Genomic DNA, 56,189 nt, shown 5'->3' with positions numbered 1-56,189 from the left:
CGACGTGCTTACCTTGGAAACGCGCAATATCCAATTCATTCTGTGATGGTTGCCGACTTCCATCGGCTGCTGCCAGGGTTGTGGCTCCGTAGGGTGTACCGCCGGTGATCTCGCCCATATTGCTCAATCCCGGACAGGTGTAAGGTACCCCCACGATCACCATGCCCTGGTGCAGTAGCGTGGTATGGAACGAGGTAATGGTCGTTTCCTGGCCGCCGTGCTGGGTGCCGGTCGACGCGAAAACGCTGCCGATCTTCCCAACGAGAGCGCCTTTCATCCACAGGCCACCGGTCTGGTCGAGGAACGTGCGCATCTGTCCGGCCATATTGCCAAAGCGCGTCGGTGTGCCGAAGATGATGGCGTCGTAGTTGCCCAGCTCGTCAGGCGTCGCCACCGGCGCCTTCTGGTCGAGCTTTGCACCGTAAGCGGCAGCCTGCTCGGCGGGGATCGTTTCAGCGACCCGCTTGATCGTCACGTCAGTGCCAGGCACTGATCGTGCGCCATCGGCGACTGCCTCAGCCATCGTTTCGATGTGACCGTACATTGAGTAATAGAGAACCAGTACCTTAGCCATGATGCCTCCTGGGTTGGGAGTCACTCGGTGTGATTTGAGGAGTCTTGAATCGAACCGCATGCACGAAAATTAACACTAGCACCCGTTATCAGGGCCTGTAGGAAAACTCGCCGAGCGGCGATCATGATCAATGAATCTACCCCCTAACAGTTGAAGTTCTGAAAATGCCAAAGACAAAACCGGCGGGTACCGCGACAGCAACGGCTGCAGATATCGAAAAATCAATCCAGGCCCTGAACAAAATGGCTGAACGCCTTTGGGGGGATGGCAGGGAGAACGAGGCAAAAGCACTCCTCGATGCCCTGGACGCGTTAAACCGGGCGCTGGACAGGATCCGGATCGGCGAGAGTCGCAGGGTTGTGACGCTCCATTAAGAAGCCAGAGACCAGATCGGCCCTTTACTTGCACACCGACAACAGGACTCAGCGCCCTCCCCCGGCCCGACCAGCGCGATAGACCGAGAGGCCGTAGAACGCCAGCGCCAGGCCCGCCAACACGCCCCCCACCACACCGACATAGGCAAACCCGAGTTGCCGCCCCACCCAACTGCCCACCAGCGCCCCACCACCGATACCGATGTTGTAGATCCCCGAGAACAGCGCCATCGCCACATCGGTTGCGTCCGGCGCCAGCACCAGCACCTTCGACTGCAGCGACAGCCCGAAGCACATGATCGCCATGCCCCAGAACACGCTGAGCGCCCCCAGCGTCGACACCTCGCTGCTCAAAGGCAACAGCAACGCCAGGCACACCACCAGCAACAAGGTGGCCACCAGCAGAAAGCGCTGCGGGTATTGCCGATTGAATCGACTGAACAGCAGCGACCCGAAAATCCCAGCACCGCCGAACAGCAGCAGGATAAAGGTCACCACCTCGCCGCTCATGCCGGCCACGGTTTTGATGAACGGCTCGAGATAGCTATAGGCCGTGAACTGCGCCGTGATCACCGCAGCCGTCAGGCCGTAGACCGCCACCAGTGCGGGGCGCTTGAACAGCACGGGCAGGCTTTTCAGGGAGCCCGAATTCTGGCTCGGCAGCAGCGGCAGGCTTCTGCCCAGCCAGAGCACCAGGGCGCCCGCCATCAACGCGATCACGAGAAAGGTGATGCGCCAACCCATGGCTTCGCCAAGCATTCGGCCCAGCGGAATCCCCAGCACCAACGCCATGGACGTCCCCGTCGCCAGCAGGCCCAACGCCTGCACCTGCTTGCCCGCAGGCGCCACCCGCACCGCAAGGGACGCGGTGATGGACCAGAACAGCGCATGGGACAAGGCGACCCCCACCCGGCTCACCAGCAGGACACCAAAGCTCGCGGCCAGACTGGACAGCGCATGGCTGACAATGAACAGGCCGAACAGCACCATCAACAGCTTGCGCCGCTCGACGTTCCGGGTGAGCAGCATCACCGGCAGCGATGTCAGGGACACCACCCAGGCATAGATCGTCAGCATCAGCCCGACCTGTGCGCTCGACAGGTCGAAGCTGTCGCCGATGGCACTCAACAGGCCGACTGGCACGAATTCGGTGGTGTTGAAGACAAAGGCCGCCAACGCCAGTGCAATGACCGGTTGCCAGTTGTCGGTGTTTTCAGTCGCGGGGGTACTCATTTAAAAATCCGTCATACGCTATCGAAGATCAACCGGCCGGTGGTGCATGGGCCGGGCAGTCAAAAGAAAAGCCAGCCGAGGTGAAAGAGATGGCTGACAGGATGCAAGTATCGCTCCTTGGAGGGGCTTCATCGCTGAAAGTTGCCAGATGAGCTGTGCCTTGCACGAAGGGGACGTATTTATTTGCTCTGAAATAAATGCGTCCCCTTTTCGGTAAGCGTCGACATTCGATAGACAGCTTTCGATCACCGCCCGAGTTCAGTCGTTCGGTGATTGTGCACACTCGTTATTCCTACACCCAATTTTCTACTCGCAGACCCGGCACTCGATCAAACTCACGCAGGTTGTTTGTGACCAAAATCAAACCTTGTGAACGGGCGTGTCCGGCAATAATCTGATCGTAGGGGCCAATGGGAGTACCCGCTTTGGCCAGCTCCGCGCGGAGCTGGCCCGTATGTGCTGCGGCGTCCTGGTCGTATTTCAAAACATCGAGGCGTGCCGCAAAGCCCTCTACGTCCGCCAGATTGCGCCCTGGATTCGCCGATTTTTCCGCCCCGTAAATCAGCTCCATCAAAGTAATCGTACTGATGCACAACTGACCATGGTGCGCTTTGAATACTTCGCGCACATGCTGGGGTTTGTTCTTGATGGTGAAAATACAGATGTTGGTATCGAGCATGAACTTGAGCATCAAAACGACTCCCGCTCCTGCTCAGTTGGTTGCTCACGATCCACCATGAAATCAGCCGTTACCCCGTCACCGTCAAACCAGCTATCCCAGGACTCACCAGCGGGTGTGATAATCCGGGTTCTGCCAATGGCAACAATGTCAACGCGCTTAACGTCATCAGGTAGTGCAACAGCCTTTGGCAAGCGCACGGCCTGACTACGATTACTCTGAAATACGGAGCCTTGTTCCATGCTGCACCTCGACGGGATATATCTAACGTATATCCCATTGTAGAATCATGATGGGATATGTCAACGGTATATCCAGGCGTGCGTGCGAAAACTGGCGTCTGACGGGAGTGGGTCAGATCCTTTGAAAACCGCCGAGCACCTGTGGCATCACTCTTGCTTCCTAACACATCACATCAGCAGGATTAGCTCCTGCAAGGCAAAGGCGCCTGAATCCGCTGCAGATATTTTGCAGAGGCTTCAGGCTTTTTTTTTGGCTACCGCATTGGAAATTCAGACACATGAAGTGGCTCACCTACCCTGCATTCTTGCTGCTGCGCGAATTGGGCATCGTCGGCATGATCCGCACACTGTTGGCGATCAGCCTGGCGGGCGGTGCCACTACCCTGACCGCCGCGACACTGCCAACAGGGCCGCTGTGGGCGATACTGGCCTACCTGGCCATTGCCAGCCTGTGGCTGTTGTTGCAGGAGATCGCGCAGTTGCAACGCGACTGTGAAGACTCCGCACAGCCTGGCGCCCAGGAGCCAGCCAGCACTGCCGAGTGGCTGCTGCAGCCGATCAGACGAAGCTTTCAGCAGCGGCTGAGCCGCGAACACCGCCAACAACAACTGTTACAGCAGCGTCTGGATGAAATATCCCACTCCTCATACGAACTCGAACAAAGCGCAGCGCAGGTGACCCGCAATGCCGAAGGGCAAAGCGAATCGGCCACTGTCGCCGCAGCGGCGGTAGAACAACTGAATGTGAGCATTTTGCAGGTGGCGGCGCTGGCCGATGAGTCGCGTCAGACCAGCGTCGTGGCCAGCGAACAGTTGGCCGACGGGATCAGCCAGCTCACCAACTTGGTGCGGCAGGTCTCCGAGATGGCGCAGCAAGCCATCACCACCAACGAACTGATCCTCCAGCTGAACACCAACTCGCGCACCATCAATGAAATGTCCGGCACCATCCGCGAGATTGCTTCGCAAACCAACCTGCTCGCCCTGAATGCCGCCATCGAAGCGGCCCGCGCAGGTGAGAGCGGTCGTGGCTTCGCCGTGGTGGCCGATGAAGTTCGCCGTTTGGCCCTCCACAGCCAGGAGTCGGCGGCAGAAATCAGTCGCAACATCGAATCGGTGCAACAGCACATCAAGGAAGCCACGGTGCAGGTGTCCGACTTGACCCATCTGGCGCATCGCAGCGCCGCCAGTTCCGAAGCGGTGTGCGCGCTGATCAATCAGGTGCAACAGCACACCCTGCAATTGACCGGGCAGGTCGACCAGGTGGCGGTCAGTACCGAACAACAGGGTAAAGCCGTTGCGGAAATCGCCGAACTGGCCGACCGCGTCCGCCAAGGCAATGCCGACAACCTCCAGGCCGCCGATCAGGCACGAACCATCGCCCACCATCTGGCTCATCTGACGGGGTAATCAACATGAATGGATTGCACGGACTACTGCTCTTGCTCGTCACAGCCCTGGTCACCCTGATCCTGCTGTTCTATGGCTTGCACCGGCGCCGGCAGCGGCAAAAGCGCCAACATATCCAGTTGAACATTCGCCAGTTGGCCTTGTTACGTGCACTGATTTCCGGGTTTCAGCGCCATCGCGGCCTGAGCAATGGCGTGCTCTGTGGCGATGCCAGCCTGAGTCAGGATCTTGCCACCGCACGCCAGGGGCTGGACCAGCATATCCATGCGGCCCAGGCGTTCGACAGCACGCACCGGGCCGCCTGGAACAGCTTGATCGATCATTGGTCGCGCCTGCGCGAAGGGCGCAGTAGCGACCGGGCGAACAATCTGCTGCAGCATCACCTGATCATTCGCAACAGCATTTTCCTGATGGAGGATGTGGCGAGCGAAATCGATCTGACCGAGGGCCGTGCCGAGCTGGGCTATCTGCCCTGCATCTGGCGCGAGGTCGTCCAGGCGGCCGAATGGGCCGGCCAGGCGCGCGCCTTGGGCACCGGCATCGCGGCGGCCGGTCAGAGCAGCGCCGAGCAGCGCGTGAGGATGCGTTTTCTCTACCAGAAGATCGAGCTGCTGGCCGACACCGCGTTCGCCACGCTGCAACACCACGCCACCGACCACCCGCAGACTGACGCGTTCCGCCTGCAGCATCGCAAACAGAGGGTGGAGGATTTTCTACGCTGCACAAAAGAGCAGCTGCTCGACCAGGAACAACCCGTGATTGCCGCCAAGGCCTACTTCCAACGCGCCACCCAAGCCATTGATGAACTGCTGGCCCTAGTGGATGTGGCGCTGGCTCAGCTGCAGCCCCGCTAAGGAACTGCAGATGCCAAATGCCGTTTCCTCTCTGACGCACGGAGGTTGATCGCGCCCTCGATGCTCAGTGACATCGAAGGTCTCAATTCACAGCGATGGCGCGCAGGGACTTGAGGTAGGTTGGAATGGTTCGTCGAAACACCGTGTCGATGCTCTCCTTACCCTCGAGCACACAGAGCAGCCCGGCGCCTTCTATCAGGGCAAGGCACTGATCCGCGACAACATCGGGCGACAGCGAGAGGCTGAACCGCCCTTGATCCTGATCACGCCGAACCGACGACGCAATGCGCAGACGTGCCGCCGCAATCTGCTGCGCGATAACGGGCTTGATCTTCGGCAGGATAGAAAACAGAAACCGGTAATACGCACTCAGATCAGGCGTTATCGTGGCTATTTCTGCAATCAAGTGCGAGTAACCGGAGTAAAGCTCACCCACGATCTCTTCGAGACCGGGCTCACTCTTCAGCGGTTCAACCTCTTCTGGCTCTGCCGATGTGAAGAAGCGAATGAAGAAATAGTGAATCGTCGCGTCATGCAGGGCTTCCTTGTCCTTGAAGTGATGATAGAACGCGCCTTTTGAAAGCCCGCTGGCCTTGACCAGGTTCGACAGGCTGGTGTTCTCGTACCCATGCTCCAGGAACAGGCGGAACGCACACTCAATGATTGAGGACTTGGTATCTTTCACAGGAACTCCTTGGCCGATCTGAACAGGCAGTGCGCGGTGACGCCGCCGAGGTCGACTGACGCCAGCGTTCTGAATCCCCAGCGCTGATAGAGTGCGACATTGGCCTCATTCTCGGTATCCAGTGCGATACCGGTCGAACGCCCATGGCTTTGGGAGCGATCAAACGCATCCATCATCAAGCGCCGGCCGAATCCTCGCCCCTGCCCGTCAGGGTGCACGCCGATCAACGACAGGTAGCAATGTGGCGATGGAGGCGATGCGGCTCGGGTGCGCTTCATATACTCATTCAAAAAGGCGGTGACACGCAGTGGCATCGCCAGGGTCACGGGTAAAAAGCGCAGGATCGACAGCGTCAGCCGCACGCCCATGACCAGCCGACTGCCAGAGGGGGGCTCCAGCAACGCACAGGCCATCAATTGCTGACCGACGAACAGACCCCGCGGAGTCCCCCCCATCAGCCGATTCATATCAAACAGAAAGGACAAGAATGCCTTGAGTGAGGTTGGCGTTTTCCGGGAATGAGTAAGGCCCCCGAAAGCCAAAACAAAGAGCGGATCCTTTGCAAAAGCGCTGGCCATGACCGTCATGAACGCGGCCTTGTCGTGCCGCCCCAGGTTGCGAAGGGTTGTGGCTTCAATCATGTGAGGCCACCTGCGAGGACCGCATCCTGACGCCGCCGTAGTGATCGACCGCAAAACCGTAAATGACCTTGAGCATGAACAGCGCGCAAACAACCACCATCAACGGAGAAATCTCAGGCCATAACGGCATCCAGCCAAGGCCTGTGACCAGCAGAAAGGCCCCTGCAAAGGGTTGATATGAACTGGGCTTGAGAAGGTTGACGATCGTCGCGCTGGCCAGGGTGTAGGCCCATACCGCCCATGCCACATCCGTCTCGCGCCCGAGCAGGAAAGCGACCGCGACAACGTGGACATGTACCGCAATGAAGCCCCAGCGATTGGCTGGGCGCTGGGCATAAAAATCGTTGGTCGAGCGCGTGAAATTGGCGATGCAACCAGCCGCGATATCCAGGATCAGTACCAAAGCAAGCACGCTCCTCCAGAGCGGCAGCGCTTCAATCAACTGAGTCGAAGAAACGGCAAGCGCAACCGTCAGGCCTGTGCCGAACAGCAAGATGGCCAGTAACTCGAAGACGGTTTGCTCTTGCCCAAAGACATCGTGGAAGTAGTGATGGATGGAGATAGGTTTCATATCAACGCCTCTACATACCGAACGGTCGGTATGCTATCAACGCCATTTTTTGCCGTCAAATCGACGACCATTCAGCTTGTCCCCTCCTTCCCCATTCATGGCTACTCGCTGGCGGCCGACCTGATGTGGGAGCGGCTCAAACCGTGCCTGCGTACGTCGGCATCAGGGCAAGGTAGCCCTGGCGCCGCCAGCCTAGTGCAACATCACCTGATCTGACGCCCGTTATGTCACCTGGCCCAGGGTGTTGATACACACCACTTTGGGCTGAGTCATTTCCTCATAGGCGAAGCGCACCCCTTCCCGCCCCAGGCTGCCGTACTTGAAACCACCAAACGGCATTGCATCGAAGCGATAGTCGGAGGAGTCGTTGATCATCACACCACCGGCCTCGATCCTGCGTGCAGCGCTCATGGCCGTTGCCAGATCATTGGTGAAGATCCCCGCATGCAGGCTGTACTCTGGCTCGTTCGCCAGCGCGATAGCTTCATCGAGAGTCTCGAAAGGCTGTAGCACCACGACCGGGGCAAACACCTCGTCGCGCCAGAGCCGACTGGCGTGATCGACGTTTTCCAACACCGTGGCGGCGTAGCACGAGCCCTGGCGACGATGCCCGCAGAGCAATGCGGCGCCTTGCGCCAATGCTTCGGTCACCACTTGCTCGGCATTCAGCGCCGCTTGCAGGGTAATCATCGGGCCGATATCGGTACTGGCAAGCATCGGGTCGCCGGTCACCAGCACCTGGGCTTGACTGACAAAACGCTCGCGAAATGCCGCATAGATCGACGCCTGGATCAGCAGGCGCTGTGTGCCGATGCAGTTTTGCCCCGCCGCCCAGAACGCGCCAGACAGGCAACTCTCGACGGCAGCCTCGAGATCGCAGTCGTCCATGACGATCACGGGGGCGTTGCCGCCCAGGTCCATGGCCAGTTTCTTCAGGCCTGCCGTGCGAGCAATCCGCTCACCCGTGACGAAACCACCGGTAAAAGAAATCATCCGCACCTCGCGAGCCTCCACCAGGGCCTTGCCCAATTCTGCCCCGCCGGTGGCGACCGTGACCACCGACTCCGGCAGCCCCGCCTCGACCAGATACCTCACCAATCGGAGGGCCGACAACGGCGCCAGCTCGGACGGTTTGAGAATCACCGCGTTGCCCCCGGCGATGGCCGGACCGAGCTTGTGCGCCACCAGATTCAACGGATCGTTGTACGGGGTGATCGCGACGATCAGGCCCAGGGGTTCGCGGGAGAACCAGCCTTGGCGCGACTCGGAGCCCTCATAGGCGTCGAACGGCAACACCTCGCCAGCATTGCGCCTGGCCTCTTGCGCGGACAGCTTGAGGGTGTTGACGCACCGTTTGACTTCTTTTTCCGCCTGCTTGAAGGTCTTGCCGGCCTCTTCGACGATCAGTCGGGCAAACGCCAGGGCATCGCGTTCAACGTTCAAGGCCGCCTGTTCGAGAATACGTGCCCGCCCATGACGCGACAGTCCGGCGCAGGCTCGTGCGCCGTTACGACCCTGCTCCAGCAACCCCGGAACCTGCGACGCACCAATATCCGCGACAGTCCCGACGACGGTGCCGTTAAAGGGGTTCAGGACATCGATTTGATGTTCAACTATGGCCAGGGCCAGATGCGATGGTTTCACAGGCATTCTCCTAGTTGTGCGCCACAGACTGATGCAGGTTGATGATGTCCGATAGCAGGGCGAACGCCGTTTCCGTGCGCCCTGCCCCCGGCCCCGAAACCGTCACCGCGCCGAGCAGACCGGTGGTAAACGAAACGGCATTGGTGGCGCCGGAAATACCGGCCAGCGGATGATCGTTGTTCAACAGTCGCGGCCCGACACTGGCGCTGACCGAACCATCGGCATGGCGCGTTGCGGCGCCGATAAGCTTCCAACGTGCTCCGTCCCTGCGGGCACTTTCGATGTCGTCCAGGCTGAGTGAGGAAATACCGCTGCAACTGACATCGCTGACCGTCAGCTTGGCATCCAGCAGTTCATTGGCCAGAATCACCACCTTGAGGCGCACGTCATGCCCCTCGACATCCGCCGTCGGATCAGCTTCGGCATAGCCCTGCGCCTGAGCCTCGCTCACCGCCTCGGCGAATCCCAGGCCGCCTTCCATGCGGGTGAGAACGAAGTTGGACGTGCCGTTGAGAATCCCCTCGAAACCCACCATCGAGCTGCCCGCCAGCGACTGCTTGGCCAAGCGAATCACCGGCGTGCCACTCATCACCGAACCTTCGTATTCAAAGGCCACGTTATTGCGTCGGGCCAGTTCCTTCAGCTCGGCACCATGGAGGGCAATCGGTCCCTTGTTGGTGGTGACGACATGCTTGCCACCTTCCAGCGCCCAGCGGCAGAACGAAGTGGCCGGCTCGCCGTCGACCGGATTGGTAAACGTCGCCTCGACTACGATGTCAGCACCGCAGTGCTTGATCACGGATTCGTTGAAGGCTTCGCCATCCCCTCCCGGCACCTGCGCCAGGGCCCCCTTGACCGCCGGCAGGCTGGCCAACAGTCCGGCATCCAGCCCTTCGCGGCGGATCACCGAACCGAGGAACAGGTCGGTGACGCCGACGATTTTCAGGGTGAAACCCAGTTCGCTTTTCCAGCTTTCATTACGCTCGGCAATCAGCTGAGCCAATGCTCGGTTGACACCACCGAAGCCGACCAGCGCCAGTTTGTATTCAGTCATTTCTATTGCCCTTGATCCGAGTGAGGGGTTGTTGGGCACCAGATTAGGCGGGCAGCCAAGGCAGTAAAATATGCCAATTTGCTCTATTTCATGGGCGTTTTGACCTGCACGCGGGCAAAGCGTCAGACATAAAAAAAGCCAACAGACGTTGGCTTTTTCAGCAGGGTAACCGGGGCTAGACCACGGATGATAAAACGAATGAGGTCACGGTGTTTTCCACCCCGGCCAGTGCGGAAATTTCATGCCAGACCCTATGCACCCGCTCCGGACTCGCCGCACCGACCCGCAGCATCAGATCGAACTCACCGCTCATGACATCGCACTGGATGACTTCCGGTATTGCCCGCAGGGCCTGCAGCACTTCCGCGCCGCGCATACGGTCGTAGCGGTAGACGAAAATCACCGCATTGATGTTCGAAGAAGCCTGCCGCCCCTCTCCCGTGCGCACCGTATAACCCTGGATCGCACCGTCACGCTCAAGACGCTCGATACGCTGACGCACGGCATTGCGCGACAGATTGACCTTGGCCGCCAGCTCGGCGTGGGCGGCTCGAGCGTTGACCCGCAGCTCAGCGATGATGCGTTCATCGAGAGGGTCCAGAATTCGCTTCACTTGACCTCCTGGTACGGCGTCTTCACAAGGCGCCGAGCAGTTGATGGAGGGTGTCGAGGTCATCGTGCTCAATCCGATGGAGCTGTTCCGGCCCTGGCTCCTCCAGTGGCCGGTGCTGCGTGGGCACGATGATCCCCAGCTCGCCCAGCAGCGCGGTCGACTTGGCGGGCGAGATCTCGCCCAGGGTGACCATCGGCGCCACCAGGCTTCGACGGTACAGCCTGGCCGCAAGGACGCCGGTGGCGGTATGCGGATCAATCACGTAACCGGTGTCACGATACAACGAGGTGATTTCCTCAAGCGTCTGCTCATCGCTGACCGCGTAAGAGTCGATGATCATCCGCGCCTGCAACCAGCACGCGTTGGAGAGGGTCATTTCACCGCTGGATTCAAACGTTCCCATCAGGGCGCTCACCGCCTGATCGTCATGCTCATAAAGCTCCCAGAGAAAACGCTCCAGGTTGGAAAAGATCGACAAGTCCATGGCCGGCGACAGGGTTTTGTTGGCTCGCAACCTGGAGTAGTGGTTCTTTAGAAACAACTGATGCAAGGCGTCGTTCTGATTGGTCGCAACGATCATCTGGGTAATCGGCAGGCCCATCTTCTGCGCGATGTAACCGGCGTAGACCTCGGCAAAACTCGCCGCCGGTACGCTGAATCCGATCGGGCGCTGACCACCACCCAACTGCAGGACAGCGTGGAAATAAAACACCAGTTGCGCCAGTACGCCGACCCAGTTGCTGGAGTTGAAACTGATCACCTCTCGCTGCGCGCACGGCCACTGCCGCAACAGCCGGGAGACGAGAGTCTGGCAATCGTCGAAGCTGCCGTTGACCGCCACTTTATGAACCCTGGGGTGCGCCACCGCTTGCAAATGCTGGAGCTGGTCCCGCGGCACACCCGCCTGCGGATAAAGCACCACCACGACCGTTTCGTCGCAGTGCTTGAACGCCTCGATGGCCGCCAGCCCGGTATCGCCGTTGGTGGCCCCCAGGACGACTCCGCGACGCTGGCGTTTGCGCAGGAAGTACTGCACCAGGCGTGCCTGCAACTGCGCGGCAAAATCCTTCGAAGAGCGGGTCGGCCCATGGAACAATTCCAGCACCCATTCATTGCGGTCGACCTGATGCAAAGGCGCCAGGGAGCGATGGCTGAAGTGGCTGCCCGCCTCCTTGAGCAGGCGCTTGAAATCGGCTTCGGGAATGGCCTCACCGACAAAGGGACTCATGACCCGATAGGCCAGTTCGTCATAGGGCAAGGTCGACCAATTGGCGATCTCCTGCGGTTCGAACAGCGGCAGCTCGAGGGGTACGAACAACCCGCCGTCCTCGGCCGTTCCAGATAACACGACCTGTTCAAAATTGACCTGCACAGTCGAATTTCGTGTACTCACATAGCGCATGATTGGCTCCGACCACTCATTTGAATCGATGTGCCTGCTCGACCAGCCAGGTGGAAAACATGACCGCGTCGGGGTGCTGGTCGGCCTCGGAACCGCGGACCAGGTAAAACGACTCGCTGGCCTCGATACGCTGGGCGAAGGGTTCGACCAGTCGCCCGTCTTCAAGCATCTCGTCAACCATCGAGGACCGGGCCAGGGCAATGCCCTGCCCCAACTCAGCCATACGCAAGGTGGATATGAGCGTGTCGAACTGCAGGCCGGTCGAGGAATCAACCCCGTGCGCGCCCACCCTGTTCAGCCAGTAACCCCAGCCCTCTTCGTAGCCCAGGACGTGCAGCAGCGGGTGGTGAGCCACATCCGCTGGCACCTTCAGGGGTGAACTCGCCATCAGGGCCGGCGAACAGACCGGAAACAAGGTGTCCCAGGTCAGGCGCTGCGACACCAGGCCGGGCCATTGACCATGGCCCCAGCGAATCTCCATGTCGTCCTCGCCATCGAGCTCCTTGACCCAGATATTGCTGATGTAGCGGATATCGACATGCGGCTGGGCCTGGCGAAAGCCCACCAGCTTGGGCGCCAGCCAGTGCACAAAAAACGACAAACTGCCGCGCACCTTGATCGGCCGGCGCTTGTGCTGACCAAAGATCTCGTTAGTGCCCACCGCCAACCGGATGATCGCATCCTGCACCACCGGCAGATAAGCCTGCCCTTCCTCCGTCAGCCCCAACCCTCGGGGCAAGCGTTTGAACAGCGCCACCCCCAGGTGACTTTCCAGTTGGCGGATCTGCTGGCTGACCGCTCCCTGGGTCAAACACAGCTCTTCAGCGGCGTGGGTGAAGTTCAGATTACGGGCGGAGACCTCGAATGCTCGTAGCCAGTTCAACGGAGGTAACGTCTTCTGCTTCATGGCCTGGACCTCATGGATACCCTCCGCACCGAGCACGCTGCCCACCCCATCGACAGTGCCTAGAACGCATCGGAGGGTTGTGCCAAAGGAGCAAGCGACAAGCGGCGCTCGCGGCTTTTGCGGGTAATGTAATACACGAAGTAGCACCAGGCGATGAAGGGCACACCGAAGTACAAGGCCACCCGCTGCTCAGGGTCGAAGGCAATCCCGACACAGGACAGGCTGCAGCAGACCAGCGCTCCCAGCGGTACCCACGGATAGCCCCGCACACGGAACTTGAGATCGCGGACATCGCCGCCGTTGGCCACATAGTGACGGCGGAAGGCGATCTGGCTCGCGGCGATGCTCATCCACACCACCACCACTGCCAACCCGGAAATCGACACCAGCGCCAGGTAGATGGTGTCGGCGGCAAACACGCTGCTGAGCAACGAGGCCGCACCACCGACCATGCTCAACACGATGGCATTCAACGGCGTCCCCATGCGGGTCAGGGCCGAGAACTGCTTGGGCAGGTGACCTTGGTCGCTCAAGGTCCAGAGCATCCGCGAAGCGGCGTACAACCCGGAGTTGGCGGCGGACAACAAGGCGCTGATGATCACGAAGTTCATGATGTCCGCGGAGTACGGAATCCCGATGTAGGTGAACACCGTGACGAACGGGCTCTCCACCAATCCGGCCTGCTCCCGGGGCAGCAAGGTCGCCAGGACGAAGATGGTCCCGACAAAGAAGATCGCCAGGCGCAGCACCGTAGTGCGAATGGCCCGCGGCACGTTGCGTTGCGGGTCCTTGGTCTCACCCGCGGCGATACCGATCAGCTCGGTGCCGGAGAAGGCGAAGGAGACGGCCAGCAAGGTCATCGCAATCGACATGAAACCGGTGGGGAACAAGCCCTCACGGGTAAAGTTGCCCAGGCCGATGCTGTGAGCCTGATCAATGTGCAGCAGACCCAGAATCGCCCCGCCGCCGATCAAAAGGAACATCACCACCGTCACCACCTTGACCAGGGACAACCAGAACTCGGTCTCGGCGAACCAGCGCACCGAAATCACGTTGCTCAGAAACACCACGCCGGCGAACAGCGCACTCCAGATCCACACCGGAGTGTGCGGGAACCATCGCACCATAAGGATACCGGCGGCAGTGAATTCCGAGCCGATGGCCACGGCCCAGGTCAGCCAGTAAAGCCAGGCCACCGTGTAACCGGTCCCCGGGCCGAGAAAACGTGTGGCATAGGTGCTGAACGAGCCGGTTTCCGGCATCTGCACCGCCAGCTCCCCCAGGCACATCATGACCATGTAAACCATGAGTGCGCCGATGATATAGGCAATGACCGCTCCCAAGGGACCGGCCTGGTTGACCGTGTACCCGGACGTGAGAAACAGCCCGGTACCAATAACGCCACCCAATGCCAGCATGACAATATGGCGGGTCTGCATTTCCTGTTTAAAACCGGCACGCGTATCGAGTTGTTGTTCTTTTATGGACATGGTTATTCTCATGAAAGTGGTGAGGGCACGCATTAACGTCTGCGCTAAGTTGCTGGGCAGAGTAAAAACAGCTTGCCGCTACGTTTTATTATTATTGCTCTTCATGAAGTCCTCACAGACTGTCGGGTCGTGAGGTATTAACGTGCAAACTTCAACTTGCGACCTCAGTGCAAGGTTCTTTGATCGAGGGTTGTGTGTGTTTGGGTGTCTGTTCATCCCGTGAACGCCTGACAAAGGCAAAGGCCTGTTTCAGATCATCGAGCAGATCGTCGGTGTCTTCGATGCCCACCGAGACCCGCACCAGCCCTTCGCCAATCCCCAGCGCCAAACGCTCTTCCAGGGTGTTCTCCACATGGCTGGTGGTCCTGGCCGGGCCGTAGAGGGTTTCCACCGCGCCCAGATTCCCCGCGCAGTGGGCAAACCGCAGGCGGGGCAACAAGACCTTGACCGTGTCCATCCCACCGACAAGGACAAAACTGACGATGGCGCCAAAACCGCGCATTTGCGCACACGCCACCGCGTGGTTCGGGTGGCCGGGCAAGCCGGGATAGTTCACCGATTCCACCAGCGGTTCACTGCCCAGGAACTCCGCCAGGGCACGCGCGCTGTGTTGCTGCTGACGCATGCGCAGTACCAGGGTCTTCATGCCGCGGATGATCAAGTAGGCCGAGAAGGGATCGAGCGCCGCACCATTGATTTCCCGGTAATGACGCACCTTGTCCATCAGGAATCCGGCGCCGCACACCAGACCGCCAAGCACATCGCCGTGACCGCTGAGGAACTTGGTCGCACTGTGCACGACCACGTCCACGCCCAATGCCAGGGGGTTCTGATTCAGCGGCGTGGCGAAGGTGTTGTCCGCCACCACCAAAGCGCCGACGCGCTTGGCCGCACTCACCAGACGTTGGATATCGAGTATTTTCAGGGTCGGGTTGGTCGGCGTTTCCAGATAGAGCAACTGGCAGCCCTTGGCAACCTCACGCTCGATCTCCTCGTGATCGAAGGTTTCGCACAACGTCACCTCCACGCCCATGCGCGGCAGAAACTCTTCGAAAATCTTGTTGGTGCCGCCGTAGCTGTCCTTGGTGGACACCACCCGATTGCCATGGGCGAGGAAGGTGTAAAGCACACTGCTGATCGCCGCCATGCCGCTGCTGAAGGCCACGGCGGACGCGGCCTTTTCCAACTCGCAGATCTTGGCTTCGAGGATCTCGACCGTCGGGTTGCTCATACGGCTGTAGATAAAACCCGGTGCCTTGCCCAGTGCAACGTCGTACCAGTTGTCGATGTCGTCGTAACCATAAGCGGCGCTGACCACAATCGGTGTTTGCGTGGCGTTGTAAGGGTGCCTGACTTGCTCCCCGCCCCAGACCGCACGGGTCCCCGTTCCGGCGTTATCAAGCCCTGCGCTATCAGGTTTATTGTTCATTGAGACTTCTCGCACTGAGGGGGTGAATGTTGAGTGATTCACCGGATCTGGCGGCCAATATATTGAAAACCCGTACACCCGAGAAACGATGTTATCGGTGCCAAAGGGCTGCTTTTTTTAATGGTTGATATGCCCCGGGCCGGCCGGGTTCAGGCGGGCAGCGCAGCCACGGCCTCGATTTCAAACAACATGCCCTCCAGGGCCAGGCATGGCACCGGTATCAGGGTACAGGCGGGTGTCGGCGAGGCGCCCCAGAGTTGCTGCAATAGCGCACTAAAAATCCCAAGGCGCGCATGACTGTGATCGACGATCAGCACCGTGAGCTTGGCCACCTGGCCGACCTCGGCACCGACCGAACGCAGGGCCGTCTGCAGATTGGCCAGAGCCTGGCGTACCTGATCGGAAAAATCAGCCGACAGTTGGCCATCGGCGGTCTCCCCGCCTTGGCCGGCGATAAACACCAGCCGGGCACCGGCGGCCACCTGGGCCACATGGGAGTAGCCGTTGGCGCTGGGGTCATACAGCCCCGTCGGGTTGGACAAGGTAAGCGTGTGCGAGGGGGCTGAGTGCATGCCATGACTCCTGTAAGGGGGAGCGGTCATGTTATTGGCTGATCAATCATAGATAATCAGGCGTTTTATTGATTGAGATTCAACCCAGGAGAAACAATATGGATGTATGGGTCGCCATGCGTACCTTTCGCCGCGTGGTTGAACGCGGCAGCTTCAGCCTGGCCGCCGTCGACCTGGGGCAATCCACAGCGGCGGTGAGCAAGCAGGTGCGGCAGTTGGAGGAACGCTTGGGCAGCCTGTTGCTGCTGCGCACCACCCGCCGCATGAGCCTGTCCGAGGCTGGCCAGGCGTACTTCAGCGAATGCTGCCACCTGCTCGATGAACTGGAAGCCCTGGAACGCGCGACCCAGGTCGGCGCCAGTGAACCCAGCGGCCGTTTACGGGTGAACGCACCGCTGTCGTTTGGCCTCAAGGTGCTGTCGCCGATCCTGGTGGCGTTCATGCAGCGCTACCCACAGCTCAAGGTCGAGCTCACCCTCGACGACCGCCTGCTGGACGTAGTCAGCGAGGGCTTTGATGTGTCGCTTCGGATTCGCAGTCACCTGCCGGACTCCTCGCTGATCGCCCGACGCCTGGGCGAAGTTGAACAAGTGATCTGCGCCGCACCGGCTTACCTGCTGGCCAACGGCACGCCGCATAGCGTCGACGACCTGCGCGAGCACAGCTGCCTGGCCTATCGCCTGGCCGAGCATCCCGGCAGTTGGCACCTGCGAGGCTCGCAAGGCGATAGCCGCCTGGAACTGCCCGTGCGCCTTGCGGTGGACAACAGCCTGATGCTTAGCGACATGTTGCTGGCCGGCCTGGGCATCGGCGCCCTGCCCTCGTTCATCGCCAAGCCCTTGCTCGACATCGGCCAGTTGCTGCAACTGCTCCCTGGGCATTCGATGCCTCGGCGCACGATCTATGCGCTGTACGCCAGCCATAGGCATGTGTCGCAGAAAGTTCGGGTGTTTGTCGATTTCCTCGCCAATGCACTGGAAGCGCTACCGTCGGCGAGCACGTCCACGGGCGCAATGACAACGCTGGACTGATCCGGCTTCAGTCCAGGTTAAATCACGTACCACCATTGAGCTGGCGCTGCACCCGTTTTGGCGGAAAAAGGGGCCGAATCAACGGGTGCCCGGAATCAAGTCCAGGATTTCCTCGATCCCCAGGCAACGTTGCTCCACCTCCAGCGTACGCCCATGCACCAGGATCCCGCTGGCCACCTCCTTCATGGCCATGTAGGCACTGCGCAACATGTGGTTGGCATAGATGACGACGTTGAATCCCGCCGCCTGCAACTGATCAAAGCTCAAATGCGCGTAGCTGGTGGGAACGCAGACCAGCGGAACGTCGGGGTAATGCACACGAAACCGTCGGGCAAACTCCAGGACCTCCTCGCCATCCTTCCTGCGGCTATGGATCATGATGCCGTCGGCACCCGCCTCGGCATACGCAAGACAGCGCTCCATCGCCTCGTCCATGCCTCGGTCCAGAATCAGGCTTTCGCAACGAGCAATGATCATCATCCCCTCCGGGGACCTGCTCGCCCGCCCCAGGCGAATCTTCTGGCAAAACGCCTCGATTGACTCCTGAACCTGGCTGACTGCGTTGCCAAACAGCGAGTTTTTCTTCAGCCCGCATTTGTCCTCGATCACCACTGCCCCGACACCTGCGCGTTCCAGCATCTTGACGTGGATGGCGAAGTGCTCGGGCTTGCCGCCGGTATCGGCGTCGTAAATCATGGGCAAGGCACAGACGTCGAAAATTTCGCGGATGCCTTGCAACCGATTGCTCGGCGAAAGAATTTCGATGTCGGGCAGGCCTCGTTGTGTCGAGTCGGTCAGCGAACTGGACCAGATGGCATCATAGCCCACCCATTGGCCAGGGCCTGTTTCCTGGCGCGATTGCTCCGCCAGCAACGCGGATATCGGACTGTGTACTTCCAGCACCCGTAAACAAGGACGGGTGGCCAACAGGCGGCGAAGGCTGTCCGGACGAACGTCTGCTTCCTGCATACGAAACCTCTCATAGTCTGGTGGGTGTGCTCTCGGGTAGCGCCCCGATCACGGATGAGTCATGTCCAGGGGCACCACGAGTCGATCAAACTCATGAGGGGAGACAAATCCCAACTGGTCTGCCACCTCTCGCAAGGTTTTACCTTCATGGTGGGCTGTCTTGGCGATGATCGCGGCCCTGTCATAGCCGATGTGGCGATTCAACGCAGTGACCAGCATGAGGTTTTTCTGCAGGTTGGCTTCGATTCGAGGCAGGTTGGGAGTGATGCCCTCCGCGCAATAATCGTTGAAGGCGCGGCACGACTCTGCCAGCAGGGTGATGCTCTCCAGCACGTTGTGCACCATCACCGGCTTGTAGACGTTCAATTGAAAGTTGCCCTGGCTGCCGGCAAACGCCACCGTCGCGTCGTTGCCGAATACCTGGGTACAGACCATGGTCAGGGCCTCGCATTGGGTCGGATTCACCTTGCCCGGCATGATCGACGAGCCTGGCTCGTTCTCAGGGATATCGATCTCGCCGATGCCACAGCGCGGCCCGCTGGCCAGCCAGCGCACGTCATTGGCAATCTTCAGCAGGGCCATGGCAAGCGTGCGGATAGCCGCCGAAGTGTTCACCAACGCGTCATGGGCGGCCAGGGAAAAGAACTTGTTCGACGACGACCTGAACGGGTAACCGGTCAGGTCAGCGATGTGGCGCGCGCACTCATCGCCAAAGTGTGGGTGGGCATTGAGCCCGGTACCCACGGCCGTGCCACCGATGGCAAGGTCATACAACCCCTGGATATTCTGTTCTATGCCTTGGAGCGTGTAATCGAGCTGCTCGACCCAACCGCCGATCTCCTGGCCCAGGGTGATCGGCGTCGCGTCTTGCAAGTGAGTCCGGCCGACCTTCACCACGTCCACGAACGCCTGGGCCTTGGCGGCCAGCGTATTGCGCAACAGCGTTACGCCCGGAAGCAAGGTTTCGAATACTTCCGCCACCACCACCATGTACATGGCCGTAGGGAAGGTATCGTTCGACGATTGACCACGGTTGACGTGATCGTTGGGATGGATTGGTGTCTTGCTGCCCATCTCCCCGCCCAGCATCTCGATTGCCCGGTTGGCGATGACCTCATTGGCGTTCATGTTCGACTGCGTTCCGGACCCCGTCTGGAACACGACCAGCGGAAAATGCTCGTCCAGCTTCCCGCTGATGACTTCGTCGGCCGCCCTGACAATTGGCAACGCAATCGACTCGGGGAGCTCGCCCAAAGCGAGGTTCGCCAGCGCCGCGGCTTTTTTCAGAATACCCATTGAACGGATCATGGGGGCGCCCCAACGGAAACGCGAACGGCCAATGGGAAAGTGATGGATCGAGCGCTCCGTCTGCGCTCCCCAGTATTTGTCGGCCGCCACCGGCACAGAGCCCATGGAATCGGATTCAAGGCGCATCAGGTTCTCCTGTCATCGTGTTGATGACCGTGATCAATGGATTGTCAGAAAAAGTCACAGCAGCCCCTATGCCGCGAGGACGGACGCCATCTTGCCCAGGTGTTCACAGGCGCGAACCACGTATTCATTGGACAGTGCCGCGATGCGGCGGTAATTGACCGATTGGCCGGTGGCTTGGCAGTACAGCACGAGCGCATCGGTGGCATGACGAAAATGCCGCGCTTCGACACTGCCGCAATGGACGCTGAGAAAGGCAGCGATGCGGTGGGTTTCGCCCGCCGGGTAGCCGCGCGACTCGCGCAGCCAGCGTTTCCACAGCGGCGTCATCACGTTGTATTCGCCCGTGTTGAACAGCTCGGTCAGTGCCATCATTTCCAGGGCTTCGGTCAGGTCCGGCGCAAGCGGGCGCTTTTCACCCACCCAGGCCGAAAACTCCTTGGTGATCGGGTTCAGGTACCGATCCTGCAAACGCCAGTCATCAGAACCGCAGATCACCGAGGCCATGCGCTGATACAGCTTGGAATGGTGGGGATGGCCGTGCATTTCCCCCAAGCCCACGTCCTCGACAATGATTTCACCGCAATGCCTGGCGGCGTCCAGCAACGCCAACTTCGCCGCGGTATCTGGCATCGACTCGGAAAGTTGAAGGAGGCGCACGATAATACTGGAGACGGCATGCGCCGCCCCATCAGGACTTCTCCACCCGCAAAAGAACGTGCACAGCGAGGACGTCGACCATGGCCGGGAAGTCATGTCTTCATAACGTCGCGTGTAATCAACCAGCTCATCGGCATGATTGATAAAGCCGTCCAGCAATGCTTCCACCAGGTTGCGGTCCTCGACCTCTACCAATGCCTGATGCACGTAATCAATGAATGCCCCATTTGAACTATCCATATTCTCTCCTGGCGTTATTGTTATTGAATCAGTGGTTATTCACGCGCTCGACCGACGACAGAAACTGCACGAAACGATATAGGCCCTCCGCCAACTCTTCAGGCTCAAGCGCATAGGAGATCCTGATACTGGAGGGGTCACCACAGCCGGACCCGGGCACCACCGCGATATGCGCCTCGGTCAACAACAGATCGCTCAGGTGGTCCACGTCCCTGACCTGTTCGCCGCGATAAAAACCGCCCAGCCATGGGGTGACGTCGATGTACAGGTAAAAGGCGCCTTCCGGCGGCGCATAGACCAAGCCCGGCACTTGATCCAGGTAGCGGCGCGCCGTGTCCAGTTGCCCTTGCAGGAAGGGCGCAAGCTGGGCGACAAAGGGCTCGGTGCCGGCGCTGATCGTGGCCAGTGCGGCGTACTGCGACAGGCTGCTGGGGTTTGACGTGGTGTGGCCTTGCAGATTGTGCATGGCCGAAATGACCTGGGCCGGCGCGCAGGCATACCCCACCCGCCAACCGGTGACAGCCTGGCTTTTGGAGAATGAATCGATCAACACCGTCTGGGGCTTGAGCGCCGGCAACAACGACAGGATGTTGTGATGTTCAAAGGAATACCGGGTGAGGCTGCGATAACACTCGTCAAACAACACCCACAGCTGATGATCGACCGCCAGTTGGGCGATCTCGAGCAACTGCTGTTTTTGATACACGGTGCCGGTTGGATTGTTGGGTGTGTTGATCACGATCATCCGGGTACGCGGGGTGAGCGCAGCCCTCACCGCCCTGGCGGTCAGGCGGTAGTCATCGTGCCGCGTATCCACGCCCACGGGGGTAGCGCCTGCCAGGCGAATCTGCGTCGGGAACGTCTCCCAGTGAGGCGTCGGCACGATGACTTCGTCGCCCGGGTTGAGCAACACCATGCAGGCGTTGTAGAGCGCCTGTTTGGCCCCGGCCGTCACCGCCACTTCGTTGGCCGCGAACGTGACCCCGGTGCGTTCCGACACCCGCTGCGCCAGTTGCTCGCGCAGGCGAGGCAGGCCAAGGGGTGGGGTATAACGGTTGCGCGCGCCATGGATGGCTTCCAGAGCACCCGCTTTCATTTGCGCACTGGCGTCGAATGACAACTCGCCGGCGGCGAAGTTAATGACACGCACCCCGCTCTCTTTTAACGCGTTGGCTTTGCTGCGCATACTGGAAGTGCCGGGAGGGCTTAATTGGAGCGCGCGGTGTGACAAACAAAACCGAGGAGCTGATAGTTCATTATTATTCATTGTATACCTGCACGTGTGCCCACGACTGTCATCAAGTGCCCCTTACTTCGGTGCACTTGCAGTTTGATGACAACTTGACGTGCAGGCCAATACTCTTTCAGTCGTTATTGATACTTGCCGCTGGATGAATCCAATCCTTTCTGCACACACCATGAAAGCGGCAGGGTCAGTAACAACAGCGCCGCCAGGCTCACCACCGCGACAGGAATGCCGGTCACGTCCCCCAACCCGCCAAACAGCACCGGCGCCAACGCCCCGCCGCCAATGGTGCCGGTGTAGAACAATGCAAAGGCGTGGTCGCGCCTGCCCTCCCCGGCCAGGTCCGGCACCGCGCCATACAGCACCGACGAGGTTCCATTGAGGGCCAACCCCAGCAGCGGCAACACCGCCATCAGCCACAGGTACGGCAAGAACAGGGCAAGGATGATCAGGGTTGCCGTGGTGAACTCCGTCAACCACACGGTTTTCATCATGCCAAAGCGTGCGCCCAGGTAACCGCACAACAACTTCCCGAATGCCCCGCCGACGAACAACATCGTCAGGGCCAGGCCAATACCGGCGGTGCCGGCGCCCTTGGCCTGGAGCAGGAACGGCAGGAACGTCAGAAAGCCCATGCGCACCGCGCTGTCCAGGGTGCCGGTCAGGATCATGGCCCGCAGCCCGCCGGCCGAGCCCTTGCCGCTGACGGGCTTGGCCATCTTGGCTTGCACGCTGCTCGTGGTCGACGGAATCATCCACCACAGCCACCCCGCTACCACTGCGGCCAGCACGCCCACCCACATCACGCTGGCGCGCCAGCTGATCACCGTCAGCAAGAGCCCGACAAGCCCGGGCACGAGGGTTTTGCCGATGTCACCCGCGAAGTTGTACTGTGACAGCGCCTGCTTTACCCCGCCACCGGGCTCATAGGCATCGGTGATCAGCGAGGACGCCAAGGGATGTTGGGTGCTGGCGCCCAAACCGCCCATCACCAGCGCCAACAGCAAAACGCCCAGGCCCCCGGCATACCCCGCTACCAGGTAGGCCAACGCCGCCAGCAGCGTTCCCCCCACCAGCAGACGCTTGCGCCCCCAGCGCCTGGCCGCGCGGCTGGCGAGCAACTGAAACCCGGCCATCATGGCCGCATAGGCACCCCGCAGCAGCCCGATCTGGGCATAGCTCATGGCGAATTGCGCCTGCCACACGGGCAGCAGCACGTAGATCACGTCCGTCAGCCCGTCGTGGATGGCATGGGCGCCGCAACCGGCAAACAGGGCGCGGCGGCGCTTGGCCGCGCCCTCGACGATGACTGCAGGCGCGGGCGACGGGTGGATGAGCTCATTCATGGTGTCGGGCCAGGCACTGGGCACAATCGCGCATCACCGCAGCCTTGCGCTGCAAGTATTCGCCGAAGATTTCCTGCGCGGCAGACTTGACCACCGCCACGTCCATGACCTCGACGAACTCCTCCACGGCCGCTACCGCATGAGCGAAGTGATTGCTCTCGGTGCCACCGGTATGCACGGTCACCCAGGCCACGGTGCTCCTGACCTTTTCGGCAGGCACGCCCATGTCGCGCTCGAACCACTGTTTGAACAACGGGTGAATGAACTCTACTTCGCCATGGGTGTAGACCTCGTGAACCAGGGTCGTCAACAGCCCCTGCAACAGGTCGCGGTCACGCAGGCGTCGCGCATCCGTCCAGTCCTTGAAGGCCTGCGCCGAAGGCAGGCAGTTTCCTTTCAGCAGCCATTGATCGTCACCACAGAGCGGTGTCGCCATGTTGTAGAAGAGGTCGGAATGCAGGATGTTGCCCAGCGCGCCGAGGTCCTCGTCGGTGATCCGTTGCAGGTTGCTGCACACCTGGTACAGCCGCTGCGCCGCCGCACCGTTCTGTTCGGAGCGCGCCAGCAAGGTAATCCGGTTGGCCAGGCCCGAGACGCTGGCAGCGGAGTTGTTGGTCTTTGACCAGCTGGCGAAGAACTTGCGCAACTGCTGGGCGCCGTGGCGGCGTGCCGTGAGTGCGTGGAATGCACCTTCGATGTCCACCAGTGCCGCCTCATGACTGCTAAACGCATCCACCAACGCCTGCTTCAGAACACCGGCGTGCATCAGTTGCAGCACCGGTTCCACCACATTCAACAACTGGCTTTGCTGGGTCAGCGGGTTGCTCACGGTCATCTCACTTTTTCCTTGTTGGATGATGAATCAAGCGTATTCAGGGACGCGATGGCAGCGATGGCCGGCAGAGGGCGCCCCGGCAGCGGGGCAGGCTTCCAGCTGGTCCAGGCGACGAGTAGCGACAACAGCTGGAAGACAACGATCAGCGCGACGCACCCGGGCCACCCCCAGTGGTCCCAAAGGGCGCCGGGCACCCAGGCGCCAAAGCTGCCGCCCAGGTAATAACTGGTCAGGTAAAGCCCCACGGCACTGGCTTTGTTGTGCCGTGCATGGCTGGTGGTGAAGGCATTGGCCGCGGCCTGGGCAAGGAACACCCCGGTGGAGCTGAGCGCAAGACCCAGTACGATCAGCCACAACGCCGGCGACAGGGTCAGGACCGAGCCGGTGACGCCCAGCCAGGCGGCTACCTTCACCAGTTCCCCCGGCGGCCGTGCCTTGCTCAAGCGCCCGGCGATGGGGATCACCACCAGCGCCAGCAGGAACACGGCGTAAATCGCCCCGAGTGCGCCCGAGCCCAGGGAAAACGGCGCCAGGCTCAAGTGCAAGCCGGCATAGGTAAAGGTCGCCACCTGCGCAAACAGCACACAGAAGCCCACCGCGTAGGCGGCCAGCAACGGCCTGCTCCACAACTCGCCCGCCGTGGCCGCACGACCGACCGAGGCCTGCACGGGCGCCCCGGGGTTACGCGGCAACAGCAACATGATCGCCGCCCCCATGACCAGACTCAAACCGGCCAGTAATGTCAGCGCAAGGCGCCAGTCCGCATACTCGGTCACCAGGCCGGTCAAGAAACGGCTACAAAAACCGCCCAGGACCGTGCCGGCGACATACACGCTGGTTGCCTCGGTCACGGCGCCGCCGCTCCAGCGCACGCCGATATAGGCAACGCTGGTGGCAAACACGACGGGAATGAGCATACCCTGCACAGATCGCCAGAGCAGGAATTCGCTGAAACCGCCCGCCCACGCGGCCAGCACAGCGGGCAGCGCCAACAGCATCGCGGCCACGGCGATGACCCGGTGTTGCGCCGCACCTGCGGTCAACCGGCCCACAAAGGGCGCGGTGATAGCCACGGCCAGTGTGGTGACGGTGATGCTCCAGCCGGCTTGCCTGGCAGAGACATCGAAGGCCCCGGCCAACTCGTTGAGCAGCCCCTGGGTGGCATAAAGGTTGAGAAAAGCTGCGCACCCACCCAAAAACAAGGCAACACGAGGGTTCATAAGAATATTCGTAATATTTTCAAACAATTTTATAAGATAGGCCGGCTAAAGGATCCAATACCTATTTCTGACCGATTGATACCCAAGGATGAACATGATCGACCTGCGCCGGCTGCGCTACTTCCTGACTGTCAGCGACGAGTTGCACTTTGGCCGTGCAGCGTCGCGCCTGCACATCGCCCAGCCACCGTTGACACGACAGATCTCGGCATTGGAAGCGGAACTGGGTTTTCGCCTGTTCGACCGCAGCACCCGCAACGTCACACTCACCTCCGAAGGCCGCCACTTTCTGCCCTACGCCCGTGCCGTACTGGAGCAAGTCGATCTGACCGCAGCCATCACCGGCAAGCTGGCGGCAGGGTCCGCGGGCCATCTGGCGGTAGGCTATGCCAGCTCCATTGCCCTCTCGGACATTTTCAGCCAGACCATCCAGGCATTCTGCACCTCGTATCCGGACGTCCAGTTGAGCGTGGAAGAAGGCGCCTCCAGCACCCAATGGGCACACATCATCGAGGGCCGCCTGGACATCGGCATGAGCCGCATGCAGCCACCCGGTGATGACACCGACGTTCAGGCCATCTGTCTGGACAACGAGCCACTGGTGGCGGCCATCGCCAGTGACAGTCCCCTCGCCCGGCAGGAGCAGGTGACGCTGGCCGAGCTCAGCGTCTATCCCTTGATCGCGTTCCCCGCGGACTATGGTTCCGGGCTGAATGAAATCGTGGAGACGCTCTATCGCCGCCATGCGCTGACTCGCCGCCCGGCGCCCACAGGCAAGCAGATCACCTCGATCATCGCCTTGGTCGCTGCGGGCCGTGGCGTCGCCGTCGTGCCCCAGTGCACCCAGACATTGGCCAAGCGGGGCGTGACCTATCGGCCCCTGGCAGAGCCTGAGGCCACTGCGCCCTTGCTGGTGCTGACGCGCAAACGAGAGCGCAGCCCGCTGGTCGGGGCTTTTGTCGACGTGATCAAACAAACGATCGGAATGGAATAATTTCGCACATCTTCATCGGCCAGGGGCTCGGGAGCCGCTTCAGCGGGGAACGCTACCTGGAAGGCACGGGCTGATCTCCAGCGCGACATCGCCACCACCGCCCCCTGCCAGTTGTCCACGAATACAAAAGTATCGATCCTAGATCACTAGAAGTTATCCATCGCGTTACACATCGACAGTTTCCCATCAGGCTTCGGTTCGACAGCCACCCATCGACCACCGTTTGCTGGAAGTTCATCCAACTGGAACGAACAGTCTTCCGATATGGACGCCTGCACCCTGTAGTCCACCCCAGGCCGGGGCACGAAGGTCATGGTCTTGAAACATTGGCGGGCGTATTGCAGTCGCCCCAGGTAATGAAACGCGATCGGCTTGTTCGCCGGTACTAGCAGTTCCGACGATACCGCACCCGCCCACGAATAAATCGGCCCTGGCATGCCCAGGTTTTCGCCATTGTGATCGGGGAAACCGGATTTCGCCGAGGCCATCACACCCGCGCCCGGGGCATTCCAGTCCAGGCAATCGCGCCCGGGCACCGCGCGCACCAGGCCGTCTGTAACCACCCGAACACGGGCGGTCTCGCCTGCCTGCGGGGGGGTGTAGGAAGTGGAGAGAGAACGCACGTTCGCCACTTGGCCACACCCCGTAAGCAGCACCAGTAGCACTGCAGGGATAACACGCAAAACCATCATCAGCAAATCAACTCGCAGGTGAAGTAAGGACCGGTTACGGCTGGCGGCAGTTCTGATTGACCGACAACTGCGGCGCTGGCTCGAAGCTCACTCGCTGCAAGCCATCGGCGCCCTGGAAGATGAAATATTTGGTGCGGCAATCCTTGAACATCGGCGAGTAACCTTCAGCCCGGAACCCTTCGCCCTCGACCTGTTTGGTCACGGTATTGTTGCGGCTCACCACGGCGAGCACCTGGGCATAGGTATCGCCCATCTTCACCCCGGGCTCGCCGGTAATAGTCGCTGACGAGGCGCAACCGCCCAACCCTACGGCTGCCAAAACCAGCGCGCGCCCATACAGTCCATTGCGTGTGTTATTCATTCCCTGTTTCCTTTTCATGATGAGTTATCGGCGGTCTTCACAAATCGGTGATTCGCCAATACGGCCTTGCTTGCACAGGTCCAGGTTATCTTTGCGGGTGAAGCCCGAATCCTTCATGCAGTAGAACCGCTTAAGTGCCTGGTCAATCGGCGTCTTGTCCCCCGTACCCGCCAGGTTGGTATAGCCGCAAGCACGCATGCCACTCTTGACGTCCTCCACCGAGGCGCCATTCTTTTGCCACTTGGTGAACTCCGGAGGCGGTGGTTGAAAGGGGGTAAACGTACAGCCGGTGAGTAACAGAGCGCAGGCACTCAACAGCAGATTACCCTTGAGTATGGCGCTCTTCCTCATGGTTTGACTCTGACAAAGTGTGGCATGCCATCGGGCGAGTCACTCCAAAAAGGCTTGCACGTGTCACCGCCATGGCCGTAGCAATTGTGAACGGTATTCTCGCCACCCAGCACCTTCAGCCACTCCCAAACGCGATTGCTGCCGTCCGGGATCGTGCCACCCGTACCAGGGTTATTCCCCACCGGAAACCGACCCACGGGGTCGAAGGCATGAATCTGGTATTGCAACGCCATCGCTTCGCGCTGTGCCTCGAAGCTGAAACTGCCTCGATCTTGTAATACACCTAGCAGCTTGTCGGCCTTTTCAACCCCATAGGCGGCACCGAAGAAGTTCATGGAGGTGCCACTCAAAATGCCGATGTTAGACGAGTCACGCATGAACGACTCCATGGCATTGCCGCTAGTCATCGTGCCCCGGCTGTGACCATCGATATGCAGCCCGCTCTGGCCGAACTGGGCCATGTAGTCTTTGGTTTGCAGCGTGGCATTGGACAGCCCCCAGAAATCATTTTCGAACGATTTCTGATACGCCGCGATCATCAGTTCGGAGGTGAAGTTGTTGGCTTTCTCGAAGTGGATCAAATACTGCGGCCCGGCATCGGCAGTGCTGTGTTGTTCGGCGTATTTGGCTGCACCATTGGCGTCGTTGAAAATACCGTTGTTGGCAATGTGTACCTTGCCATCTGGCCCAGCCTTGAGGTGTTGTTTTTCTTCGTCACTCAACTCGCGATATTGAACCTTACCGTTGTCATTGATCAACGCCTTGCCATCCGGGTCCTTTTCGATCTCATACACCTTGGCCTTTTCAATAAAAATCTTGCGATAAGCTTCATCGGCCAGCAACGCGATCTGGCGATACAACTCACGCTTGATCTCCTGCTCGGCTTCAACCTTACGCCCCATTTTCGCCACATCCAGGCGCTCCACGGCGACATGGGCGGTCTCGGTATTGCGGTTCAGACGGGCAATGGCCTCGTCGACGGTCATGTCGTTGGCCCGCCGCTGACGTTCGGCATTGGTGATGACCAACGTGCCGGCGCTGACCGCGCTGCGGGTGTCGCTGGATTGGGAGCCGGACTCCGACGCATTGTTGAGGCTGTTGGCGAGCAGCGCCTTGGCGGTGCCCAGTTTGCCGTCGAGCATGTCCGAACTCAGGTCAACCCCCGAGGTCTTGGCGCTGGCTTCGGACACGTTGTGGATATCGGCTACGGTCAGGGTGCCGGTCGTCAGGCTGTTCTTGCCGTCGGCGATGGCCTTGTCGGAACTGGCAATCAGGCCCCCCTTGAGGTCGGTATTGCCCTTGACGGTGATGTCAAAGCCACCATCGCCGGCGCGGACGCCTGACTGCTCGATCACACTGGCGAAATTGGACTTCTGTTGGGTGTTGCTGGAACTGAAACTGGCGCTGGAGGCGCCGGCACATACCGGCGGGATACAAATGCTGATGCCAGCACTCAGGCTTTTCTGCTTGGAAGCAAAGGTACTGGTGTCCTGTAGGCTCTCGATATTCAAGTCACCACCGACGTCAGCCTTGACCTTGTCGCCTGACACCACAGCGCCGCGAAGGGCAGTGTCCTTGCCGGAAATCAGGCTTACCTGGTTGCCGGCAGTGAGATGAGTATTGCTCCAGACTAGGTCGTTACCATCGGCGTTGCCCCGGCTCTGGGAGGCTGCAGCGTTGAAACTCAGGCCGTTTTTCTCACCACCGAAGGAAATCCCGATGCCGATGCTGGCATTGGTGCTTTTGTTGGTGCTGTGCTGCTCCATGGTGTTTTGCGCACCCACCAGCAGGATATTGCCATCGGCTTTCAACAACGCATCGTTACCCGCCGTGATCTGGCTGCCCTGCACAGTCAGGTCGTTGTTACGGGTGCCACCGCTGGACACAATCGAGACATCATGCCCTGCCGCGACCGTCGAACCGGCCGCGGTGCTGCCGGTCTGTTCACTTTTACTCTGACTCTGACTTGCGCCCAGGGAAATGCTCAGGTTGATCCCTCCCATTGCCGCCGGGTCAGCCATCACCTGGGTATAGGCATCGCTGGCGGCGAACGCGGTGCTCAACGCGGCAAGAGCCTTCATGCGTTTGTCGTCGGTACGCGCTGAGGCTTTCTTCATGCGCTGACCGGTCTGTACCGCACTCACCACCGGATTGGTCAGGGTCAGGCTGACGCCCGACTGCTTGAAGCGCTGTTCCTGTAGCTGCGAACTGAGGTTGCGAGCTTCCAGGATATTGACCTCGGACGCTTCGATCGACACATCGCCCTTGGGCGAAGTGACGTTGCTGCCGATCTGACGGTACTCGCCACCCGCACTGACCAGTACATTACCGTCCGTTGCCCCGATATTACTGGCGGCGGCTGTACTTTGGCGGCTGCGGTCGTCATTGGTCTGTTGCTGGGAGCCCACGGTGACTGCAATTGCGCCGCCGCTGAACAGGCCGCTGGTTTTCACATCCTTGGTGTGTTGTTCGCTCAGGTGCTCGGTGGCGGCCTGCACCTTGATGTCATTGCCGGCCACCAGCACCGTGCCCGACGTAGACACCACATTGCTGCCTGTAACTGCGATGTTGTTCCCAGCCTGCATCACCGTTTGCTCGCCACTGAATGTCGAGCCCTGCGCGATGGTCTGGCTGACCGTATCGCGGGTGGTGGTGGTCTTGCTGGATAACAGGCCGTTGCTGCCCTTGACCTTGTGCGCCTCATCGGCGCTGTTGAAGCGCTCGCTGGCTTCTACGTTGATATCTCGCACTGCGCTGGCTGCCACCGCACCAGCCGCACTGCTGACTTCGGCACCACGCGCATGCAGGTCACGACCTGCGCCCAAGCGAATATCCCCGGCCGCCTGCAACGAGCTGCCGACTTCATTGCGCCCGGCTTCCTTGCGCCAATTGTTACCACTCCACTGATTGGCCTGGGTGTAGGACTCGCCGACAGTGCCCAAGGTCATGTCGTTACCCGCCACCAGCGCGGTCTTGCCGCCAACGCCGGTGTTGCTCACTTGAGCGGCTTGCAGGTTGATATCGTGGCCGGCGGTGGCAATCAGGCTGGCCGCCGGTGCCGACACGTACAGCCCCGCTACCCGCGACAAGGCGGTACGGGTGCCTTGATCGCTCTGGCTGTCAGTGGTGATCGAGCGCATATTCAGGTCATTGCCGACACTGAGGGCCAACCGGCTGTTGGCGCTGATGAGGCCGCCGATGTTGTTCAGATCCTGGCTGGCACTGAGCGCCACGTCGTTGCCTTGAATCTGGCCACCGAGGTTGTCGAGGTTCTGCACGCTGATGTTCACGCCATCGTGCCCTGAAAGGCTACCGGTGTTGACCAAATCCCCGCGCACGTCCAGGTTCAACCTGCGCCCGGCCATCAGAGCGCCGGCGCCATCAAGATCACCCTCCCGGACTCGCACGTAGACCTGCGGCACCAGTACCCGGCGTACTTCGCCACTGGCCAGGGTCATGTCCTTGGCGACCAGCCAGACGATGTCACTGGTCAACTGCGCCATTTGCTCGGCGGTCAGCGCCACGCCCGGAATCAGCTTCCACTTATCGGCCAGAGTGACAGCACTGTCGATCATCCCACGATACTGTTCTTCGTCACTGGCGTAGCCGTCGACAAAACGCCGCCCAGTGAGTTGCACCACTTGCTCGCGTATCAGCTTCTGCTCATAGAAACCGTCCCCCACACGCTGCTGGGTGAGCGCCGGGTCCAGGTTCAGGCGCTGCAGCATGTAGTCCGACGACAGCCACTGACGGTAATTGGTAAATCGCGGATCAGTTTCTACCAGATAGCCGACGGTGCTGTTGGCATTGGTGTGGAACAGACTGCTGTTGGGCAGGTCGGGGGTGAAGCCGCCGGTGCGAATCTGCTCCACCACGCCTGCGGTATTCTGTTGGGTCAGCGCTTGCACCTGACTGATCGGGCTGACGACATAGCTTCTTCCGGCACTGGCGAGATCCCCGGTACCTGCGGCTTTATCCGTCACCTTGGCCAACACCAACGCGCCGACCTGCGTACTGCGGCCATTGATGGCCGTATACTCGGTAAACACCGTAGGGGTCAGGGAAATCTGCTGAATCAATGGTGCCGGTGTATAGGCCGTGGTGTTACGGCCTTGGCGGTCACGCCCCTTGCGTTGAATGCGGTAGAAATTGGTCAGGGTGCCATTGTCGGTGGTGACCCGCTCGCCCGTCACCTCGGTGTTGACCACAGTGCCCACACTGGCCGTCAGGGCCTGACCGGCGACAATCCGGCTCTTGTCATTGAGCACGTGATCGGCGGTCAAGTTGATATTGCCGCCAGCAAGCATTTGCCCAGGATCAGAACTGACGATCCGGGTTTCGGTAACCTCGCGCGTGTAGTCATAGCGGTTCCACCGATCCCGGATTCCCTCCGGGGTCACCAGGTGCTCGACTTCATCGTTGTAAGTCGACACTTGCGATGGGGTGTAGCGATTGGTTGACCCTGACAGCTGGAACTCCTGCAATACGTCACGGGAGAGCACTGACCGTTCAGTGGCAAAGTGTTCGTTGGTATTGCGAATGATCTTCGCATTCACGCTCAGGCTGCCCAACGCCTCAACGGTGGCGCTGGTGTTGTTCAGCGCCTGCGCCTGGCCGGTGGCCTGATCGTTAGCCTCAAGCAGCGCGCCGATGGCCATGTCGCCAGCACTGAAGATCAAACCATGCTCGCGGTTGTTGATGGACTGACTGGCGATATCGAGCCGGTTACGCGCCGCGATGGTGGCGGCCGTTGCACCTTCGAGGGTGTTATTGAGAGTGTCGGCAGCGATGGTCAGGTGATCACCGTAGATACGCCCGGCACCCAGATTGTTCAGGGCCGCGGTGCTGAGGCGGGTGGCCGCGCCGTCGATCAGGCCGCGGTTGTCGAACTGCTGGCTGGCCGTCGCTCGCACCTGCTGGCCGATCAGGCTGCCGCCGGCGGTGTTATCAATGTCTGTCGCGTTCACCCGCAGCAGACTGCCAGCCTGCAAGATGCCCTGATTGGTTAGGCGGCCGCTGGTGTCCATCGACAGACCACCGTTGGCCTGGATCAGTCCGGTGTTGATGAAATCCCCCGCCAGCCGGAACGACAGGTCGCCCAGACTGAGCACCTTGCCGTTCCCGCTGTAGTGGGCACTGTCGAGAACCAGCGACTGGCCGGCAATCAGCTTACCCGCGTCGTTGCGTATGGCCTGGGTTTTACGCGACAGATTGCGATCGGCCACCTTCAGCAAGCCACCGGCGGAAACAATCCCCTGTTGGTTGTCGACGGTGCCGCTGCCTTTCAAGCCCAGCGCGTGATCGGCAACGATCAAACCGCCACGATTGTCGATCGAGTCGGCCTCGATATTCACCGAGTTGCCCTTGATGCCTTGGTTGGCACCTTGGGTCGTACGGTTGTCGACGCTGGCCGCGCTCAGCGCCAGTTGGCCATCGGCGCGCAACAGGCCGGCCTGGTTGCTCAACTGTTGTACGTCGACTTGCAAGGTGCCTGCGCTGCCGATAAAGCCCTGGTCGTTAAGCAATCGGCCGGCGCGAACACTGACGTCACGCTGGCCGAGGATGCCAGCGTTGGTGCCTGAATCGCGGTTGCTCAGCCACTGCCCGTGCGTGTCCAGCCGCAGAGTCGACTTGGCCTGCACGATGCCGCCGTCGTTGTTCAGGGCGCCGCTGTCGAGCGTCAGCGTATCGCTGGCGTTGAGTGTGCCGAGGCCGTTATCCAGTTGCTGGCCCAGGGTGTCGATTCGCAGTTGCGCGGCGGTCACCGCGCCCCCCGTATTGTTCAAGCCCCGTGCGTTCAGGGTCAATGCCTTAGCAGCCTCAAGGTGGCCGCCACGGTTGTCGAGTATCTCATCGTCACTGTTGAGGATCAGGTCGCCGGATACCGAACCGAGGGTGCCGCCCTGGTTCAGGAGGCTGGCGGCCTTGACCGTCAGCGTTTGAGTGGCCGCGACGGTGCCCTTGGCGTTGTTCAATTGCCGGGCGTTGACGTCCAGCGCACCGCCTGCGGTGATCTGCCCGCTACGGTTATCGAGGGTGCCGCCGCTGAGGGACAACTGAGCGGCGGTCACCAGCCTGCCGTTCTGATTATCCAGTTGCTGGCGCGCCGTGACATACAGGTCACCGAGACCGCCGGACTGCATCAGGCCACCCTGGTTGCCAAGGGTGTCGGCGCTCACATAGAGGCCGCCACCGCTGGCGAAGATGCCACCGCTATTGTCCAGATTACGGGTGACAGTGACGCGCATGCCAGCGCTGCTGGTCTGCACCCATTTGCCGCCGACGTTGGACAGGTCCAGCGCGGTGCTGGTCATTTGTGCCGCGCCCAACTGCGCGGCATCGCTGAGCAGTGCCTGATTGGCATGCAGGGTCAGGGCCTGGCCTGCGGTGAGGTGGCTGCGGCGCAGGTCCAGTTTCCCGACGGTACTTTTCAACTCGACGGTGTCGGCGGAGGTCTGGCTGTCACTGAGGTCGACTTGCGTGGCGGTGGCGCTCAAGGTTTGCGCCGCAAGGTTCTGTCCCTTGGCCGTCAGGGTGCCGGCCGATGTCAGCGTCAGCGAGCCGGCGCTGCCCAACTTGCCGGTGCTGTCGACGCCGGCGGCCAGTGCAGAACCTGCATGACTGCGAATCGCCGAATTCGCGCCCTTGGCCGTGAGGCGGGTATCGCCTTGGGCGGACACAATGCCTCGGTTGTCGATATCACCGGAGGTGTTCAGCTCCAGCTTGCCTTGGGCGAAAAGCGTGCCGTTGTTGTCGATGCCCTTGTCAGCCTGGACCGTCAGCTGAGTGGCACTGCTGATCTGCCCGTGGTTCTCAATGCGCCCATCGGCACTGATAACCACCTCTCCGACACTGGAACCAATCTGCCCGGCATTGCGGACGCCGATGCCGGCACCGTTGCCCACCAGGGTGATCTTGCCGGCATACATGCCGCCCAACTGCGCCACATCGATGGCCACAACGGGGGCGTCTGTCCGACTCCGATCGGTAGCACCGGCCTTGATGCTCAAGTCTTTCGACCAGATGCCCGCGTTGACTTCGACCGTGCGGGCAATGATCTCGGTGTAGTCGGCCTGGCTCGCGTCCATGCCCGCACCACCGATGCTGACCTTGCCCCCCGAAACCTGATAGCCCGTGATCTGACCATTCTCGAACTGGGCGCGTCCGGTGGTCAGCGTCGCCCGATCAGCGTTGATAAAGCCGCAGCCTTCACAGGCAATGCCGGACGGATTGGCAATCACCACCTGGGCCTTGGAACCCGCCACTTCGACGAACCCGCGCAGCTGGCTGGGGTTGCTTGAATTGACCTCGTTGAGAATCACCCGTGCGCTGCCGTTTGCCAACGCACGGTTGCCTTCGACCCAGCCGCCCAGTTGGGTCTGGCTGTTGGTCACGCCGTTGTTGAGAATAACACCGCGCTTGTCGACATCGAATTGCTGATAGGTATTACGCGACACACCCGCCCCGCTGGGAGTGGTGATGTCCACCACCGGCGCACCGTTGCCGGCGGCGCCGATGGTCGGGCGCTGGCCCGCCGGGGCCGAGCCATCAGCCACCACTTGGGCATGCGCCGGCATGACCAGCGCTACCCAGCCCATGCCGACCATCAATGCAAACCGCAGCGGTGTAAACGTCGCCACGGCAGTGCTGACCAGGGTGAAGGCGCTCGTGGTACCAGGTGCCTTGCAGGCACTCCTCACATTTTCTGCCACCACCATCAGAAGGCCGCGGGCCTTGTTGAAAACAATTCGGTACAGATGCTTATTCATGCAAATCCTTTGCGCGGTGGTCGATCAGAACGCGTGACCGGGTAACGGGTGTGTGGCGAACCAGGCTTGCGCCTCCAGATCCGGGACGGCGATGCCCTGGAAATTCAAGACGCGCATCCCGCGCTCTTCGCCCCGGTGATACAGCGAGCGGCCGATCCGCCTGGCCCACAGGCGACGGCGCAACAAACTGCTGACACACCGGGTGTGGCCAAACGGAGCGACCCAGTCGTTGATCCACAGCCGGTCACCGCTGTCCCAGTCCGCCGGAGGCAAGCACACCGCTGGCTCGCGCAGATAGCGCGCCTCGGCTTCGGCGCTGAGGTTCAGCCACGACAGGAAAAACACGGGGCGGCCTGCTTCGCTGATCAAAATGAACTGGCGCTTCTTGATGGCCGGCAACAATAGGGTCGACAGGCTGTGCAAGGGAGCATCTTGATGATTCGTCGAGTGCATCCATAGCCATACCGCCGAACCCAGCACCTGGGCTTCGTCGATGGGGCTGTCGGCCCATTCAGGGGTGAGCACCTCCAGGGTGTCGTGGTGCACGGTGGCCTCCTTCAAAATGACCAGTTGGCGCTAAAGCCACTGGTCACATCGGCGGTCTGGAAACCTTTGGGTTTTTCCAGGGGTTTGCCGGTGTAGATGTCGTAGGAAAACTGCTTGTAACCGCCGCGCAGGCCAACCACTGCACCTGCCAAGCGCCGGCCCGAAAGGTACTGGGTCGAATGTCCACCGACTTCGCCACAATCCACACCCAGGTACAGTTCCTGGCCGGTGTTGGCCAGGCTCAGGCCCAGGTCATTGCTGAAGGTCCAGCCGCGTTCGGCCGAAAGGATCTGCTCGCCATCGAAGCCACGCACGGTGTAGCGCCCGCCAATCGAAAAGCGATCCTGCGGGATCAGCGCCGTGCGGTTCCATTGCGCACGCCAGCCGGCGATGTAGCGCAGCCGTTGCTCAGCCAGGGTGAACGGCACCTGCAATTGCGCGTTGGCGAAAATGATCTGCGAGCGTGAGGTGCCTTCGCCGTTGTCTTCCTCCGGCGCACGCAGGGCATGCCGGGCGCCGGTACCACGGCGATAATGCAGTCCCAGGTCGAGGGTGCTGGTGCCGATGAATTCACGGTGGTTGATCCCGGCCTGCCAGCCGGCCATGCGCCGACGCTGGAGCTCGATTTCGGTGTCGTCGATAAAGTTGCTGGAGGTGCGGCTCCATCCGCCGAGGGACACGGTGGTCTTGCGCACCGCATCGCGATAGATCACCCGCGACAGTTGGATCTCATTCGTGCGGCTGCTACCTTGATAAGAGTAAGTCTGGTTGGCCCCAGCAACCGTCTGGTGGTAGTCGTACTCACTGGAAGTCAGGCTCAGTTGCCAATAGCCGTAGGGCACCGAATAGTGCACGGTGTGGCCCTTGGAACCACGATCGCCGCTCTCGCCGCCGCCCAGGTCGTGGTTGAAACTGAAATAGAACAGGTCATTGAGGGTGGCCAGGTTGTCCAGCGACAACGCCACGCTGCCTTGGTACTTGCCGGTTTGCTTGCTGCCGGAGTCGTCCACCGATAGGCTTACTCGTACCGGAATCGCTTGCCGCCAGGCGATGATTACATCACTGTCCCCTGGCTGCGCATCCTCGCCTTGGGCAGGCGTGATTTGCACATCCGCTTCTGCGGTAGGCACACGTTTGAAGTTTTCCAGTGCCTGTTCGATATCCCGTAGGTTCAGCACATCGCCGGGAGAGGCCGGCATGGCGTTCCAGGAGTTGGCACGCGAGGATGTGCCTTGGTCAAAACGGATGTGCTTGATACGGCCAGGTACCAGCACCAGCGACAGGGTGCCCTGGTTCAGGTCCTGGGCTTGCGCAAGCACACGGGTGGTTATAAAGCCGCGTGCGATGATCGCATTCTGAATGCGCTTCATAATCAGGTTGATGCCGCCGGCGCCGACGCAGTGCCCTTGCACTGGATCGTCCGCAGAATTGGCTGCCTGCAGGGCCCACTGGAAATTTTCAGCCTGGTCGCCGCTGAGTTCGATGTGGTCGATCTTGAAGCAGGGCGCTTCATTCAGCGGCAATCGCAGGTGGTTGGCGCTGTCTTGCGGGGCCTCTAGGCGAACGTCAGGCGAAGGCTCCAGTTGCTCGCGCTGAACACGCTCACGCTGTTGCTGAAGCAGCAATTGTTGGGCTGGCGCCCGAGGTTCAGCCGCCAGCACAGGAAGGCTGGCAAGAAAACCAACGACAGTACAGTTAACAACGCAAGAGCGCCGCAAACCAGACGGTTTTGTTCTGACTCTGACTAGAGCGTCGAAAGACATTTCGCATCCTTGTGAGTGAAGCTTCCTGCTAGCGCAGGCTTTGTCATCACAAAGACAAAAAAGTGCCATGCAAATGCATTGCATTGAGACGTTATCCGCAAAGTCATCCGCGTCGGAGAGCTTTGGGGTTTGAGCTTGAAAGCTCTAACTCAAGGAAAATAGCGGGTCGTTCACCGAAAAGGCCGTTCAATACCACCGTCATAGGTGACTTGGGCGATTGATCCGCAAGACTGATTGAAGCGCCCTCCTCCGTAGCCTGGCCGTTGGGCGGGCGCCACAAACCCCGCTTACCGCGTGAGTATCGAGGCCGGTGAAATGATCATCTTCTCTATCAGCGAGGCGATGTCCTTCGCACCGAAACACCGAAATTTAACGCTGCCAGCGTCGGTATCCAGACGCACTATCTTCGTCACAAACCCACCTTCAACACTGACCTTTCGAACCATTGCCAATGGCAGTTCAATATCCAGGGTCCCCTCCTGAACGATGCGGTTCATGAGATTGGCGCTCAAGCGAACTGCAGTTTGGCTAAGCACCATCTTCCCGCCAACCCACAACCCTCCGTAAGCTTCCTTGAAGGCCTCCAGCACATCGGCAACCGCGTCCACATCACCACACTCGGCTACGGAGTACAGATCGCTCACGGTGTCGTAATCCACCTGGGCGTCAGCCACCAGAAAATTGACCAGCTTCGACTTCACTATCTTTTCGACCATTTTCGCGTCCATGATTGGGTCTGGAAGCCGCGCAGTCTAACACTGGTGACGAGAGTGCTTTCGGCCAGAAGCGCACCTCCATGCCCTTGAAGCTTCGGATCTGTTCAACATGGGCACCGCTTGGAAAGACTTTTTGACCGATCGAAGCTACGAGGTCATCGAAAAGAAAGCTGACGGCGCGCAAGTGGAACGCAAGCAGGTCGAGCGCGTAGCAACCAACATCCATGACTGGACGCTTACGCAAGACGGCCTGTTGATTACTATTAACCCATACGCCGTGCTCGCCTACGCGTTTGGGACGACCGAGGTCATCATTCCGTGGCGCGACCTGAAGCCCTTTCTTGCGCCAAACGCGCCGATCCCGGCACAGACCTGATTTTCGTAAATGTCATCGGCTCAACTTCGTGCTATCTGCGGCATAGCGTCTGCAACGGAGATGCGGGCCAAGCCCAACCTCAACAGTTCCTTACGCAACAGCGAGCGCTCAAGCACAGCCGTTCCGGCCTGCCATTCGATCGGCAGCAAATGGCTCAACTTTTGTTGGCTGACCAAGGGTTCAGCCAGAAAGTAGCTTTTGCACTCGCGGATGCTGATGACGTTCAACAGCCAGTCTCCACCCTGCGCCGCCAGCCAGTGACTGATCGTTGAGCGATGCGTTCGGATCAGCGCAGCGGCATCCCACACCGTCATCTGCGCGAAAACCTGCGGCAGGTTGCTCTCGGCTTGCAGCCGCTTCATATCAGCCGCCAACGCACCAATCAGGTCCGACTCGATCGAGGCTTGGCACTCGGAGAAATACCGTTCGGGCCAGTCCTCTGCCAGTTTCGCCCGCCGCGCGAGGACGTCATAAGCCCGGATATCCGATTGGGTGGTCAACTGCCCTGTGAAATTCAGGGTATTGTCCAGAATCGCCGTGGCCAGCAACGCAGCACTTTGTTCGCTAATCAGCGGCAACAGATCTGCCGCCTCCCAACGCTGAAAAATCTGAGTCGCCGCTGCGCCGATCGGCAGAATGTCTGCCGCAGATCCGAGTTTCTGCGCCCAATAGCTTTCAAAGCCGGGGTGATGGTCAATGACTTCCACCACCTGATCGAGCACCACCACCGGGTCGAAATGGTGGTAGTCGGAGACATCCACCAACACGAACTCATCACCTGCTCTCGGCCGGTAATCGTCCAGAGATGATTGCCAGCCAAGCACGGTCCTGGAGATGCTGGCATTGAGCGGTGCGCTACTGACGGCCCGAGCCTCGACGCCTTGGTGATTCAACAGCTCGGCGTACGCAATGCAACAGGCGTATGCGTCGATGTCCAGGTACGCCGAGCCGGAGGTCACCACCCTCATGACACGTGGACCACAACGTGAGCTGCCGGAGCATTCAGCGCCTGGGCAATGCCCTCCAGAATCCGCCCATACGCGAATTGACGCTGTTCTTCGTCGATGGAAATACGCACGGTGGCCCCAGTGATCCCGCCCAGCATCGCTTGCAGCATACGTTCAAACGTTTCCCGGTTCCGTATCGACATTGGCTTTCCTTAAAATCCATTTTCCATAATTAAAACAGCGTATCAGCGTGCCAAAAGATGCCATGCTGGTCGAGGCGTATCGCTGCCCTTGTCGGCCTTTTTCAACGGCTGGTCGAACAACTCAGTACCGGACAAAGCTCAGTGATGGCATACTGCCTCTATTGATTCGTTATGAAAATGACCGTCCTGCATGAGCTTTTTCAGATCAGCCAGTAACGGTCTACCCAGGATGCTTCATCCCCCCTGCAAGAAATTCGAAGTCCATCCAAAGCTCTTCCATTTCCCCTGACAACAGACAACAGGACGTCTTATGCACGCTTTGAAAACCCTTCTCGTGACCTCCGCGCTCGTCATTGCGGGTTGCGCCAGCCAGCCTTCGCTGCCTCCGCCGGTATTTCCGGGAATCGAGCAGTCCGACAAAATCACCATTCAGGACTTGCGCCCACGTAGCGAGAGCGAAAAAGAAATCTTCAGCCTTCTGATCACCAGTAGTGCCTACGGCATTTATCGTATGGCGGACGGCTCGACCAAACCAACAGGCATGCGACTGCTGGCCCATCGCGCCTATGAGAAGTTTCCGGAGCTGAGCAGCCAACCGACGATCAAGGTGCTGCACTTTGCGACCTACGCCAACATACAGTCGCAACTGCGCAAGAACGCACTTCTTGCCGGGTTCACCGGCCCGATCGGCGTTGCGCTCATGGCGGATAAGAAGTTTCCTGCCGGAGACGTTCTGACCAGCCGCATCGACAGCACGCTGCTTGAAAAAACCGCAGGCGATGAGGAATACACCCGTGCGTATTTCAGTGAAGAGGAGAATCCGAAAAAGGCGCCGGTGAATCTCATCTATATCGATACGGAAATGCTTGGGCAACGTGTGACCACCCGCTGCCTGGTTCCGCCTGTGGCCTCCAAGCCCCACCTGTTCCTGGTAGAGGCGTTCGATATGTGCATCGCCAATCATCTGTCACTGTATGGCACCAATAGCCCACAGAAGGACACTGCTGCCAAGTGATTGGATGAGCGCTTGGGTCGGTTGCTGACTTTGGCGACGGCCAGTAATCGGCCCAGACTGTGCGAAAACGCCAACCGTCTGCCAGACATTGACACACAGCTCTGCACAGCCCTTACACGAAAAAGAGATCAAGCTGCCAAGTGCTTGATCTCTTTCAGAGCTACGACCTCAATCAATCGGACGGTTTTCCAACCCGGACGATTGGGAACGTAGGTCGGTGCGCCCTGGGCCCAGCACAATCCCTGAAATTAATGGGAGCTGTTTTCAACCAGCGATTCAGGAATGTCCCGCATGCCATGTAAAACGCGCCACACATCAATGTGCTCATCCTCGAGCTGTCCGAACCCTGGCACGTAGGGATTCGAAGTAATCGCCATCCACAGGAGCAGTGGGAGCCGATTCGGCCCCAGCCAGCAGCAGACCACGCAAGTGCTGTCGATCCTGATCCTTGCGAATCAGTTCCCGCACATATTCGCTACTGGTTCTGTAGCCTCGATGGCTCACTTGATCATCGACAAAAGACTTGAGGGCATCCGGCAGGGAGATGTTCATGGTGCTCATGGTTTTGTCCGTCTTTGACAAAATTTGCCAAAGCATACCCCCATCGCCCTGGCCCGCCAGTGCAGAAGGCATATCGAAATGTTCCGGCCTGCCATTGGATCGGCAGCAAATGGCTCAACTTTTGTTGGCTGACCAAGGGTTCAGCCAGAAAGTAGCTTTTGCACATGATTCCGAGGCAAACGCGCTGCACTTCGACAGCCTTCGAGCTGTATCTGTTGACAACGGCCTGCGCAATATCGAGAGTTGGCCGAGAACAGTAGCTCTGCCCCCTCATCGCTACCGTGCCGAAATCACAGATGGACCTCATGCTGTGGCTGCAGGCCATGCCCTTGCGAGAACAGCATGAAGAAAAAAACCGGCCTCTGCACACTAGTCACTGCACTGCTGCTCGCAGGATGCACCCACCAGAGCGTCTATCTATCCCTCAATGACGGCATGGAGTATTCGTACACCGTGGCCTACCCCATCCGAGGGCCCGAATATGTCCTGAGCGACCTTGGCGGCGAGCGGTATCTGCTGGCGCAGCAATCCCTCGACTATCGCGGTCAGGTGTCGAAGAACATTCGCTACTTCGATCGCCGCACGGGCGTGCTCACACCGATGGGACCGTTGTTCCTGAACAGCGGCGACAACATCCCCATCCGCTATTCGAGCGACGATCGCCAGGTGGTCGCATTCCTGCAGTATGGTGTCTCTCGCGACCTTAAAAAGGAATGCCTTCGCGGCTCCACGCTGGAAGAACGCTTGCAGACCCACTGCTACTACATCCGCGTCGAGCTTTCGATGGACGGTGGCAGGTCGTTCGCGCTGAGACATGTGGAGATTCCATCGGTCTTGAACGCTGGCAGCGGTGAGAACAACTTTGCGTTTGCAGCCGTGCGCAATCATGTCCTGTATATCGGTCTCAAGGCCTACAACGACGACAGCCAACAGGCAAAGGTTGCCCTTCGTCGCCTGCTGACGCGCCCCGGTTTCTACGGCGTGATCCTTGCGGCGCCGCTGCCGCCGCAAGGCAGCGGCCCGGCGCAACGCATCAACAATCCGCACCTCGTTGCGGACCGGCTGACCGGCAAGGAACTGGAAGACTTCGTCATCGAGCCCGCCCACAACACCCTGCGCGCCACTCCAAAGTCCCTCGACCTGCAATACGGCATCGCCATCCACGCGAGCGAAAGACGCAAGTACGTGGATGAACTAAGAGCCAGCTATCCAGAATGGGCCAAGCAGCAGCGACTGGACATCCCCGAAGAGGCCCAGGAAGAAAACCGCGACGAACGAGAAAAACGCGCCGCCGCGATACCCGCATGGCGTGACGATCCCATCGAATGGATTCGCTTCGACGAAGGAAGCTGAAATCATGAAAGAGCTCATTTCCATCAAGCGGGATCGCCGGGCGCATGCGATCAAGGTGCTCGAAGGCCCGCTCGACAACTTCCGTGTCGCCATCACCACGTCGATGGATATCGGCCGAGTGCGGTTTGCTCTCGACGGCATCGTGGTCGACGCTCGCCTGCGCGAGCAGAACACCAGCCCCGAGACCCTGCAGGCCCTGACCGACCAGCGTACGCCGGTGGTGGCCGGCGTTTTCGAGATGCACGATGGCACGCACGCACTCGACTGGCTGCTGCCGCAAGGCGCGCAGCAACCCATTGCACCCGAGCCGACGCAGTTGCGCAACGAAAAGACATGGAGCTCGCTGCCCCGCGCGCTGCGGCTGGCTGCAGCTGGCGGCCTGATAGGGGCTGCCACGCTCTTCCTGGCTCTCCAGATCAAGTCTGCCTGGAGTTTCCCGTTCCTGATCGTCGGCGCCCTGGCCATGGCAACCTTGATGTTCTCGTTGTTCCAGATCGCCTTTTCCTTCAGTGCTCTCTGGGAGAATTTCAGTCGCAGGCGGACCTTGCAGTTGATGGCATCGGTGATGATGAAGTACTGCGGGGCGCAAGCACATGGCCGCTGAACTGCCCGACATCCAGCGCGTCGAAGGACGGCTGAAGAAGCTGACGGCCAAGTCACTCTACAAGCGGGGCAACGCCTACAGCTTCGACGTTGATGGCCAATCGATGTGGTTCCTCACCAATGAGCGCTCATGGAACCCGACTTCACCCTTCCTGGCCGAAGGGGACCGCGTCGAGCTGGCGGTGCTGGATACGCCCCTCACACCGACCGGCGAGCGCTGGGTGTACGCCCTGCGCAACCTGGAAGACGATGGTGTCTACATCGCACACTTCGCCTGGCAAGGCACTTCGGAGCCTTACGCCGCGACACGCATCCCGCCCGGAAGCGAACACCGCTACGTCCTGGCACTGACCGCCCTGCTGATGGCCATTCTCGGAATGGGCGCCTGCATGGGCGCGGTGACGGGAACGGCAACGAACAGCGAGTCCTGGCTCTTTCTGGGCGGCCTGTGCGTCGGTGCATGGCTGCTCTTCGCGGTTCCGTTGTACATCACTCGCTGGCGTTGGAAAGCCGGGTTCCCCACACGCAGGCAACGCGTCACGGAGGCCGTCTATCGCTGCCTGGACCTGGGTTCGCCGCTGGCGCCGAACCGGCCCGTTCGGGCCGTGTAGCGCGCCACAGGATCGCCGGCGTCAATCGGGCTTGATGTTGGCCATCTTGATCACGCTGCTGCCGAGACTAGGAACGGGGGCGTTCAAGCTACACCGGATAGTGCAAGATCATGTGGCGATACCTGTACAGACTGGCGTCTTTCGTGAGGGCAGCAGACTATCGCGTCACTACCGAAGCACACCCACTTCATAGATGAAGCAACCACAGCGCCCCGATCAGGGCGGCAGGCATTACCAGCACCCCCAGGCGCAGGAAGTCCAAGGCACCGACGTGTTCGCCTTCACGGCGAATGGCAACCAACCAGAGCAAAGTGGCCAGGGAGCCGGTAATCGACAGGTTCGGCCCGAGGTCGACGCCAATCAGCAGCGCCGCAGTCGTTCGCACTGGCAAATCGACAATATGACCAACGGAGCCGGCGATCAGGCCGGTCGGCAGATTGTTCATCAGGTTACCGGCGATGGCAGAGACCACACCGGCGCTCCAGCTCGCCTGGACCTCGGAGCCACGCGCCAGCGCGGCCAAACCATGGGCCAGGCGGTCAATCACACCCGTCTGTGCCGCCGCTTCCACCAGCACGAACAGGCCCGCGACCAACGGCAACACGCCCCATGCCACGCCTCTTAGCACCGGCATCGGATTGCGCCGTTGACGCAAATGGATCAGCCCGGCCGTGGCGATGCCGGCGCAGAAGGTGGGTAAGCCGAGCTGCCGGTCCAAGGCGGAGGTCGCCAGCAACAGCACGCCTGTCAGCACGATACCCAGCGCGCACAGGCGTGCACCGCTGGACAACGGTTGCACGTCGATGGCCGTCGCCAGGGGCTGGCGGATCTGCTTGCGCTGGGCCAGACGCAGCACCAGGTAGGTCAGGCCGATGGCGGCCAGCGACGGCAAAGTGAATTGCCGCAGCCATTCCAGCAACGGCGGCATCTGGCTGCCGAACACCACCAGGTTGGCCGGGTTGGAGATGGGCAGCACAAAACTGGCGGCATTGGCGATGAAGGCACAGACGAACAGATAAGGCAGCGGCTCGGCCTTGGCCGCCTTGCACGCGGCGTACACCGCCGGGGTCAGCACCACGGCCGTGGCATCGTTGGAGAGGAACACCGTGACCAGTGTCCCCACCAGGAACACCAGGTCGAACAAGCGCTGGCCGGAGCCCCTGGCGTGCTGCACCGCGTACATGGCCAGCCAGTCGAACAGCCCTTCCTGGCGCGCCAGTTCGGCCAGCACCATCATGCCGATCAGAAACAGGTACACATCGCCACCCTTGGCGACGGCGGCGAGTGCCGTGTGCAGCGGCACCAGGCCAAACGCGGTCAGCAATACAGCGGCGCTGACCGCCCAGACATACTCCGGCACGCGCCAGGGGCGCAGGATGACCCCGCCGGTCGCAACGGCGGCCACGGTCCAGATGAGCGAGGATGAATCAAATACAAGCATGCAGTTTACTCAGGTCAATACAAGACTCGGCGCGGCATGATCAGGTGACGGCCGTGGGGATGATGGCGGGCTCCGGGGTGTCAATCTTGTTGCCCGAGCTATCACGGGTTTCCGGCATGGCAGTTAGGTGAAACGCTCTGGTGCAATGACTAGCGCTCAATTCAATAGCGAGCCGGTTCCGTCCAGCCGCCTTAGCGTTATACAGCGCCTGATCTGCTGATTGGAGCTGAGCAACTGCTGCTGGGCGACCCGTAACGCTCCTTCCACTTTGACCCTCGGAGACCGAGAGAAGTTACGTCCCATGTCCTGCTCACGAAACGGAGAGAAGTTGGGACCTACGGCTGAGCTGTCCAAACGGCCAGCTCATAGCCATCTGGATCAATGAAGTGGAACCGGCTTCCGCCAGGGAACGAAAATGTTTCGCGGGAAATAACAGCCCCCAAGGCTTTGAGCCGACGCTGCGCCTCGTCGAGATCATCCGAGTACAAGATGATCAACGGGCCACCGGGCCGAACGAGCTCTCCCGTAGTGAAGCCACCCGTAAGGCGGCCATCACTGAATTCTGTATAGGCAGGGCCGTAATCGACGAATGTCCAGCCGAACGCCTCGCCGTAGAAGGCTTTGCTACGGGCGATGTCGCCGACGTTGAACTCAATGTTGTCGATCTGTCGGTCTTTACCACGAACGCTCATGGGTGCCTCCTTGGCTGATTTCGAAGAGGCGATAATAACGCATCGACCGTTGTGTGGCGTTGGAGCAAATTGTGGTGGGTGTCGGGCTTTTTTATACCCACAGCAAACGCCCATGACGGAGATGGATCGGCATACCGAGTCATTCCAGAAGCGAAACCAAGTGAGGCTCAATTGAGGTCTCAAGCACCTCCAGCAGCGCCAGTGTCACCGGAAGCTTGAAACGCCGTGGGCCCGCGCTGCCAGGGTTGAGATACAAGGTTTCACCGCGCCATTGTATGAGCGGCTTGTGCGAATGGCCGGTGATCACCAGCCTGATGTCCTCATCAAGCACGGCTGGAACATCCGCCATGTCATGCACGAGCAAGGCACGCCATCCGCCCAGGTCAAGCCGTAGAAGGTCCGGCAGATGGTCTGCCCAGGGCGCGTCCTGGTCGTTGTTTCCGCGCACAACGAACAGTGGCGCGATAGCGGCCAGTTGCTCAAGAACCTCAGGCTTGCCGATGTCGCCGGCGTGAATGATCCTTTCGCAGCCCTTCAGGGCAGCCAGCGCCTCAGGACGGAGAAGGCCGTGAGTATCGGAAATCACGCCAACTTTCATGCAGGGCACCGCAACGGGTTAGAACTGGATAGCCAGTGTACCCACAAGTGCATCAGGCGTTTATGGAACCGCACTTCTTGGCACTCATCATTTTTATTCGTCTCGAGATGAAGGGTTCTTTCGCGGCCAGCAAGAGAACTCTCTTTCACTTGAATGAAATTTCCTAGAAAATCCTGACCGCTTGTTTGCGCCTGATCTCAGGGCTAGGCTTCATTTCGTCACTGCAAATTCAGTGATCGGGTTTAGCAGCCCATTGTGATCAGGCGCACGGCGCCACCTTCTACGAGGCGCTTTTTTTCAGCCTCCGTTTTATGGTGGTCGTGCGCAGGGCACTTCGGTGCGCCGGTTTTCCTGATCACCGGTCTGCTAACCTGCGTACGGCTGCCACCCCCTCGTTTAGCAGCGATGTTGGCGGCTCCCTAAACAGATCGGGAGTACCCACTCTATGTTCAAGATCACCCCCAATCCACCTGCAACACCCAACGTTGAAAACATCGATCCACGTATCGCCGACCGGGCTTTGTCTCACTACAACCTCGGTCCGGATGCAGGCTCGAAAGCTGCCCCACACACAGTGCTGCATGGTCATCTACCTGACCCCAGGAATCAGGAAGACGCCCTGGTCAACGTCTACTCGATTCTGCAATCCGCTGCGGCCACGGCCTATGAAAACGCCGATAACCAAACCGGTTCGAACCGCAAGGTGGCGATGGGTGTGGTGCACTTGATTGAGCTGGCGCAGCTGAAAATGGACTCGGTGCTGGATGGACAGGTCGTCAACGCTGGCGCCTGACAAGGCTCAGTAGCTACACGGAACACCGCGATGGTCATTAACCGAATCATCGCCATGCTTCAAAAATGTACTCCATGAGTACAGAATTCATCCGCCAGCATCTCAAACACATCCCCCCTCTTCAGGAGCCATCAGTGAACGCTGTTGACGCAAACCGCCTGAAGATCTGGCAAGCGCTTTCATCACTGTTTCTGGATACCGAAATCGACGGTTCAACCTTTGACTACGTTGCCCATGTCGTTCTCGAGAGCGGGTATTCTCCCAAAGAGGTTCACAACATTCTGTGGGGTGAAGTCTTCCCAGTTCTTGAAGGAAACCTCAAGAGTGTCGCAGGGGAATGGGTTGGCTGGCCAGATGACTGGCTACTGGAGCACCTCACGGTCATCAACGAACCTGAGGCCACCAACGGCGACAGTTGCCTTGTCAAAGAAATCGCCAGATGCTGGGAGCGTGTGGCAGCCCGGCTCCCATCAGCGTATGCCTGAAAATCCACTCACAATTCAATGCAGGACAAAGGAGGGTTCAAAGTGGGTCTTGATCTGTCTCTCGAAGCTGATGATGCACTGACAATTCCGACACTGGGTCGGGCCTTGGAAAAAGCTGGCGCCAGTGAAGTCATCATCGCTGACGGTGCTCTAGAGGCTTTTTTTATTTCCGGGCTAGCGGTGTGGACCCCTAGCGCGATCACCGACTCTGCGATTCATGCAGAGGATACGAAGGGTATGGATTTGCGCGTCGCTCTACGCTGTAACATCAGAATAAAGGGGCCCGCACCGGAGGGGCATTCTCCTTTGGACGATCTGGACAAAATAGCCCAGTCCATTGCCCAGATGTGCTCAGCCCACTTCCTCATCAGCTTCCAGTACGAACAAACCTTGTACTGGCGCAACGCTACGGGGCTTCATCGCCGATAAAGCGAGTGGACAAGGACCCGCATTGACAGCGGCATTCACTACACAAGGACGCGTACCGATGTTATCCGCACAACAGGCCAGCGCCATCGTGCTCGCCCTATACGACGGCATCCGCCTCCAGAGTTCACTGGTATGCACATTAGGAATCGTGTTCGCAGGTCAAATAGCTGCTTTGGGTTGTGGATTCAACCGGTCGATGCAACACTCCTTCTGCTTCCACAGAATTTAGTTGTGTTGCATCGACCGGTTGAATCCACACCCCTTAGCTGCCGATCGCGATGGTTCTGAATCAGGTTCGCAAGTCACCCGCTCTGATGAATTCGATGAGTGCTTTCAAGGCCGGTGACACATGGCGCCGCCGACACCATGCTGAACTCTTACGGAGTCCCGTTTCTTCCATGCAGGAGGTAGCCAGGTCGACGACTCAACCGTTCGTAATAGGCACTTACAGCAGGAAAGTCTGGATGATCGAGCGGTGTTTCAAACCACCGGTTAACCGACAGGCCTATCGGTATGTCTGCGAGAGAAAACCCGTCTTCACTGACGTAGGCTCCTGTTGATTCGAGTTGTCGATTCAGGATCTCCATGTGCTTTGACCACAGGCTGCAAGCGGCTGCCAAGGCTCTGCTGTCCTGATGTTCAGGCGAATGCCTGACCAACGACATGAAGGCATACGTCCACGATTTGTTGAGGTCCGACGCTTGCCAGTCTATCCATTGGTCCACCCGTGCTCTTGCTCTCGGTTGGACCGGATAAAAATGACTTCCGTTATAGCGAGACGCCAAGTACCGAATGATCGAGTTTGACTCCCAGAGCACGAAGTCGTCATCCAGGATCACCGGCACCATTGCGTTGGGGTTCAGCGAAATGAATTTGGGCGAGCGCGTTGACTTGAAGCCAGAACCCCAGTCCTCCCGCTCAAAGGGGATTTCGATCTCGGCGCATGCCCAGAGTACCTTTCGTACATTGATCGACGATGCCTTACCCAATATGCGCAACATTTCATGTCCTTATCGTTCAGGGTATTTGGTCAGGGGCTTTCGATAACCCGCTCGGATTTTTTTCTAGTGCGCCTGGTGCGATGCACAGGGGCCACTCTCACATCTGGGCGACGCAGGTTTACTGCGCCGCGCCAACCGCAAGCAGCCCGGTTCAGCGCCGCCCTTCGACGGCCATGCGCACGGCCAGCCCGTGAGGGCCGTCCCCATCAGCCAGCGTTGCACGATCTGCCACACGAGCCTGCTGGCAAGAAATGTTGCGATTGAGCCAGCCATGACGGCAATCAGCGCGTTAACGCTTACGCTAATGACGATCTGCGTAAAGCCAGGCACGATGGATTGCGTGAGCATGCTGCAGTGGTCGGCGTGTTGGGCTTGACTGCTTGCCAGGCAAGGTAGAGCAGATAGCGCGCGCCGCCGAGTCGCAGCGCGTCATACGCATAGGGAGCCGCCAAGACCAAGACTGTGATAGTAGAGCGGTCAAAGGGGGAACGTTAGATACAGATTGACTGACAAAGCGTCATACAGCGGTCGCAGCACTGGATATCCGCTCCCTGGGAATACGTTTGACTTCAACGTGAGCAATGGCTTGCACCAATAGCGCATCCAAACACTCTGGGCCGTAAGCGCCCACCTGTAGCGTTCACCAACCAGACATGCACCCTACAATCCTGCTATGACGGGCCATGGGTCACGAGCCTGGTAAAGCAGGGCTCGCTTTTCCTCTCCGCCGCCGGTGCGCCCTATGACTAATGAAGTCGGCTACTCCGACCCCAGTCACTTCACCCATGCATTTCGCAAGCACACCGGTCTTTCCCCAAGCGATTACCGGCGCCAGCGTTAGGGCTCTGCTGGCCGCAGATAGGGCTCGATAAAGCCGCAGCCAAGGATCTCGCTCAGGCGTTGCGCATCGTTCATTCGGCGAAACAGTCCAATAGTCTTCCACGGCGCGTGACCATCGACATTGGGCGCTCCCAATCCGGCCAACAGGTCGGCGATCAATATTGATCGGGTCTCGAAAGAGATACGTGTCAGCCCGGTGCTATTGCCGACGCCGGCATGGGCATGAGCCCCGGAAAAGGCGATCAGGCTCCCCGGAGCGATATCGACGGCAATCCCCTCCTGCGGGTCGATCGCTTCCAGCAGATGCGGAATAGCTTCGTCGGCATCCACGGCATTGCGGCCGTCTCGATGGGATCGCTGCAAAATGGCGCGCATATCGAAATCTGCGCTCGAATTACCCAGCGGTCGCTGCCAAAGGCCTGGATACAAGGCGACGGTACGCCCTGCCGCAACGGGATAGATGGGCGCCCACCAGTTGGTTTGTGCATAGATATTCGACCCCCAGGTATCGCGGTGAAACGCGATGGTGGCCGTCGTGCGGGCACGCGGCGTCGACTGCCCTGGCTCGCAATGCGGCTGAAAACGCAAATGCAGGCGATCGCACGCCAGGGTATCGGGGGCGATGCCAAGGCTTTGCACGACGTCCTGCCAACGCTGCTGGACCTCAGCCGAGCCTGCGAAGTCGTTCTGAATTTTCGCAAAGCGCTCAGTCTGCTCAGGGTGGCTCAAATGGCGATGGATCTGTTGCGGCGACCAGGGATGCAGCGCGTCTTCGAGGAGCGCACGCGTATATTCCACCAGCGCCGTCATGGGCTGCAGGTCAGTGAAGCGAATGATCTCGCCAGCATAGATCCGGTCATGCAATTGGCGAGCGGTGCTCGGTATGGCAAGCGAGCTGTACATAACTGGAAGTCCCCTGAAGGTGCGCCCCTGACTTTAGATCCACGCCGATTGTGGCGAAAGTGGCAGGTGAGGCGCAAAAGTGCGGATCAGGCCCTGGGGACGTGAACAACAGGCGACCTTCAAGCCATGAATGGGGTGCTTATGGCAGTTCTTAGCAGGCAGTTAACGGCCAAAAGCGCTCGGTCACGGCCAAAGAAAACCCAGGCGACGCAGACAGGCCGTCTAGACTCTAGTACTCCAGTGTTGACGGTTCCTGAAACACTAACCCCCAACATCTGTCATTCCAACCGAATTGACCTGAGTACACCCAATCATGTGTAAATCATGTGATTCAACCGCCGCCCCAGACACCAATGATCGTCGTCGTTTTCTTCGTACTGCCGGGCTAGGAGCTGGCGCCTTGCTACTGGCGGGTCTGCTGCCCAACAGGGCGATCCTGGCCGCCGAAAAAACATCGTCCCCCCCTAAACCACACAATGTCATCAGCCCCGATCAAGCGTTGCAAAGACTGATCGACGGAAATGAGCGGTATGTGACTGGGAATTCTAAAACACATGACTTCAAAGCTGAGCGCGAGGCACTGGTTTCCGGCCAGAATCCGTTCGTGGCTGTGCTCAGTTGCTCCGACTCCCGAATAGCACCCGAATATGCTTTTGACACCGCGCGAGGCGACCTTTTCGCTGTCCGCGTCGCTGGCAACTTCGTGACAGAAGAAGGTCTCGCCAGTCTTGAATATGGTGTTGCGGTACTCGGTGCTCCCCTCATTCTCGTATTGGGGCATGAGCGTTGCGGTGCCATCGAAGCCGGCATAAAAGCCGTAAAAGAGCATACGGTATTCCCAGGGCAGATACCGAAACTGGCGGACGCACTCAGGCCATCGGTTGAGAAAGTGCTCGATCAACCTGGGGATTTAGTGGAAAACGCGACGGTGCAAAATGTGAGGGTCTCGGTCGACAGACTTAAAAAAGCGACGCCACTGCTGACGGATGCGCTCGCCAAGGGCACTTTGAAAATCGTGGGCGGCATCTACCGTCTTGCCTCCGGCAAGGTTGAGATGATTGCCTGAATCAAGCGGTGCGATCACTTTACCGATAGGGGTGTCACCTTTTCTCGGGCTCTTTTCGTTCCTGCGCCAGTCCCGATGTCGCTTGCAGGTAAGCAGCAGTCGATTGCGACACGTTTTGACTTTTCGCTACCGGCCGCTTAGTGACTGCCCTACACTCGGATCAGCTGACGGATCAGCACCCTCTGGAAAAAGCCCGGCCCAGTGCCGGGCTTTTTACGTTGTGCCCTCGAGCGGACAAAATGCTCTCCCCTCATGAATGGACTCACTCGCATGCGCCTGCCCCTTTGCCCCTAGCCCTACCCTGCACCGCCTCCTTTACTATCCATGCCAGCACTGCATTCGGGGATGCATAGGGTGTATCACTCAGCATCAATTTCACCTCCAGCCAGCGTCAATCAAGGGTTCTTCGAAATCGCAGCAGCGCCACAGCCCCCACGACAGCGGTAAACAAAAGAAGTGGCCATAGGTCGGGCCAGATCTCGGCAAGACCGTTGGCCTTGAGCAGAATGCCGCGCACGATGCGCAGGAAGTGTGTGGCCGGTAGGAGCGTGCCAATGGCTTGGGCCCAGGTAGGCATCCCCATGAACGGAAACGCAAATCCAGACAGCAGGATGTTGGGCAGCAGAAAGAACATGGTCATCTGCATGGCCTGAAGCTGGTTCTGCGCGACGGTCGAAAATGTGTATCCCACCGCCAGATTGGCAATGATAAAGATCACCACGGCAATCGACAGAAGCCCAAGCGATCCAAGCATCGGTACCTGGAAGATGTAATGAGCCGCCGTCAGGATGACCGTACTCTGGATGGCGCCAATCAACACATTGGGCGTGATCTTTCCGATCATGATTTCCAGCGGTGTCGCCGGCATGGCCAACAGATTTTCGTAGGTGCCACGTTCCCGCTCGCGCGTGAGCGCGAGGCAGGTCAGCAACACCATGGTCATCGTGAGGATGACGCCGAGAAGGCCGGGCACAATGTTGTACTGGGTGATCGACTCGGGGTTATAGAGCAGGTGAGCGACGGTATTGAACGGTGCCGGTCCCTGCGCTCGTGACGCTAGCGGTCCAACCAGGTCATCTCGCAGCGCCGTCGCCGCGAGATTGTTGAATGCGGCCAGTGCATAGGAGCCTGCGGCAGGATCAGTAGCATCAGCCTCGATCAGAAGGTCTGGCGCTTTTCCGCGTACGATGTCACGCGTGAAGTTAACCGGAATCTCTACGACGAAAGTGACGTTACCTTCCTGTAGAAGTCGCCGTGCGCCTTGGGGATCGTTCGTCTGGGCAACAATATCGAAGTAGCTCGAGTTGGCCAGGGCCGCAACAATGGAGTGAGCAAAAGGGCCAGGATCGGCAACAGCTATGGCGGTGGGAAGGTGTTTCGGATTCACGTTGATCGCTGCCCCGAAGATGAGCAACTGCATCAGCGGCACCCCGAGGATCATCCCCAGCGTCAGACGGTCACGACGCAATTGCAGGAACTCCTTGGAAAGGAGTGCCCGGATCCGGCTCAATGAGAAGCTCATTGTGTCCGTTCCTGCAGCTGAATGAAGACATCTTCCAGACTGGGCTCTGCCTCTTCAACGACAAAGGCAGGTTGATCCCGATAAGTGGCCAGCGAACGCTCAAGCGCGTCGCGATCACGCCCACTCACATGGAGGATGGTCCCGAAAAAGGCGACATACTCAACGCCGGGCTGTCCACGTAACGTGTCCGCCAGTCGTCGCACGTCCCTACCCCGAATGAGGAATGTGAAAAGCCCGGACTGCGAGATCACTTCACTCACCGTGCCGCGAGCCACCAACTTCCCATCAAGGATGTAGACGATGCGATCACAGCGCTCTGCTTCGTCCATATAGTGTGTAGACACCAATACGGTCAGGCCGCCTGCGCTCAGACGGTGGATCTCATCCCAGAATTCGCGCCGCGCCTGCGGGTCAACGCCGGCAGTGGGCTCATCCAACAGGAGCAACTTGGGCTCATGCAGCATGCAAGCCGCCAGCGCCAAGCGCTGTTTCCAGCCTCCCGACAGCTCTCCGGCGAGCTGCTTCTGACGCTCGACAAGCCCCAATCTTTTTAGCGTTTCATCGACACGCAGGCCTAGGTCAGACATTCCATACATGCGCGCAGTGAACTCCAGATTCTGCCGGATCGAAAGATCCTCCCAGAAGCTGAACTTCTGCGTCATGTAGCCCACCTGGCGCTTAATGGCTTCTGCCTGCGTCCTGAAATCAAGCCCTAGACAGGTGCCGCTACCCTCGTCAGCACGCAGCAGACCGCACAGCATGCGAATCGTGGTGGTCTTTCCTGAGCCGTTCGGCCCAAGGAATCCCCAGACCTGCCCTTGCGGTACAGCGATGTCGATGTGGTCAACCGCCAGCTTCTTGCCAAACCGCTTGGTGAGACCGGTGATATTGATCGCCATGACGTCCATCAAAGCGGTCTCACTTCGACCGGTTGTCCGGGGTGCAGCGGCAGGCCGCCAGGTGCACGTGCTTCTGCCTTGAACACCAGTTTTTCACGGCTGCCGACGCTGAAAATCACCGGGGGCGTGTATTCTTGTTGGCTGGCAATAAACGTGATTTTCGCTTCCACCGGCTTACAGCCGTCGCAGCTCACTTGGACTTTTTGCCCCAGGTGAACGCTGGCGAACTCCGTCTCAGGCACAAAAAAACGGACATAAATACTCGCGGGCGGTAGCACAGACACAACGTTGGTCGAAGCACCCACGTACTCACCCGGATGAAAGTAGAGGTCCTCCACCGAACCTTCGGTTTGCGCCACGATACGCCGCTGTGACAACGAATAATCGGCGCCACCCAGCGATGCGGCCATTTGACTGATCTGCGCCTGCAACTGCGCAATGTGTTCGCGCGATTGCCTGGCGCTGTTTTCTGCCTGATCTCGCGTAGATGGAATGCCCGCGTTGGCATTCGCAAGGCCGGTCTGTCTGTTCAGCTCAATGGTCAGGAACTTTAGATTCACCTCTTCCTGCGCGAGCGAGGCTTTGGCCTGGTCAAGCGATGCCTGCGCCTGATCGCGACTGGTTTGCTGCTGGGTATCGTCCAAGGTGAACAACAGATCGCCCTTGTGTACTGCTTGCCCACGCTGAACAGCCACTTCCGTTAACCAACCTGCCTGAGGCGCGCCGATGAAGGCGTAATCTCCTTCTCCATAGCCGAGCCATCCAGTGTCAGATTTATCGCTGCAGCCCGCCAAAGGCAGTAGCAGAAATAGAAACCAAGCCCCCATAACGCGCGGTTTTGAGTGGCGAGCAAACAGGATATGGACGATGCTGGTTTTCATCTGTCGCTCTCACTCTTGCTCATGGAGGTCGGCACGACCTCCTGCCAAGATGGCAAGCCGAAGCGGTCAGGTCTCCCCGCAGTGGCAGGATCCACGTCGGCGCGGTTCCACCCTCAACGATAGAAGAACGGGAGCAAGGCTTCCCGTTCATTTGAGTGCCTCTCAGACGATTACCTGACCTCTGCTCGGACCGAGATAAGAAACTTAAGGTGGTGTCCGGCTCAGTTGAACCACAACACGATGACCGTGACGTGATGGATGTAATCGGCAGACGCTTGCGGGCGCAGGCGGCGGAGTCAATGAAAACGGGCGCCTTGAAGGGCGCCCGTTTTGTTTGTCAGGGACTGCGGGCAACGCGTGGATCAGACCTGCTTTACACAGACTGAATACCACGTTTACTGAACGTTTTTCAGCTTGACCACATCAC

The 56,189-nt window shown here is 59.6% G+C and carries 57 protein-coding genes and 1 pseudogene (2 of these 58 running past the window's edge); 16 read left to right on the top strand and 42 right to left on the bottom strand.

Annotated features, from left to right (window positions below; translation table 11 throughout):
- Window positions 1–574: the 5' portion of an NAD(P)H:quinone oxidoreductase gene (gene wrbA, locus UCMB321_RS10810; protein ID WP_040066299.1), read on the bottom strand. Its footprint begins 29 nt before the window's first position; 574 of the gene's 603 nt are visible here — the first part of the coding sequence; the start codon lies at window positions 572–574; the stop codon falls past the left edge of the window.
- 164 nt (window positions 575–738) lie between these two features.
- On the opposite strand from wrbA, the gene UCMB321_RS10805 reads away from it, so the two are divergent.
- A complete protein-coding gene (locus UCMB321_RS10805; RefSeq protein WP_040066298.1) occupies window positions 739–948 on the top strand; it encodes a hypothetical protein in 210 nt (69 codons plus the stop codon).
- A 48-nt stretch (window positions 949–996) separates the two neighbouring features.
- Here UCMB321_RS10805 and UCMB321_RS10800 read toward each other — a convergent pair whose 3' ends face one another.
- The 3 genes from UCMB321_RS10800 to vapB all read right to left on the bottom strand — a co-directional run bounded on the left by UCMB321_RS10800 (window position 997) and on the right by vapB (window position 3,102).
- Window positions 997–2,181 (bottom strand): sugar transporter, encoded by a 1,185-nt coding sequence (locus UCMB321_RS10800; RefSeq protein ID WP_040066297.1) that lies wholly within the window; start codon window positions 2,179–2,181, stop codon window positions 997–999.
- Between the two features lie 292 nt (window positions 2,182–2,473).
- The gene (vapC, locus tag UCMB321_RS10795) at window positions 2,474–2,872 is read right to left on the bottom strand and encodes a type II toxin-antitoxin system tRNA(fMet)-specific endonuclease VapC (RefSeq protein ID WP_040066296.1); all 399 of its coding nucleotides are present in this window, start codon (window positions 2,870–2,872) and stop codon (window positions 2,474–2,476) included.
- A complete protein-coding gene (gene vapB / locus UCMB321_RS10790) occupies window positions 2,872–3,102 on the bottom strand; it encodes a type II toxin-antitoxin system VapB family antitoxin (RefSeq protein WP_040066295.1) in 231 nt (76 codons plus the stop codon). Before vapB ends, vapC begins: the two co-directional genes overlap by 1 nt.
- Before the next feature lie 278 nt (window positions 3,103–3,380).
- On the opposite strand from vapB, the gene UCMB321_RS10785 reads away from it, so the two are divergent.
- Both UCMB321_RS10785 and UCMB321_RS10780 read left to right on the top strand, forming a co-directional pair.
- Complete coding sequence (locus tag UCMB321_RS10785; protein WP_040066294.1) at window positions 3,381–4,511, top strand: methyl-accepting chemotaxis protein; 1,131 nt, start codon at window positions 3,381–3,383, stop codon at window positions 4,509–4,511.
- 32 nt (window positions 4,512–4,543) lie between these two features.
- Window positions 4,544–5,365 (top strand): nitrate- and nitrite sensing domain-containing protein, encoded by an 822-nt coding sequence (locus UCMB321_RS10780; RefSeq protein ID WP_040066293.1) that lies wholly within the window; start codon window positions 4,544–4,546, stop codon window positions 5,363–5,365.
- Between the two features lie 82 nt (window positions 5,366–5,447).
- Here UCMB321_RS10780 and UCMB321_RS29460 read toward each other — a convergent pair whose 3' ends face one another.
- The 11 genes from UCMB321_RS29460 to UCMB321_RS10725 form a co-directional block, all read right to left on the bottom strand.
- Entirely contained in the window at window positions 5,448–6,050 is a 603-nt protein-coding gene (locus UCMB321_RS29460) for a TetR/AcrR family transcriptional regulator (protein ID WP_052451137.1), read from the bottom strand.
- Window positions 6,047–6,691, bottom strand: coding sequence for a GNAT family N-acetyltransferase (locus UCMB321_RS10770; protein WP_052451136.1), 645 nt, complete (start codon window positions 6,689–6,691; stop codon window positions 6,047–6,049). The genes UCMB321_RS29460 and UCMB321_RS10770 overlap by 4 nt, the downstream gene beginning before the upstream one ends.
- Complete coding sequence (locus UCMB321_RS10765) at window positions 6,684–7,262, bottom strand: hypothetical protein (RefSeq protein WP_040066292.1); 579 nt, start codon at window positions 7,260–7,262, stop codon at window positions 6,684–6,686. Before UCMB321_RS10765 ends, UCMB321_RS10770 begins: the two co-directional genes overlap by 8 nt.
- 222 nt (window positions 7,263–7,484) lie before the next feature.
- Entirely contained in the window at window positions 7,485–8,906 is a 1,422-nt protein-coding gene (locus UCMB321_RS10760) for an aldehyde dehydrogenase family protein (protein ID WP_425338554.1), read from the bottom strand.
- A 10-nt stretch (window positions 8,907–8,916) separates the two neighbouring features.
- A complete protein-coding gene (locus UCMB321_RS10755; RefSeq protein ID WP_040066290.1) occupies window positions 8,917–9,960 on the bottom strand; it encodes a homoserine dehydrogenase in 1,044 nt (347 codons plus the stop codon).
- Between the two features lie 175 nt (window positions 9,961–10,135).
- Entirely contained in the window at window positions 10,136–10,573 is a 438-nt protein-coding gene (locus UCMB321_RS10750; protein ID WP_040066289.1) for an Lrp/AsnC family transcriptional regulator, read from the bottom strand.
- 22 nt (window positions 10,574–10,595) lie between these two features.
- A complete protein-coding gene (thrC, locus tag UCMB321_RS10745; protein ID WP_040066288.1) occupies window positions 10,596–11,975 on the bottom strand; it encodes a threonine synthase in 1,380 nt (459 codons plus the stop codon).
- A gap of 16 nt (window positions 11,976–11,991) precedes the next feature.
- A complete protein-coding gene (locus tag UCMB321_RS10740; RefSeq protein ID WP_040066287.1) occupies window positions 11,992–12,882 on the bottom strand; it encodes a LysR substrate-binding domain-containing protein in 891 nt (296 codons plus the stop codon).
- 59 nt (window positions 12,883–12,941) lie between these two features.
- Entirely contained in the window at window positions 12,942–14,372 is a 1,431-nt protein-coding gene (locus UCMB321_RS10735; RefSeq protein ID WP_040066285.1) for an amino acid permease, read from the bottom strand.
- Between the two features lie 151 nt (window positions 14,373–14,523).
- Window positions 14,524–15,801: a cystathionine gamma-synthase family protein gene (locus UCMB321_RS10730; RefSeq protein WP_040066282.1), complete on the bottom strand. Its 1,278-nt coding sequence runs from the start codon at window positions 15,799–15,801 to the stop codon at window positions 14,524–14,526.
- Between the two features lie 149 nt (window positions 15,802–15,950).
- Window positions 15,951–16,373 (bottom strand): RidA family protein, encoded by a 423-nt coding sequence (locus UCMB321_RS10725; RefSeq protein ID WP_040066280.1) that lies wholly within the window; start codon window positions 16,371–16,373, stop codon window positions 15,951–15,953.
- 98 nt (window positions 16,374–16,471) lie between these two features.
- Between UCMB321_RS10725 and UCMB321_RS10720 the strand changes: the two genes are divergently transcribed.
- Entirely contained in the window at window positions 16,472–17,404 is a 933-nt protein-coding gene (locus UCMB321_RS10720; RefSeq protein ID WP_052451135.1) for a LysR family transcriptional regulator, read from the top strand.
- 78 nt (window positions 17,405–17,482) lie between these two features.
- Here UCMB321_RS10720 and aepX read toward each other — a convergent pair whose 3' ends face one another.
- The 7 genes from aepX to UCMB321_RS10685 all read right to left on the bottom strand — a co-directional run bounded on the left by aepX (window position 17,483) and on the right by UCMB321_RS10685 (window position 25,351).
- A complete protein-coding gene (gene aepX / locus UCMB321_RS10715) occupies window positions 17,483–18,373 on the bottom strand; it encodes a phosphoenolpyruvate mutase (RefSeq protein ID WP_040066278.1) in 891 nt (296 codons plus the stop codon).
- A 48-nt stretch (window positions 18,374–18,421) separates the two neighbouring features.
- On the bottom strand, window positions 18,422–19,810 hold the full coding sequence (gene fumC / locus UCMB321_RS10710; protein WP_245220777.1) for a class II fumarate hydratase: 1,389 nt from the start codon (window positions 19,808–19,810) through the stop codon (window positions 18,422–18,424).
- A 63-nt stretch (window positions 19,811–19,873) separates the two neighbouring features.
- A complete protein-coding gene (locus tag UCMB321_RS10705; protein WP_040066274.1) occupies window positions 19,874–20,704 on the bottom strand; it encodes a hypothetical protein in 831 nt (276 codons plus the stop codon).
- 28 nt (window positions 20,705–20,732) lie between these two features.
- The gene (locus tag UCMB321_RS10700; protein ID WP_245220774.1) at window positions 20,733–21,854 is read right to left on the bottom strand and encodes an aminotransferase class I/II-fold pyridoxal phosphate-dependent enzyme; all 1,122 of its coding nucleotides are present in this window, start codon (window positions 21,852–21,854) and stop codon (window positions 20,733–20,735) included.
- A 221-nt stretch (window positions 21,855–22,075) separates the two neighbouring features.
- Entirely contained in the window at window positions 22,076–23,296 is a 1,221-nt protein-coding gene (locus UCMB321_RS10695; protein ID WP_040066268.1) for an MFS transporter, read from the bottom strand.
- Window positions 23,289–24,131: a hypothetical protein gene (locus UCMB321_RS10690; RefSeq protein WP_040066266.1), complete on the bottom strand. Its 843-nt coding sequence runs from the start codon at window positions 24,129–24,131 to the stop codon at window positions 23,289–23,291. The genes UCMB321_RS10695 and UCMB321_RS10690 overlap by 8 nt, the downstream gene beginning before the upstream one ends.
- Window positions 24,128–25,351 carry an MFS transporter gene (locus UCMB321_RS10685; protein ID WP_040066263.1) on the bottom strand — a complete coding sequence of 408 codons (1,224 nt, stop codon included), beginning with the start codon at window positions 25,349–25,351 and terminating at the stop codon, window positions 24,128–24,130. The genes UCMB321_RS10690 and UCMB321_RS10685 overlap by 4 nt, the downstream gene beginning before the upstream one ends.
- Window positions 25,352–25,445: 94 nt before the next feature.
- Between UCMB321_RS10685 and UCMB321_RS10680 the strand changes: the two genes are divergently transcribed.
- Window positions 25,446–26,345 carry a LysR family transcriptional regulator gene (locus UCMB321_RS10680; RefSeq protein ID WP_040066359.1) on the top strand — a complete coding sequence of 300 codons (900 nt, stop codon included), beginning with the start codon at window positions 25,446–25,448 and terminating at the stop codon, window positions 26,343–26,345.
- A 146-nt stretch (window positions 26,346–26,491) separates the two neighbouring features.
- On the opposite strand, the gene UCMB321_RS10675 is transcribed toward UCMB321_RS10680, so the two are convergent.
- From UCMB321_RS10675 to UCMB321_RS10645, 7 genes are all read right to left on the bottom strand, one after another.
- The gene (locus tag UCMB321_RS10675; protein ID WP_084614907.1) at window positions 26,492–27,037 is read right to left on the bottom strand and encodes a hypothetical protein; all 546 of its coding nucleotides are present in this window, start codon (window positions 27,035–27,037) and stop codon (window positions 26,492–26,494) included.
- 34 nt (window positions 27,038–27,071) lie between these two features.
- On the bottom strand, window positions 27,072–27,398 hold the full coding sequence (locus UCMB321_RS10670) for a hypothetical protein (RefSeq protein ID WP_040066261.1): 327 nt from the start codon (window positions 27,396–27,398) through the stop codon (window positions 27,072–27,074).
- 24 nt (window positions 27,399–27,422) lie between these two features.
- Window positions 27,423–27,749 (bottom strand): hypothetical protein, encoded by a 327-nt coding sequence (locus UCMB321_RS10665; RefSeq protein ID WP_040066259.1) that lies wholly within the window; start codon window positions 27,747–27,749, stop codon window positions 27,423–27,425.
- Complete coding sequence (locus UCMB321_RS10660) at window positions 27,746–35,518, bottom strand: hemagglutinin repeat-containing protein (RefSeq protein WP_040066257.1); 7,773 nt, start codon at window positions 35,516–35,518, stop codon at window positions 27,746–27,748. Before UCMB321_RS10660 ends, UCMB321_RS10665 begins: the two co-directional genes overlap by 4 nt.
- A gap of 24 nt (window positions 35,519–35,542) precedes the next feature.
- Window positions 35,543–36,064, bottom strand: coding sequence for a toxin-activating lysine-acyltransferase (locus UCMB321_RS10655; RefSeq protein ID WP_040066254.1), 522 nt, complete (start codon window positions 36,062–36,064; stop codon window positions 35,543–35,545).
- Window positions 36,065–36,075: 11 nt separating this feature from the next.
- Window positions 36,076–37,689: a ShlB/FhaC/HecB family hemolysin secretion/activation protein gene (locus tag UCMB321_RS10650; protein ID WP_245220773.1), complete on the bottom strand. Its 1,614-nt coding sequence runs from the start codon at window positions 37,687–37,689 to the stop codon at window positions 36,076–36,078.
- A gap of 425 nt (window positions 37,690–38,114) precedes the next feature.
- The gene (locus tag UCMB321_RS10645) at window positions 38,115–38,543 is read right to left on the bottom strand and encodes a hypothetical protein (protein WP_040066250.1); all 429 of its coding nucleotides are present in this window, start codon (window positions 38,541–38,543) and stop codon (window positions 38,115–38,117) included.
- A 100-nt stretch (window positions 38,544–38,643) separates the two neighbouring features.
- Here UCMB321_RS10645 and UCMB321_RS10640 point away from each other — a divergent pair, with 100 nt between their 5' ends.
- A complete protein-coding gene (locus UCMB321_RS10640) occupies window positions 38,644–38,919 on the top strand; it encodes an RsiV family protein (RefSeq protein ID WP_280806651.1) in 276 nt (91 codons plus the stop codon).
- A gap of 20 nt (window positions 38,920–38,939) precedes the next feature.
- On the opposite strand, the gene UCMB321_RS10635 is transcribed toward UCMB321_RS10640, so the two are convergent.
- Both UCMB321_RS10635 and UCMB321_RS10630 read right to left on the bottom strand, forming a co-directional pair.
- Window positions 38,940–39,887: a DHH family phosphoesterase gene (locus UCMB321_RS10635; RefSeq protein ID WP_040066246.1), complete on the bottom strand. Its 948-nt coding sequence runs from the start codon at window positions 39,885–39,887 to the stop codon at window positions 38,940–38,942.
- Complete coding sequence (locus tag UCMB321_RS10630; protein WP_040066243.1) at window positions 39,884–40,069, bottom strand: hypothetical protein; 186 nt, start codon at window positions 40,067–40,069, stop codon at window positions 39,884–39,886. Before UCMB321_RS10630 ends, UCMB321_RS10635 begins: the two co-directional genes overlap by 4 nt.
- 310 nt (window positions 40,070–40,379) lie before the next feature.
- Between UCMB321_RS10630 and UCMB321_RS10625 the strand changes: the two genes are divergently transcribed.
- Window positions 40,380–41,084, top strand: coding sequence for a hypothetical protein (locus UCMB321_RS10625; RefSeq protein ID WP_040066240.1), 705 nt, complete (start codon window positions 40,380–40,382; stop codon window positions 41,082–41,084).
- A 324-nt stretch (window positions 41,085–41,408) separates the two neighbouring features.
- On the opposite strand, the gene UCMB321_RS10620 is transcribed toward UCMB321_RS10625, so the two are convergent.
- Window positions 41,409–41,645 carry a type II toxin-antitoxin system ParD family antitoxin gene (locus UCMB321_RS10620; protein ID WP_040066355.1) on the bottom strand — a complete coding sequence of 79 codons (237 nt, stop codon included), beginning with the start codon at window positions 41,643–41,645 and terminating at the stop codon, window positions 41,409–41,411.
- On the opposite strand from UCMB321_RS10620, the gene UCMB321_RS30680 reads away from it, so the two are divergent.
- The 4 genes from UCMB321_RS30680 to UCMB321_RS10605 are packed head-to-tail and all read left to right on the top strand — an operon-like array spanning window position 41,635 to window position 44,212.
- The gene (locus tag UCMB321_RS30680; protein ID WP_157015905.1) at window positions 41,635–41,991 is read left to right on the top strand and encodes a hypothetical protein; all 357 of its coding nucleotides are present in this window, start codon (window positions 41,635–41,637) and stop codon (window positions 41,989–41,991) included. The genes UCMB321_RS10620 and UCMB321_RS30680 overlap by 11 nt on opposite strands.
- Window positions 41,988–42,998 carry a hypothetical protein gene (locus UCMB321_RS10615; RefSeq protein WP_157015903.1) on the top strand — a complete coding sequence of 337 codons (1,011 nt, stop codon included), beginning with the start codon at window positions 41,988–41,990 and terminating at the stop codon, window positions 42,996–42,998. Before UCMB321_RS30680 ends, UCMB321_RS10615 begins: the two co-directional genes overlap by 4 nt.
- A gap of 4 nt (window positions 42,999–43,002) precedes the next feature.
- Window positions 43,003–43,602, top strand: coding sequence for a hypothetical protein (locus tag UCMB321_RS10610; RefSeq protein WP_040066235.1), 600 nt, complete (start codon window positions 43,003–43,005; stop codon window positions 43,600–43,602).
- Window positions 43,592–44,212: a hypothetical protein gene (locus tag UCMB321_RS10605; protein WP_040066233.1), complete on the top strand. Its 621-nt coding sequence runs from the start codon at window positions 43,592–43,594 to the stop codon at window positions 44,210–44,212. The genes UCMB321_RS10610 and UCMB321_RS10605 overlap by 11 nt, the downstream gene beginning before the upstream one ends.
- A gap of 187 nt (window positions 44,213–44,399) precedes the next feature.
- Here the strand turns inward: UCMB321_RS10605 and UCMB321_RS10600 are convergent, their stop codons facing one another.
- From UCMB321_RS10600 to UCMB321_RS10590, 3 genes are all read right to left on the bottom strand, one after another.
- Window positions 44,400–45,653, bottom strand: a complete 1,254-nt coding sequence (locus tag UCMB321_RS10600) for an arsenic transporter (RefSeq protein ID WP_040066230.1) — start codon at window positions 45,651–45,653, stop codon at window positions 44,400–44,402.
- Between the two features lie 335 nt (window positions 45,654–45,988).
- Window positions 45,989–46,345 (bottom strand): VOC family protein, encoded by a 357-nt coding sequence (locus tag UCMB321_RS10595; RefSeq protein WP_040066228.1) that lies wholly within the window; start codon window positions 46,343–46,345, stop codon window positions 45,989–45,991.
- 139 nt (window positions 46,346–46,484) lie between these two features.
- Window positions 46,485–46,943, bottom strand: a complete 459-nt coding sequence (locus tag UCMB321_RS10590; RefSeq protein WP_040066225.1) for a metallophosphoesterase family protein — start codon at window positions 46,941–46,943, stop codon at window positions 46,485–46,487.
- 445 nt (window positions 46,944–47,388) lie between these two features.
- On the opposite strand from UCMB321_RS10590, the gene UCMB321_RS10585 reads away from it, so the two are divergent.
- From UCMB321_RS10585 to UCMB321_RS10575, 3 genes are all read left to right on the top strand, one after another.
- The gene (locus UCMB321_RS10585) at window positions 47,389–47,736 is read left to right on the top strand and encodes a DUF6124 family protein (RefSeq protein ID WP_040066223.1); all 348 of its coding nucleotides are present in this window, start codon (window positions 47,389–47,391) and stop codon (window positions 47,734–47,736) included.
- Window positions 47,737–47,810: 74 nt separating this feature from the next.
- Window positions 47,811–48,221 (top strand): DUF7079 family protein, encoded by a 411-nt coding sequence (locus tag UCMB321_RS10580; RefSeq protein ID WP_245220772.1) that lies wholly within the window; start codon window positions 47,811–47,813, stop codon window positions 48,219–48,221.
- Window positions 48,222–48,263: 42 nt separating this feature from the next.
- Entirely contained in the window at window positions 48,264–48,650 is a 387-nt protein-coding gene (locus UCMB321_RS10575) for a hypothetical protein (RefSeq protein WP_040066221.1), read from the top strand.
- A 377-nt stretch (window positions 48,651–49,027) separates the two neighbouring features.
- On the opposite strand, the gene UCMB321_RS10570 is transcribed toward UCMB321_RS10575, so the two are convergent.
- Together UCMB321_RS10570 and UCMB321_RS30000 are read right to left on the bottom strand one after the other, a co-directional pair.
- Window positions 49,028–49,651, bottom strand: a complete 624-nt coding sequence (locus UCMB321_RS10570; protein ID WP_040066219.1) for a glutathione S-transferase family protein — start codon at window positions 49,649–49,651, stop codon at window positions 49,028–49,030.
- 151 nt (window positions 49,652–49,802) lie between these two features.
- Window positions 49,803–50,118 (bottom strand): annotated as a pseudogene (locus UCMB321_RS30000) (LysE family translocator); the annotation flags it as partial.
- A gap of 275 nt (window positions 50,119–50,393) precedes the next feature.
- On the opposite strand from UCMB321_RS30000, the gene UCMB321_RS29995 reads away from it, so the two are divergent.
- Window positions 50,394–50,492, top strand: coding sequence for a helix-turn-helix domain-containing protein (locus UCMB321_RS29995; RefSeq protein WP_084614903.1), 99 nt, complete (start codon window positions 50,394–50,396; stop codon window positions 50,490–50,492).
- Here UCMB321_RS29995 and UCMB321_RS10565 read toward each other — a convergent pair.
- Window positions 50,489–51,394 (bottom strand): hypothetical protein, encoded by a 906-nt coding sequence (locus tag UCMB321_RS10565; protein ID WP_040066217.1) that lies wholly within the window; start codon window positions 51,392–51,394, stop codon window positions 50,489–50,491. The two genes, UCMB321_RS29995 and UCMB321_RS10565, sit on opposite strands and share 4 nt — an antisense overlap.
- Window positions 51,395–51,707: 313 nt before the next feature.
- Between UCMB321_RS10565 and UCMB321_RS10560 the strand changes: the two genes are divergently transcribed.
- A complete protein-coding gene (locus UCMB321_RS10560) occupies window positions 51,708–52,460 on the top strand; it encodes a carbonic anhydrase (protein ID WP_040066215.1) in 753 nt (250 codons plus the stop codon).
- Between the two features lie 391 nt (window positions 52,461–52,851).
- On the opposite strand, the gene UCMB321_RS10555 is transcribed toward UCMB321_RS10560, so the two are convergent.
- The 4 genes from UCMB321_RS10555 to UCMB321_RS10540 all read right to left on the bottom strand — a co-directional run.
- On the bottom strand, window positions 52,852–53,982 hold the full coding sequence (locus tag UCMB321_RS10555; RefSeq protein ID WP_040066213.1) for an ABC transporter permease: 1,131 nt from the start codon (window positions 53,980–53,982) through the stop codon (window positions 52,852–52,854).
- Complete coding sequence (locus UCMB321_RS10550) at window positions 53,979–54,881, bottom strand: ABC transporter ATP-binding protein (protein WP_209437156.1); 903 nt, start codon at window positions 54,879–54,881, stop codon at window positions 53,979–53,981. The genes UCMB321_RS10555 and UCMB321_RS10550 overlap by 4 nt, the downstream gene beginning before the upstream one ends.
- An 8-nt stretch (window positions 54,882–54,889) precedes the next feature.
- The gene (locus UCMB321_RS10545; RefSeq protein WP_084614901.1) at window positions 54,890–55,762 is read right to left on the bottom strand and encodes an HlyD family secretion protein; all 873 of its coding nucleotides are present in this window, start codon (window positions 55,760–55,762) and stop codon (window positions 54,890–54,892) included.
- 395 nt (window positions 55,763–56,157) lie between these two features.
- Window positions 56,158–56,189: the final stretch of a lipoprotein gene (locus UCMB321_RS10540; RefSeq protein WP_040066210.1), read on the bottom strand. Its footprint extends 304 nt past the window's final position; the window shows 32 of its 336 coding nt (coding positions 305–336); the start codon falls outside the window, past its right edge; its stop codon occupies window positions 56,158–56,160.

Source organism: Pseudomonas batumici, assembly GCF_000820515.1.
In the GTDB taxonomy this organism is placed as follows: Bacteria; Pseudomonadota; Gammaproteobacteria; order Pseudomonadales; family Pseudomonadaceae; genus Aquipseudomonas; species Aquipseudomonas batumici.
Note: the sequence above shows the minus strand (reverse complement) of the source record. Positions and strands in the feature narration are given on the sequence as shown.

Bases quoted from the DNA above. Each gene is read 5' to 3' on its own strand.
- UCMB321_RS10680 (WP_040066359.1), top strand. From the start codon at position 25,446: ATGATCGACCTGCGCCGGCTGCGCTACTTCCTGACTGTCAGCGACGAG.
- UCMB321_RS10785 (WP_040066294.1), top strand. From the start codon at position 3,381: ATGAAGTGGCTCACCTACCCTGCATTCTTGCTGCTGCGCGAATTGGGC.
- UCMB321_RS10660 (WP_040066257.1), bottom strand. From the start codon at position 35,518: ATGAATAAGCATCTGTACCGAATTGTTTTCAACAAGGCCCGCGGCCTT.
- UCMB321_RS30680 (WP_157015905.1), top strand. From the start codon at position 41,635: ATGGTGCTCATGGTTTTGTCCGTCTTTGACAAAATTTGCCAAAGCATA.
- UCMB321_RS10595 (WP_040066228.1), bottom strand. From the start codon at position 46,345: ATGAGCGTTCGTGGTAAAGACCGACAGATCGACAACATTGAGTTCAAC.
- UCMB321_RS10725 (WP_040066280.1), bottom strand. From the start codon at position 16,373: ATGCACTCAGCCCCCTCGCACACGCTTACCTTGTCCAACCCGACGGGG.
- UCMB321_RS10600 (WP_040066230.1), bottom strand. From the start codon at position 45,653: ATGCTTGTATTTGATTCATCCTCGCTCATCTGGACCGTGGCCGCCGTT.
- UCMB321_RS10720 (WP_052451135.1), top strand. From the start codon at position 16,472: ATGGATGTATGGGTCGCCATGCGTACCTTTCGCCGCGTGGTTGAACGC.
- UCMB321_RS10685 (WP_040066263.1), bottom strand. From the start codon at position 25,351: ATGAACCCTCGTGTTGCCTTGTTTTTGGGTGGGTGCGCAGCTTTTCTC.
- UCMB321_RS10645 (WP_040066250.1), bottom strand. From the start codon at position 38,543: ATGGTCGAAAAGATAGTGAAGTCGAAGCTGGTCAATTTTCTGGTGGCT.
- UCMB321_RS10800 (WP_040066297.1), bottom strand. From the start codon at position 2,181: ATGAGTACCCCCGCGACTGAAAACACCGACAACTGGCAACCGGTCATT.
- thrC (WP_040066288.1), bottom strand. From the start codon at position 11,975: ATGCGCTATGTGAGTACACGAAATTCGACTGTGCAGGTCAATTTTGAA.
- UCMB321_RS10665 (WP_040066259.1), bottom strand. From the start codon at position 27,749: ATGAGGAAGAGCGCCATACTCAAGGGTAATCTGCTGTTGAGTGCCTGC.
- vapB (WP_040066295.1), bottom strand. From the start codon at position 3,102: ATGGAACAAGGCTCCGTATTTCAGAGTAATCGTAGTCAGGCCGTGCGC.
- UCMB321_RS10555 (WP_040066213.1), bottom strand. From the start codon at position 53,982: ATGAGCTTCTCATTGAGCCGGATCCGGGCACTCCTTTCCAAGGAGTTC.
- UCMB321_RS10635 (WP_040066246.1), bottom strand. From the start codon at position 39,887: ATGAGGGTGGTGACCTCCGGCTCGGCGTACCTGGACATCGACGCATAC.
- UCMB321_RS10755 (WP_040066290.1), bottom strand. From the start codon at position 9,960: ATGACTGAATACAAACTGGCGCTGGTCGGCTTCGGTGGTGTCAACCGA.
- vapC (WP_040066296.1), bottom strand. From the start codon at position 2,872: ATGCTCAAGTTCATGCTCGATACCAACATCTGTATTTTCACCATCAAG.
- UCMB321_RS10605 (WP_040066233.1), top strand. From the start codon at position 43,592: ATGGCCGCTGAACTGCCCGACATCCAGCGCGTCGAAGGACGGCTGAAG.
- UCMB321_RS10545 (WP_084614901.1), bottom strand. From the start codon at position 55,762: ATGAAAACCAGCATCGTCCATATCCTGTTTGCTCGCCACTCAAAACCG.
- UCMB321_RS10735 (WP_040066285.1), bottom strand. From the start codon at position 14,372: ATGTCCATAAAAGAACAACAACTCGATACGCGTGCCGGTTTTAAACAG.
- UCMB321_RS10585 (WP_040066223.1), top strand. From the start codon at position 47,389: ATGTTCAAGATCACCCCCAATCCACCTGCAACACCCAACGTTGAAAAC.
- UCMB321_RS10610 (WP_040066235.1), top strand. From the start codon at position 43,003: ATGAAAGAGCTCATTTCCATCAAGCGGGATCGCCGGGCGCATGCGATC.
- UCMB321_RS10670 (WP_040066261.1), bottom strand. From the start codon at position 27,398: ATGAATAACACACGCAATGGACTGTATGGGCGCGCGCTGGTTTTGGCA.
- aepX (WP_040066278.1), bottom strand. From the start codon at position 18,373: ATGCAGGAAGCAGACGTTCGTCCGGACAGCCTTCGCCGCCTGTTGGCC.
- UCMB321_RS10690 (WP_040066266.1), bottom strand. From the start codon at position 24,131: ATGACCGTGAGCAACCCGCTGACCCAGCAAAGCCAGTTGTTGAATGTG.
- UCMB321_RS10570 (WP_040066219.1), bottom strand. From the start codon at position 49,651: ATGTTGCGCATATTGGGTAAGGCATCGTCGATCAATGTACGAAAGGTA.
- UCMB321_RS10770 (WP_052451136.1), bottom strand. From the start codon at position 6,691: ATGATTGAAGCCACAACCCTTCGCAACCTGGGGCGGCACGACAAGGCC.
- UCMB321_RS10730 (WP_040066282.1), bottom strand. From the start codon at position 15,801: ATGAACAATAAACCTGATAGCGCAGGGCTTGATAACGCCGGAACGGGG.
- UCMB321_RS10565 (WP_040066217.1), bottom strand. From the start codon at position 51,394: ATGTACAGCTCGCTTGCCATACCGAGCACCGCTCGCCAATTGCATGAC.
- UCMB321_RS10620 (WP_040066355.1), bottom strand. From the start codon at position 41,645: ATGAGCACCATGAACATCTCCCTGCCGGATGCCCTCAAGTCTTTTGTC.
- UCMB321_RS10630 (WP_040066243.1), bottom strand. From the start codon at position 40,069: ATGTCGATACGGAACCGGGAAACGTTTGAACGTATGCTGCAAGCGATG.
- UCMB321_RS10580 (WP_245220772.1), top strand. From the start codon at position 47,811: ATGAGTACAGAATTCATCCGCCAGCATCTCAAACACATCCCCCCTCTT.
- UCMB321_RS10695 (WP_040066268.1), bottom strand. From the start codon at position 23,296: ATGAATGAGCTCATCCACCCGTCGCCCGCGCCTGCAGTCATCGTCGAG.
- UCMB321_RS10765 (WP_040066292.1), bottom strand. From the start codon at position 7,262: ATGAAACCTATCTCCATCCATCACTACTTCCACGATGTCTTTGGGCAA.
- UCMB321_RS10740 (WP_040066287.1), bottom strand. From the start codon at position 12,882: ATGAAGCAGAAGACGTTACCTCCGTTGAACTGGCTACGAGCATTCGAG.
- UCMB321_RS10805 (WP_040066298.1), top strand. From the start codon at position 739: ATGCCAAAGACAAAACCGGCGGGTACCGCGACAGCAACGGCTGCAGAT.
- UCMB321_RS10625 (WP_040066240.1), top strand. From the start codon at position 40,380: ATGCACGCTTTGAAAACCCTTCTCGTGACCTCCGCGCTCGTCATTGCG.
- UCMB321_RS10560 (WP_040066215.1), top strand. From the start codon at position 51,708: ATGTGTAAATCATGTGATTCAACCGCCGCCCCAGACACCAATGATCGT.
- UCMB321_RS10590 (WP_040066225.1), bottom strand. From the start codon at position 46,943: ATGAAAGTTGGCGTGATTTCCGATACTCACGGCCTTCTCCGTCCTGAG.
- UCMB321_RS10615 (WP_157015903.1), top strand. From the start codon at position 41,988: ATGAAGAAAAAAACCGGCCTCTGCACACTAGTCACTGCACTGCTGCTC.
- UCMB321_RS10675 (WP_084614907.1), bottom strand. From the start codon at position 27,037: ATGATGGTTTTGCGTGTTATCCCTGCAGTGCTACTGGTGCTGCTTACG.
- UCMB321_RS29995 (WP_084614903.1), top strand. From the start codon at position 50,394: ATGACTAATGAAGTCGGCTACTCCGACCCCAGTCACTTCACCCATGCA.
- UCMB321_RS10550 (WP_209437156.1), bottom strand. From the start codon at position 54,881: ATGGCGATCAATATCACCGGTCTCACCAAGCGGTTTGGCAAGAAGCTG.
- UCMB321_RS10705 (WP_040066274.1), bottom strand. From the start codon at position 20,704: ATGGATAGTTCAAATGGGGCATTCATTGATTACGTGCATCAGGCATTG.